The sequence below is a fragment of the Variovorax sp. FG153 genome (assembly GCF_057809595.1).
In genome coordinates this window covers 1-51,225 of sequence record NZ_JBMDKG010000061.1, presented here as the reverse complement: position 1 = coordinate 51,225, position 51,225 = coordinate 1, and the positions used below count along the sequence as shown (strand labels likewise).

Below are 51,225 nucleotides of genomic sequence, written 5' to 3'. Positions count from 1 at the left end.
TTTCTCTTGGCGAGACAAGAGAAAGTGACTCGCCCGCCGGGGCGAGACCCGGCCTACTGCCTAAAAAAGACCATTACCCCTCGATCTTCCCCAACCGAGACTCCTTCAACCGAGAAGGTGCCAACGCCCCAGCCGACTCCAAGATCGGATAAGCAATGGAACAGATATGCGAATTGATCCGCTTCAAATCGCTGATCAGATCGATATGCAATGAACTGGTCTCGATGCTCAACGTCGTCCGATCCGACAACCGATCCAGGTGCGTCGTCGCGTAGGCCCGCTCCAGATCCCGAAACCGAGCCTTCTCCTCGAGCAGCTTCTGCGCATCCCGAACATTCCCGTTCAGGAACACGCTCATCGACAGCCGCAGATTCGCCACCAGCCGCCCGTGCAGCTCGACGATCTCCGCCATCCCCGCTTCCGAGAAGTTGCGCTGCGGCTTGATCTTCTTGTCCTCCACGTCCTGGATCACCCGCTCGATGATGTCGCCGATCTGCTCCATGTTGATCGTGAAGCTGATGATGTCGGTCCAGCGCCGGCTCTCCTCCTCGCCGAGGGCCTCGCGCGAGATGCGCGTCATGTAGTACTTGATCGCCGAATAGAGCTCGTCCACCGTGTCGTCGAGCTGGCGCAGCTCCTGCGCCAGCTTGAGGTCGTTGCGGCGGATCACGTCGAGCACGCCGATCAGCATCGTCTCCACGATGTCGGCCTGGTGCAGCGCCTCGCGCGCGGCATTGGAGATCGCGAGCGTCGGCGTCGACAGCGCCGAGGGATCGAGGTGGTGCGGCCGCAGCGAAGCCGCCGAGGGCGCGGGCTCGGGCAGCATGCGCGTCACCAGCTTCGCCACCGTCTGCGTGAGGCCGATGAAGCCGATGCTGATCACGATGTTGAAGGCCAGGTGGAACAGCACCACGCCATGCGTGGGCGTGGGCAGTTGCGGCTGCACGTAGCGCAGCCAGAGGCCGACGAAGGGCGCGACCACCGCCACGCCCAGGGCCTTGAACAGCAGGTTGCCGATGGTCACCTGGCGCACGGGGATCGCCGACTTGGCGGTGGTCAGCACCGCGAGCAGGCCGCTGCCGAGGTTGGCGCCGAGCACCAGGCCGAGCGCCACGTCGAGCGGCACCACGTTCGAATTGGCCATGGTCGCCACCAGCAGCACCACCGCGAGGCTCGAGTACGAGGCGATCGCGAGCACGGAGCCGATGGTGATCTCGAGCAGCACGTCGCTGTTGAGCGAGGCCAGCACCGCGCGCACCGCCTGCGAGGAGAACAGCGGCTCGGTGGCTTCGACCACCAGCTGGAGGGCCAGGAGCATCAGGCCCAGGCCGATGAAGACGCGGCCGATGCGGCCCGCCACGCTGGCCGGGCGGCTGATGAACAGCACCACGCCCACGAAGATGAACATCGGCGAGAGCCAGGACAGGTCGGCGGAGAACAGCACCGAGATCAGCGCCGTGCCCACGTCGGCGCCGCGCATCACCGCCAGCGCCGCGGGCAGGGTGATCAGGCCCTGGCCGACGAAGGAGGAGGTCATCAGCGAGGTGGCGGTGCTTGATTGCACGAGGGCCGTGACGCCGATGCCCGAGAGGGCGGCCGTGAATCGGTTGCGCATGCTCTGCACGAGGATCTTGCGCAGGTTGGCGCCGAACACGCGAAGAACGCCGGTGCGCACGAGGTGCGTGCCCCACACCAGCAGGGCGACGGCCGCCAGCAGGTTCAGAAGATGCTTCATGGGTGTCGGGCTTGATCCTTTCTTTTCGTTCTGTTTCGGTTTTGCGTCGACCCCCCATTCTCCACATGTGGCCGGAGCAGGCCAGCCTGGGTCCTAGTCGATCAACGCGCCGTTGTCGTGGAAGGGATACGGCCCCTCGAAATGCCCGGAGGCCGCGAGGTGCGTGACCAGCCGGCCGGTCGTGGGCGACCAGGCATGCACGCGGAAGCCCGGAGGCTCGAGCGTCCAGGCCGAGGCCGCGTCGGGCGCGAGGTCGAGGCAGACCTGGTGCGCGGGCGCGGGCGCGGTCGAGGCCAGGGTGCCGCCGAAGCGCACGTCGATGGCGCGGTGCAGGTGGCCGCAGATCACGCGTTCCACATTGGAATGACGCGCGATCAGGGCCTCGAGTTCCGCGGCGCCCTCGAGCAGGCCGATCTCGTCCATGTGGCCGATCAGGGTCTGGAACGGCGGATGGTGCATCGCGACCACCACCGGCTCGCGCCGGCTCTCGCCGAGCCGGGCCTCGAGCCAGGCCAGCCGCTTCTCGCACAGCGCGCCACGGCTGGCGCCGGGCACCACGGTGTCGAGCGCGATCAGCCGCAGCGGCCCGACGTTCAACGCGTACTGCACGAAGCCGTCGCTGTCGCCGCCGTCGCCGAGGTAGGCGTGGCCGGGGAAGCTGCGGCGCAGCTGGTCGCGGTCGTCGTGGTTGCCGGGCATCAGGTGGACGGGGATGCCCCGCGCCTCGAGCGGGGCCAGCAGGCGCGCGAGGTGCTCGTACTCGGCGGCGCGGCCGAAGTCGGTGAGGTCGCCGGTGATGACCACCGCGTCGGGCGCCTGCCGCAGCGCGAGCACCGACTGCACCGCGCGCTCGAGGTAGGGCGCGGTGTCGATGCGGCCATAGGCCAGCCGGCCCGGCTCGCGGATGTGCAGGTCGGTGAGCTGGACCAGGAAGGTGTCGTGGGTCGTGGCGGTCATGCGCGGGTGTCCTGCGGGCTCATCAATCGGTCGGGGTGGATGCGAAGGGCGACGGCATCGCCGATGCCGTAGGGCGTGTCGCGCGCGGTGTCGGCCAAGAGCATCCGTGGCTGGTCGGCCACGCGCAGCTGCAGCTGCACGCGGTCGCCGAGGAAGGTGCGGCGCTCGACCGTGGCGGTGCCCCAGCCGGGCCGCGCGGGCTGCGCGGGGCCGACCTCGATGTCCTCGGGGCGCACCAGCAGCATCGCGCGGTCGCGCCAGGCGCCGGGGCAGGGCAGGGCGCTGCCGCCGAGCCGCACGACATCGTCGCGCAGCGCCTCGGGCGCGCGCTCGAGCCGGTTCACGCGGCCGAGGAACTCGGCCACGAAAGGATGGGCGGGCGCGCGGTAGAGGTCCTCGCCGCGGCCCACCTGCACGATGCGGCCGGCCTGCATCACGGCGAGCCGGTCGGCGATGGCCAGCGCCTCCTGCTGGTCGTGCGTGACGTGCACGGCGGTGATGTGCAGCCGCCGCAGCAGCTCGGCGAGCTCGTCGCGCAGCGACTCCTTGAGCTTGGCGTCGAGCGCGGCCAGCGGCTCGTCGAGCAGCAGCACGCGCGGGCGCACCGCCACCGCGCGCGCGAGTGCCACGCGCTGGCGCTGGCCGCCCGAGAGCTCGGCCGGGCGCTTGTTCTCGAGGCCGCCCAGGCGCACCAGGTCGACCAGCTCGCCGACGGCGCGCTGCTCCTCGGCCGGCGCCACGCCGCGGATGCGCAGGCCGTAGCCGATGTTGGCCGCCACCGTCATCTGCGGGAACAGCGCGTAGCTCTGGGACACCATGCCCACGCCGCGCTGCTCGACCGGGCGCTGCGTCACGTCCTGGCCGCCGAAGGCGATGCGGCTGCCGGCATCGGGCGTTTCCAGGCCCGCGATCAGCCGCAGCAGCGTGGTCTTGCCGCAGCCCGAGGGGCCGAGCAGCGCCAGCACCTCGCCGGCCTCCACCTGGAGGTCGGTGGGCTGCAGGCCGCGCGTGCCGTCGGCATAGGTCTTGGCGCAGCGGGCGATGTCGATGGGGACGCGTTCAAGTTCCATGGCGTTTCTGGATCAGGTGGGCGAGGTATTGCAGGCCCCACAGCACGGGGAGGATGACGGCGAAGAAGACCAGCGTGTAGGCCGAGCCGATCTCGATGCGCATCGAGGCATAGCTGTCGGCCAGGCCCACGGGCAGGGTGCGCGTGAGCGGGGTGTGCAGCATCCAGGTGAGGTTGAACTCGCCGACCGAGAGCGTGAACACCATCAGGCTGCCGGCCACGATGGCGGGGAACACGGCCGGCACCAGGATGCCCATGAAGCGCTGGCGAAAGCTCGCGCCCAGCGTGCGCGCGGCCTCCTCGAGCGCGAGCAGCTCGTGGCGCTGGAAGGCCGAGCTCACGGTGCGCACCATGAAGGGCAGCGTGAACACGACGTGGCCGACCAGGATGAAGGCGAAGCTCTGGCGGAAGGCCGTGAGCTGGCCGTAGGCGAGGATCAGTGCGAGCGCGGTCGCCAGGCCCGGCACCGCGACCGGCAGGGTCAGCAGTTCCTCGAAGACATGGGCCGCGCGCGAGCGGCTGCGCGCCAGCGCATAGGCGCAGGGCACGCCGAGCAGCACGGTGCAGGCGACGCAGGCCGCGGCCAGCGCGAGCGACCAGCCGACGGTGCCGCCGTAGTTCTCCCACACCTCGCCGAGCCAGCGCAGGGTGAGGCCGCTCTTCAGGCCGGTGCTGTAGTTGTTGACCAGGCCGGCCATCACCGACAGCAGCATGGGCGCGATCATGAACAGGCTCACGACCAGCGTGATCGCGAGCAGGAAGGGCGCCTGGGGCCGGGTGTTGGTTCGCATGGAGGCCTCAGCGTGCGACGGGGTTCGCGCCGAAGCGGCGCGCGGCGAACAGCACCAGCCAGGTCACGAGGCCGAGCGCGATCGACAGCGAGGCCGCGAGCGCGAAGTTCGCGTAGTTGGTGAACTCGTTGTAGATGGTGATCGGGATTACCTCGAACTTGCTCGCGAGCGTGAAGGCGGTGCCGAAGGCGCCCATCGAGGTCGCGAACAGGATCGCGCCGCAGGCCAGGGTGGTGGGCGCGAGCTCGGGCATCCACACGTCGCGCGCCACGCGCAGCCGCGAGGCGCCGAGCGAGCGCGCGGCCTCCTCGAGCTGCAGGTTCATGGCCTCGGCCGCGGCCGCGTAGGTGGCGATGGCGCGCGGCAGCGAGAAATACAGGTAGGCCAGGAACAGCCCGAGCAGGCCGTAGGCGAAGGTGATGCGCTCGCCGATCAGCGCGTCGCTCAAGCTGGCCACCACGCCCTGGCGGCCGCCGAGCAGGATCACGAAGAAGCCGATGATCACACCCGGAAAGGACAGCGGCAGCGTGAGCAGCGACAGCAGCACGCGCCGGCCCCGGAAGGCATGGCGCGCGAGATAGATGCCCACCGCCGCGCCGAGCACCAGCGTGGCCAGCGTGACCGCCGCCGACAGCAGCACGGTGTTGGCCATGCTCTGCAGGTAGCGCGCGTCGGTCAGCACGGCGAAGTAGGTGGCCCAGCCCTTGTCGGCGGGCAGCGCGAGCAGCCGCACCACCGGCAGCAGCCAGAAGGCCGCGAAGAAGGCGGCCGCGGGCAGGGCGCAGGCCAGCAGCCGCCAGCGCGGGGTCCAGGCGCCGGCGGCGCCGTCCGGGGGCATGGTGGCGGTGGCCTGCGTCATCTCATGCGGTGCGGCTCAGCGCACTTCCTTCAGGTACTCGTCGGAGAAGGCGCGCTGCGCCGCGGCCATGCGGCCGTAGTCCACGCTCTTGGCGCGCGCGTAGTCGCTCGCGGGCAGGAACTGGGCCTCGATCTCCTTGGGCATCGCGCCGGCGCGCACCGGGCGCAGGTAGGCCTTGGCCCAGATCGCCTGGCCCTCGTCGGACAGCGTGAAGTCCAGCACCTTCTTGGCGTCGGCCGCGTGCGGCGCCTTGGCCACCAGGCTCATCACGTAGGGCACGGCCAGTGTGCCTTCGCTCGGGATCACGAAGGCGACGTTGGCCTTGTCCTTGTACTTGGCGCGGTAGGCGTTGAAGTCGTAGTCGAGCAGGATCGCGATCTCGCCCGAGAGCACGCGCGCGTACGAGGTCTGCTTGGGCACGATCGGCTCGTTCTTCTGCAGCGCCTTGAAGTAGTCGATGGCCGGCTTGAAGTTGTCGAGCGTGCCGCCGCGCGCCTCGTTGACCGCGACCGCGCCGACGTAGCCGACGAAGGCCGAGGCCGGGTCGAGGTAGCCGATCAGGCCCTTGTACTCGGGCTTGAGCAGGTCGGCCCACGACTTGGGGACCGGCTTGCCCTTGAGCGCGTCGACATTGACCATGAAGCCCAGCGTGCCCGAGTGGATGGTGAACCAGTTGCCGGCCGGGTCCTTGAGGCCGTCGGGGATGTCCTTCCAGGCGGCCGGCTTGTAGGGCTCGACCAGGCCGTCCTTGGCGGCCTGCACCGCGAAGGTCACGCCGAGGTAGGTGACGTCGGCCACCGGGCTGGCCTTCTCGGCCGCCATCTGCGCGAGCGACTGGCCCGAGTTCTTGTTGTCGGGCGGCACGGTGATGCCGGTCCTGGCCTTGATGGCCTTCAGCTGGGTGCCCCAGTCGGCCCATTCGGTCGGGCAGTTGTAGCAGATGGCGGTCTGCGCGAAGGCGGCGCTGCCGCCGACGAGCGCGGCGGCGAGCAGGCCGAGGCGCGCGATGCGGCGCAAGGGAGAGGACATGGGAGAAGCTCCTGTGGCGGGTGGGTTGAAGCGGTCGGGAGAAAAGGGGCGTCAGGCGATGTCGCCCGGATCGCCGTCGGGCGCGGCGGCGCACGATTCGCCGTCGCGGAACACGTGGGGCAGCAGCAGGCTGGCGTCGGCGTCGAGCGCGCCGCCGCCGGCCATGGCCTGGATCAGCAGCTCGACGCCGTGGCGGCCGATGTCGCTGTTGGGCTGCGCGATGGTGCCGAGCGCAGGCGTGAGGTCCTCGCCGAGCGCGATGCCGTCGAAGCCGATCACGCTGAGGTCGGCGGGCACGGCCAGGCCGCTGCGGTGCGCGGCGCGAATGCTGCGGATGGCGAGCAGGTCGTTCGAGCAGACCAGCGCGCTGGGCCGGTGGCGCAGCTGCAGCAGCCGCGCGAGGCGTTCGACCGCGCTCTCGACGAAAGGCACCTCGACCAGCGGCTGCGGCTTGAGGCCGGCATCGGCCATGCCTTTCTGATAGCCGCGGTAGCGCTGCTGCGCGCGGTCGGAGGCCGCCAGCGTGCCGCTGACCATCGCGATGCGCCGGTGGCCCAGCAGCACCAGCCGCGCCACCGCGTCGGCGACGGCGGCCTCGTTGTCGACCGTGACGCAGGGATGCGCGGGATGGCGGTTGTAGGCCAGCACGTAGGGCACGCGCTGGGCGCGCAGCCGCTCGAGCGCCTTCGAGGTCGAGGGGTTGGAGACCACGAGGATCAGGCCGTCGACATTGCCGGCCAGGAGCATGTGGACCGCGCGCTCCTCCTCGTCGAGCTTGTAGCCGGTGGTGACCGGGATGATCGCGTAGCCGCCGGCCACGGCCGCCTGCGCGATGCCCTGCAGGCATTCGGCGAAGGTGGGGTTCAGCAGCGTGGGCAGCACCACGCCGAGCACGCGGCTGCGCTGGGTGCGCAGGGTGCGGGCGCTGGCATTCGGCAAGTAGTTCAGCTCGCGTGCCGCGCGCTCGACCAGGTCGCGCGTGGCGCCGCTGACCTTGTCGGGGAAATTGAAGACGCGCGAGACGGTGGCGACGGAAACGCCGGCCTTGGCCGCGACTGCTTGGATGCTCATCGATGGGTGCTATGTAATCGATTACATTGGACCGCGGCAGTATGACCCCGCCATGACAGCGCGGGATCGATGAAAACCCGCGCGCCCGAATGCGCGAAGGGCGCGCCGGGGATCCCGGCGCGCCCTTCGAGGGAGCAAAAAGACGGTGGCCGCTACTTGCCGCGCCGCACCCTTCGGATCTCGTCGACGATCAGGCAGATCGCGCCGAGCGTGATCGCGCTGTCGGCCGCGTTGAAGGCCGGGAAGTACCAGTTGCCCGCGTGGAAGCTCAGGAAGTCCACCACGTAGCCGTGCATCATCCGGTCGACCACGTTGCCGACGGCGCCGCCCAGGATGCAGGCCATGGCGAACGAGAACAGCTTCTGGCCCGCGTGCGACTTCAGCATCCAGACGATGAACACGGCCGCCGCCACGCCGATGCCGGTGAACAGCCAGCGCTGCCAGCCCGAATGGTCGGCCAGGAAGGAGAAGGCCGCGCCCGTGTTGTGCCAGCGTCCCACGTTGAAGAAGCTGGTGACGTAGGTGGAGTCGCCGTACTTGTAGTAGCCGAGGATCAGCGTCTTGGTGAACTGGTCGATGATCACGATGATCAGCGCCAGCGCGAGCCAGGGCCAGATACCCAGGCCGCGCGAGCGCGAGGCCGAAGCGGTGCGGGTGGCGGCCATCAGGCGAAGCTCCTCGATTCACCGGCGCCGAACAGGTTGCTGGTGCAGCGCCCGCAGATCGTCGGATGGGCCGGATCGTGACCCACGTCGTCGCGGTAGTGCCAGCAGCGCTCGCATTTCTGCGCCGTGCTCGGCACGACCGCCGTGGCCAGCGCCTCGCCCGCGGCCAGCTCGATCGCCGAGGCGATGAAGACGAACTTCAGGTCCTCGCCGAGCGAACCCAGCAGCGCGAAATCCTCGGCCGGAGCCGTCACGCGCAGGTTGGCCTGCAGCGAGGAGCCGACCTGGCCCTCGGCGCGCACCGTCTCGATCTCCTTGTTCACCGCGTCGCGGATCTCGCGGATGCGGCTCCACTTGGCGAGTAGCGCCTCGTCGGGTGCGTCGAAGCGGCTGTAGGTCTGGGTGAAGATCGAGTCGCCGGCCTGGCCGGTGCCGACGATCTTCCAGGCCTCCTCGGCCGTGAAGCTCAGGAACGGCGCCATCCAGCGCAGCATCGCCTGCGCGATGTGCCACAGCGCGGTCTGCGCGCTGCGGCGCGCGCGCGAGCCGGGCGCGGTGGTGTAGAGGCGGTCCTTCAGGATGTCGAGGTAGAAGCCGCCGAGGTCTTCCGAGCAGTAGATCTGCAGCTTGGCGACCACCGGGTGGAACTCGTACACCTTGTAGTGCGCGAGGATCTCGTCCTGGAACTGCGCGGCGCGCGCGAGCGCATAGCGGTCGATCTCGAACAGCTCCGACAGGGGCAGCGCGTCCTTCGCGACGTCGAAGTCGCTGGTGTTGGCCAGCAGGAAGCGCAGCGTGTTGCGGATGCGGCGGTAGGCGTCGACCACGCGCGCGAGGATCTTGTCGTCGCCCGCGATGTCGCCCGAGTAGTCGCTCGCGGCCACCCACAGGCGGATGATCTCCGAGCCCAGCTTGTTGCTGATCTCCTGCGGATCGATGCCGTTCTTGAGCGACTTGCTCATCTTGATGCCCTTGGCATCGACGGTGAAGCCGTGCGTGAGCAGGCCCTTGTAGGGCGCGCGGTCTTCGAGCGCGCAGGCCAGCAGCAGCGACGAGTGGAACCAGCCGCGATGCTGGTCGTGGCCTTCGAGGTAGAGGTCGGCCTCGGGGCCGGTCTCGTGGTGCACCGTGGGGTGGGTGCCGCGCAGCACGTGATAGAAGGTCGAGCCCGAGTCGAACCACACCTCGAGGATGTCGGTGCTCTTGGTGTAGCTCGGCGCATCCTCGGCGCCGAGGATCTCTTCGACCGTGACGCGGCTCCAGGCCTCGATGCCGCCCTTCTCGACGATGTCGGCGGCCTGGTCGAGGATCTCCATCGTGCGCGGATGCAGCTCGCCCGAGTCCTTGTGCAGGAAGAACGGGATCGGCACGCCCCAGCTGCGCTGGCGGCTGATGCACCAGTCGGGCCGGCCGGCGATCATGTCGTGCAGGCGGGCCTTGCCGTTCTCCGGATAGAAGCTGGTCTCTTCGATCGCGTCGAGCGCGGTCTGGCGCAGCGTCTTGGGCGCCTTGTCCTTGGTGAACACGCCCTCGCCCTCGTCCATGCGGATGAACCACTGGGCCGCGGCGCGGTAGATCACCGGCGTCTTGTGGCGCCAGCAGTGCGGGTAGCTGTGGCTGATGGTCTCGGTGGTCAGCAGGCGGTTGGCATCGCGCAGCGCGGCGATGATCACCGGCACGGCCTTCCAGATGTTCTGGCCGCCGAACAGCGGGAAGTCGGGCGCGTAGCTGCCGTTGCCCTGCACCGGGTTCAGGATGTCGTCGTAGGCCAGGCCATGGGCGACGCAGGAGTTGAAGTCGTCCAGGCCGTAGGCGGGCGACGAGTGGACAAGGCCGGTGCCGTCGGTGGCGGTGGCGTAGTCGGCCAGGTAGATCGGCGACAGGCGGCGGTAGCCGGCGTCCACGTCGTACAGCGGATGCTCGAACTCGAGCCCGCCGAGCGCCTCGCCCTTGACGGTGGCGATCACCTTGCCGTCGAGCGCATAGCGCGTCATGCACATCTCGACCAGCGAGGCGGCCAGGATCAGCAGGCCGCGCTCGGTGTCGACCAGCGCGTACTCGAGCTCGGGGTTGAGGTTGATCGCCTGGTTGGCCGGGATGGTCCAGGCGGTGGTGGTCCAGATGACGGCGAAGACGTCGCCCAGCGCATCGGGCCGGCCGAAGGCGGCGAGCACCTTCTCGCGCTCGTGCGCCTTGAAGGCCACGTCGAGGGTCTGGCTCTTCTTGTCGGCGTATTCGATCTCGAACTCGGCCAGCGACGAGCCGCAGTCGAAGCACCAGTAGACCGGCTTCAGGCCGCGGTAGACGAAGCCGCGCTCGATCACGCGCTTGAACGCGCGCAGCTCGCCGGCCTCGTTGGCGAAGTCCATGGTCTTGTAGGGATGGTCCCATTCGCCGAGCACGCCCAGGCGCTGGAAGTCGGCCATCTGCTGCGCGATCTGCTCGGTGGCGTAGGCGCGGCTCTTGGCCTGCATCTCGTCGCGGCTCAGGTTGCGGCCGAACTGCTTCTCGATGGCGTTCTCGATCGGCAGACCGTGGCAGTCCCAGCCCGGCACGTAGAGCGCGTCGTAGCCCTCGAGCTGGCGCGCCTTGGTGATCATGTCCTTGAGGATCTTGTTCACCGCGTGGCCCATGTGGATCTGGCCGTTGGCGTAGGGCGGGCCGTCGTGCAGGATGAACTTGGGCGCGCCGCGGCGGGCCAGGCGCAGGCGGTGGTAGGTGCCGTGCTCGGCGTCGTTCCATTCCTTGACCCAGCCCGGTTCGCGCTTGGGCAGGTCGCCGCGCATCGGGAAGGGGGTGTCGGGCAGGTTCAGCGTGGAACGGTAATCGGTGGGGGCGGCAGCGTCAGACATGTTGGGGGTGCGAAACAGTGGGCTTCGACAGGCTCAGCCCGAACGGCACAAAGGGCGTCGGTGCGGAAGAAAAGCCGTTCGCCCTGAGCTTGTCGAAGGGCGGCAGCACGGAGCGTGCAGGGCTAAATTCGATCGCGCGTGGTCTGGCGGTGGGTTTCTGCGTGGGTGGATGCAAAGAAGGCACGCGCGTCGCGTCCATCCTTCGTGATGCCCGCGGTGAGGGCTTCGAGGCTGGTGTAGCGCAATTCGTCGTGCAATTTGTGCAGCAGTTCCACGCGCACGATTTTACCGTAGGCCCCTTCGGCGCCCAGGTGAGAGGGCCACTCGAGGCAATGGGTCTCGAGCAGGACCCGGCCGGCATTGACGTCGTTCGGGTCGAGCGAGGGCCGCACGCCGAGGTTGGCGACGCCGGGCAGCGGCCGCTCGGACAGGCCATGCACCAGCACCACGAAGATGCCGCTGGCCGCCGGTTTCCAGTGCTTGAAGCGCAGGTTGAGGGTGCGGAAGCCGTCGTCCTGCCCCGGCGCCGAGGCGCCGAGCGCGCGGCCCAGCTTGCGCCCGTGCACCACGTGGCCCGAGATGGCGTAGGGCCGGCCCAGCAGGGTCTGGGCATCGGCCATGCGGCCTTCGGCCAGCGCCTCGCGCACGGCCGAGCTCGACACGCGCAGGCCGTGCCCGTCGCCGGGCCGCCCCAAGACGGGCGCACCCCCTCGGGGGGCAGCGGGGCGAAGCCGCGCGTGGGGGTCCGATATCTCGTAGCTGTTCATGCGCGCGACGTCGAAACCGCGGGCATCGCCGGCCGCGTCGAGCATCGCGTAGTCGCCCGCGCGCCTGGCGCCGAAGCGGAAGTCATCGCCCACCAGCACGTAGCGCGCGCCCAGGCCGTTGACCAGCACGTTCTGGATGAATTCCTCGGGCGACTGCGAGGCCAGCCGGGCATCGAAGGGCAGCACCACGGTCTGCGCCACGCCGCAGGCGGCCAGCTCGCCGAGCTTGTCGCGCAGCGTGCCGATGCGCGCCGGGGCCAGCTCGGGCTTCTTCGAAAGCGCGGCGAAATAGTCGCGCGGATGGGGCTCGAAGGTCAGCACGCAGCTCGGCAGGCCGCGCTGCCGCGCCTCGGTCTGCAGGAGCGCCAGCATGGCCTGGTGGCCACGGTGGACGCCGTCGAAATTGCCGATGGTCAAGGCGCAGGCCGGAGCCACGCCCGGGTGCCGGAAGCCGCGGAAAACCTGCATGGGTGAATATCTTTTTGATAGCGCCTGTCGCCCGCCGAATGGGCTCATCAGGCCGTTTTGTCACAAAGCCGGTATATTGTGACGCAGTGCGCCGATCCGCGAGGTCGCCGACGCGCTCCGTGTCCCGGGTCTCTCCGTGTTTCTTTCGTCCTGTCGAGGAGGCGTGTGGTGAAGGTCTTGAAGCTGTCGGCCCAAGGGCTGCCCCAGTCGTGGATTTCGCTCGAACAGGCGGTGATCCACTATGCAGCGGACGAAGTCCGCTGGGAGGCTGGCGGCCAGGTGGCCCTGTTCCGCGGCGGCCACAACGCGATGACCGGCGAGCAGTCGCAGATTGCCGTCAACAGCATCATCGGCACCAAGGGCGTGCCGCGCATCAACCCCTTCACCCAGCGTCCGGGCCTCACCAACAGCAAGCTGTTCGCGCGCGACCGCAACGTCTGCGCCTACTGCGGCGGCCACTTCCACGAAGACGAGCTGACCCGCGAGCACATCATTCCGTTCGCGCAGCGCGGCATCGACACCTGGATGAACGTGGTCACGGCCTGCAAGCCCTGCAACCACCGCAAGAGCAGCCGCACCCCCGAGCAGGCCAACATGCCGCTGCTCTACGCGCCCTACGTGCCCAGCCTCTGGGAGGACTTCATTCTGCGCAACCGCCGCATCCTGGCGGACCAGATGGAGTTCCTGATGGCGCACCTGCCGCAGAGTTCGCGGCTGCACGACAGCTAGCTGCTCAGGCTTTCCAGGAAGGCGGGCGCTTCTCGATGAAGGCCTGCACGCCTTCCAGCGCACTCGCATCCATCATGTTGCAGGCCATGGTCTGGCTGGCGTCCGCCAGTGCCGGCGCGATGCCCGTTTCGAGCTGCCGGTAGAACAGCGCCTTGCCGAGCGCCAGCGCGGTGCGCGGCTTGGCGACGATGCTGGCCAGCAGCGCCTCGAGCGCGGCATCGAGCTGGTCCGGCGGCGCCACGCGGTTGACCAGGCCCTTCTCGCGCGCCTCCTCGGCGCCGATGAATTCGCCGGTGACGAGCATCTCGAAGGCTTCCTTGCGCCCGAGGTTGCGCGACAGCGTGACGCTCGGCGTGGCGCAGAACAGCCCGACGTTGACGCCGCTGACCGCGAAGCGCGCCTCGCCCGAGGCCACGGCGAGGTCGCACACCGCCACCAGCTGGCAGCCCGCGGCGGTCGCGATGCCGTGCACGCGCGCGATGACGGGCACCGGCAGCCGCTGCAGCGACAGCATCATCTCGCCGCAGCGCGCGAACAGGCGCTGGTAGTAGTCGAGCGCGGGCGCGGCGCGCATTTCCTTCAGGTCGTGGCCGGCGCAGAAGGCCTTGCCGGCGCCCGCGATCACGACGGCACGCACCGTGTCGTCGGCCGCGATGCCGGCGATGGCGTCCTCGAGGGCGCCCAGCATGCCCTCGGACAGCGCATTGAACGCGCCCGGGCGGTTGAGCGTGAGGGTGACCACGCCGCGGGCGTCGCGGGCCTCGAGCACGAAGGGGGAGCTGTCGTTCATCGCATGCCGCCTTTTCTTCAGTAGGTCAGTTCCAGCACCGTGACATGGCGCTGGGCCGCCGGCCAGGTGAGGCCCGTGAGGCGCTCGCCGTTGAATTCGCCAGTGACCGCGCGCTGCGGCCCGGCGCCCGTGTCGCGCAGGCGCGAACTCGACACGCCGGCCCCCTTGGGCGGAACGCCGGCCGGCGGGCTCTGGCCGTCGAAGCGCATGGTGTCGCGCTGGGCGTCGAAGTAGCCGCGCGGCCGCGTGAAGACGGCAACGGCGTTGGCGCTGCCGTCGGCCGCCACGATCGGGTCAAACCGCAGGTTCACGAGGCTGCTGCCGCGCGGGAACGGGCTGCGGTAGACGTGGGTGATGCCGGCCGGGGTATCGAGCACGAATTCGTAGGCCGCATCGGGGCGCGCGCCGAAGGGGCCCCAGCGGCCGTCGGCGCCGACGGTCTTGCGGTGCACGGGCTCGCCGAGCCGCCGGCCCGTGGCCGGATCGACCGCGTACACCAGCACCTGCGCGCCGGCCAGCGACTGGTTCTCCGCGCCGATCGCGCGGCCGTCGAGCACCACGTTGGCCTCGCGAATGATCTCCAGGCTGCGTGGCGCCTCGCCCGTGAGGAACTGCCAGGTCGCCGCGAAGGCCGCGGGCGAGAACGAGGTCTCGCGGTGGTCCACGCGCGGCAGCACGATGTTGGTCGCGCCCTTGAGCGCCGGGCCGTCGAAGCCGATGTTCGTCGGCTTGCCGGGCGAGCCGACCCACAGGCCGTCGGGCTGGGCGAACTTGTCGTTGTTGTCCGAGCGCAGCGTGAGCCACTTCACACCGGGCGTCACCTCGTCGCCGTTCGGGCCCTTGGGCGCGTTGAGCTGCCGCATGAAGGGCGACAGCCCCGAGAACTCGTTGTTCTCGCGCAGGCCCGGCACGGCCCAGATGCCGTGCGCCGGGTTGCCGCCGAGCACCACGTGGCTGACGACGGCCGCGCCGCCGCCGTTCTGCACGTAGTTGCGGATGGTGTTGCCGCCGCGCGAGTTGCCGATCAGCACGACCCTGGCCGCGCCGGTGGCGCGCAGCACCTGCTCGACCCGTTCCTTGAGGAAGGCGGCCGATTCGGCCGTGGAGCTGCGCCCGGCCTGGGCCACGCCGTCGTCGTCGCGCGCCAGCGGCAGGGGCTGGTCGAAGGCGAACAGCCGCTCGCGCGGCCAGCCGTTCGACTCGAAGCGCCAGAACGTGGTCTGCCACAGCGCGGCCGAGTCGCCGTTGCCGTGCACGAAGACGATGGGCGGGCGGTCGGCGAGCGAGGGCATGGCGGTCGGCGCGTTGGCGCAGGCGGTCAACAGGAGGGCGGGAGAGGCGAGCAGCCCGGCGAGGACCGGCGGTGCGCCGAGGAGGAGGGTGCGGCGGGATGGCATGGTCGTTGTGGTTGCGTGGCGGCGGCCGTTCCGAATGAAAAACGCCCGCCGGCGCGAAGGCGGGCGGGCGCTGGATGCTAAGAGAAAAGCGGCGTCAGGCGAAGACGCCGGCCGTGTCCTGCATGCGCGCCGACACCTCGCCCAGGTGGTGGAAGCTGTCGCCGAAGCTCATCTCGAGCTGCGTGAGCTTGCGGAAGTAGTGGCTGCCGATGTATTCGTCGGTCACGCCGATGCCGCCATGCAGCTGCACCGAGTTCTGGCCCACGAAGCGCATCGACACGCCGAGCTGGTACTTGGCGCGCGCCAGCGCCTGGCGCCGCTCGGCCGCGGGGGCGTTGAGCTTCAGCGTGGCGTAGTAGCTCATCGAGCGCGCGAGCTCGAGCTGCATCTTCATGTCGGCGACGCGGTGGCGCAGCGCCTGGAAGCTCGAGATGACCACGCCGAACTGCTTGCGCTGGTTCATGTAGTCGACCGTCACGTCCAGCGTCTTGTCGAGCACGCCCACCGCTTCGGCGCAGGTGGCGGCGATGCCGACGTCGACCGCGTATTCGAGGGCCGCGAGGCCATCGGCCGTGACCAGCGTGGCGTCGGCCTTGTCGAACACCACCTCGGCGGCGCGGCTGCCGTCCTGCGTGCCGTAGCCGCGTGCTTCCACGCCGCTGGCGCTGCGCTCGACCAGGAACAGGGCGATCTTGCCGTCGGCCTGGGCGGGCACGAGGTAGGCATCGGCCTGGTCGCCGATGGCCACCAGGCTCTTGGCACCGGTCAGGCTCCAGCCCTCGCCGGCCTTCACGGCCTTGGCGTCGCAGACGTCGAGGCGATAGCGCGCCTTGCGTTCCTGGTAGGCCAGCACCACGATGGCCTCGCCACCCGCGATGCGCGGCAGCCAGGCCTTCTTGAGCGCGTCGCCAGCGTAGCCGCCGAGCACGGCGCCCGCGATCAGCGTCTGCGCGAAGGGCTCGAGCACGATGCCGCGGCCCAGCTCTTCCATCACGACCATGCCGGCCACCGGGCCCATGCCCAGGCCGCCGTCGTCCTCGGAAATGTAGAGGCCGCCGAGGCCGAGCTCGGCCAGTTCGTCCCAGGCCTCGCGCGAGAAGCCGCCCTTGGCCTCGATGCCGCGGCGGCGCTCGAAGTCATAGCCCTTGTCGACCCATTTGCGGACGGCGTCGCGCAGTTGTTCCTGGTCGTCGGTGAAATTGAAATCCATGTCTTTGTCTCCTCAGCCCAGCACCGTCTGCGCGACGATGTTGCGTTGCACTTCGTTCGAGCCGCCGTAGATGGTGGTCTTGCGCATGTTGAAGAAGGTCGACGACAGCGGCGCGAGCGCCGGGTTGCCGCCCGGGAAGTTGCCCTGCCAGCCGGCGGCCATGGCTTCGCGGATCAGCGGCAGCGCATACGGGCCGCCCGCGAGCATCATCAGTTCGCTGTAGCGCTGCTGGATCTCGCTGCCGCGGATCTTGAGCAGGCCGGCCACGTCGAGCGAGTTCTTGCCCGAGGTGGCGGCCGACAGCACGCGCAGCACCATCATCTCGAGCGCGACGATGTCGACCTCGAGCCTGGCGATCTCGTCGCGGAAGCGCGCGTCGTCGTACACGCCCTCGGTCTTCGCGATGCGCTTGAGGCGCTCGAGCTCGCGCTTGGCGCGGTTGACGTCGGCGATGTTGGTGCGCTCGTGCGAGAGCAGGTGCTTGGCGTAGGTCCAGCCCTTGTTCTCCTCGCCGATCAGGTTCTCGGCCGGCACCTCGACGTTGTCGAAGAACACCTCGTTGACTTCATGGCCGCCGTCGAGCAGCTTGATCGGGCGCACGGTGACGCCGGGCGACTTCATGTCGAGCAGCAGGAAGCTGATGCCGGTCTGGGGCTTGCCCTCGCTGCTGGTGCGCACGAGGTTGAACATCCAGTCGCCGTACTGGCCGAGCGTGGTCCAGGTCTTCTGGCCGTTGACGATGTACTTGTCGCCCTGGCGTTCGGCCTTGGTCTTGAGCGAGGCGAGGTCGGAGCCCGAGCCCGGTTCGCTGTAGCCCTGGCTCCACCAGACCTCGCCGCTGGCGATGCCGGGCAGGAAGCGCTTCTGCTGCTCGGGGCTGCCGAAGGCCATGATGACCGGGGCCACCATCACCGGGCCGAAGGGCACGATGCGCGGCGCGCCGGCCAGCGCGGTCTCTTCCTCGAACAGGTGGCGCTGCACGGCGGTCCAGCCGGGACCGCCGAATTCCTTGGGCCAGCCGTAGCCCAGCCAGCCCTTTTTGCCGAGGATCTTGGCCCAGGTCTGCATATCGTCGCGCGTGAGTTCCAGCGCGTTGTGGACCTTGGTGGAGATTTCCTTGGGAAGGTTTTCTTTGACCCATGCGCGAATCTCTTCGCGGAACTGCTGTTCTTCGGGCGTGAAGCTCAAATCCATGCGTGCCTCGCTGTGTTGATCGTCGGTGCACCGCAGACGCGGCGTGTCTCCGGAGCCATGAGTTTTAGCACGGTCGTGCTGCAAATTGCTGTCCGCGCGGCGACAAGTCTGGGTGCGCGGACCTGGCGCGGCAAGGGGCGGGGCCGGAAAAAGCGCCGTGCGCGGGCACGGATAATCCCGCCTCCCATGAAGAACATCGTGATCCTGATCTCCGGCGGCGGCTCCAACATGGAGGCCATCGTGCGCGCCGCGGCGCGCGACCGCTGGGCCGAGCGTTTCGGCGCCCGCGTCGCCGCCGTCGTCAGCAACAAGGCGGAGGCGGGCGGCCTGGCGCTGGCCCGGGCGCAGGGCATCGCGACCGCGGTGGTGCCGCACAAGGATTTCGAGAGCCGCGAAGCCTTCGACCAGGCGCTCGCCGCGGCGGTCGACGCGCACGCACCGGCACTGGTGGTGCTCGCGGGCTTCATGCGCATCCTGACGCCCGGTTTCGTCGAGCGCTATGCCGGGCGGCTGGTGAACATCCATCCCTCGCTGCTGCCGGCGTTTCCGGGCCTGCACACCCACCAGCGAGCGATCGATGCGGGCTGCAAGGTGGCGGGCGTCACGGTGCACCAGGTCACGACCGAACTCGACCATGGCCCGATCCTGGCCCAGGCCGTGGTGCCGGTGCTGCCCGACGACACGGCGGCGGCGCTCGCCGGCCGGGTGCTCGCGCAGGAGCACCAGTTGTATCCACGCGCCATCGCCCAGTGGCTGATGGATACATCAGGACACAATCCGTAAAGAACTTGTTTATATTCGCGGGTTTTCGGGAGTCGCAGTGAAAACCCAATCGCTACTGTCCACGATCGCCGGTGCCGCCCTGATGGCAGGCTGTGCCGCTCCGGCCCCGCCGCCGCCCGCCGCGCCGGCGCCGCCGCCCGCCCCGGTGTTCCAGTGCGGAGCCGACGGTGCCCGTTTCGCCGTGGGCCAGCAGCTCACGCCGCAGCTCGAAGCCGCCGCCAAGGTGCGCGCGGGCGCCGGCACGGTGCGCGTGCTCAAGCCCGGCGATGCCGCGACCACCGAACTCGATGGCGGGCGCCTGAACCTCGACGTCGATGCCCGCAACCGGGTGACCGACGTCCGCTGCGGCTGAGCGGTCCGTGCCGCTTCAGCCGTCGATCCGCGCGAAGCGCGGCTGCGGCCGGCCATCGATGTCCACGGTTTCCCCGAACATCGCGGCCGGACGTACCCACAGGCCCCGGGCGCCGTAGAGCGCGCGGTAGAGCGTCATCGGTTCCAGGGTCTCGCTGTGGCGCACGGTGCCCAGCACCTCGTATTCCCCGCCCTTGTAGTGGCGGTAGCGGCCCGGCGGGGTTTCGATCAGGGGCGGCAGGTCGTCGTCGGTCACGGGGTCGTTTCTTTCTTTGTCAGGAGTCGGGGCCGCCGGCAGGCATGCCGGGGCCGGCGGAAGTACTGGAATGGATCGCGCTGATTTTGTCCACCTCGTCCGGCTGAGCGAGCATGCCAGCGCGGAGGACAGCGCGCGTTACCGCCGCGGCGTGGCGGCGTTCGCGGCGCTGGGCTATCTGTGGGTGCTGGCCTGTCTCGGACTGGCGATGGGGCTGATCGTCTGGGTCGCCGTGTCGCTCGGCGACGGCGGGTTCAGCGTCTCGCGCGGCTGGCTGCTGCTGTTCGGCCTGGGCCTGCTGTGGGCCACCATGCGGGCGCTGTGGGTGCGCTTCGACGAGCCGCACGGCCTGGAGCTCTCGCGCGAGGACGCGCCCCAGCTGTTCGAGGCGCTCGACCGCATCCGCGGCAAGATCAAGGGGCCGCCGGTCCACCATGTCTACCTCGACGACGATTTCAACGCCAGCATCCGCCAGGTGCCGCGCTTCGGGCTCTTCGGCGGCGCGGTCAATTCGCTGAGCATCGGGCTGCCGCTCCTGATGATGCTCGACCGGCGGCGGCTGCTGTCGGTGCTCGCGCACGAGTACGGCCACCTGCGCGGCAACCACGGCAAGCTCAGCGCCTGGATCTACCGCACGCGGCTGTCGTGGCTCAAGCTCGATGCCAACCTGCAGCGCAACGAAGGCGTGATGGCGATCGTCTCGCAGGCCTTCTTCCGCTGGTATTTCCCGCGCTTCGCGGCCAAGACCTTCGCGCTCGCGCGGCAGGACGAGTACGAGGCCGACCGCATCTCGGGCCGGCTGCTCGGCACCTCGGTGGCGGCCGCGGCGCTGACCGAGATCTCGATCAAGGCCAGCTGGTACGCGAACGAGTTCTGGCCCTGGCACTGGGCCCGGGCCGAGCGCGAGCCGCTGCCGCCGGGGCCCTTCGCGGGGCTGCGCGAATGCGTCGCGACGCCGCCGGGGCCGGAGTTCGCGCGACAGGCGCTGCGCGAGGCGATGCGCCGCGTCAGCGACCTGGAAGACACCCATCCGGTGCTGCGCGACCGGCTCGAGGCGCTGCGCCAGAAGGCGACGGTGCCGGCCTGGTCGAAGCGGCCGGCGCTCGAGATGCTGGTCGACGGCCCGCGCTGGATCGCGCACTTCGACGCCCAGTGGCGCCAGGCCCATGCCGCCGACTGGAAGCAGCATCACGCGCACCGCTCGCGCATCCGCGAGCGCATCGCCGTGCTGGCGGCGCGCGGCGAGCGCAACACGCCCGACGAGTGGGTCGAGTGGGCCGATGCCGAGCGCCGCCTCGACACCTCGGCGCCGGTGCGCGAGCACTACGAGCGCGCGCTGCGGATCGCGCCCGAGCATCCGGGTGCCTTGCGCGGCCTGGCGCAGATGATTCCGCCGACCGAGCGCGAGGCGCGGCTCGCGGTGCTCGAGCGGCTGCACGAATCGGGCTCCGCCAGCCGCTGGTGGGCGGCGCGCAATGCGGTGGCGGTGCTCGAGAACCCCGATGCCGGCCCGCACGACGAGGCGGGCCTCAAGCACTGGCGCGGCCGCCTGAAGGAGGCCGAGGAGGCCGAGGCGCGCGCCTGGGAGGAACTGACCGAGACGCCGTGCTTCGCCCAGATCGGCCGGCACGACCTCAACGAACACGAACTCGACGAGCTGCGGGCCGACCTCGTGCGCAACCTGCCGGTGTCGCGCGCCTGGCTGGTGCGCAAGAACCTGCGCGAGTTTCCGTGGCGGCGCGCCTTCGTCGTCTTCGTCGAGCTGCCGGGCCTGGACGACGAGGAGCGCTGGCAGCTGTGCCGCCAGCTCGAGCAGACCCTGAGCCTGCCCGGCGTGGCCCTGGTGCTGTGGGCCGGGCATTCGCCGACCTTGGCGGACATCGAGCGGCAGGCTTTCGGTCCGGTCTGGACGCGCGGCGCCTGAGGCGACGGCGGCTGAGACAATCGGGGCATGCACCCCAAAGCCCTGTTGGAGGCCACCGCCGATCTGGTCGGCCTGGTCCTGAAATTCGATCATCCCGCCGACCAGGTGGTTTCGCGCTTCTTCCGCGACCACCGCGAGTTCGGTCCGCGCGAGCGCGCCACCCTGGCCGAGACGGTCTACACCGTGCTGCGCAAGAAGCTGCTGTTCGATCACCTCTCGCCCTCGGGCAGCGGCCCGAAGGAGCGCCGGATGGCGATCCTGGGCTTCCACGGCCCGCGCGACTTCCTCAAGAGCGCGCTCAACGACACCGAGAAGCGCTGGCTCGACAACTGCGACGCGGTCAGCGAGGCCGACCTGCTCGAACGCCATCGTCACAACCTGCCCGAATGGCTGGTGGCGCCGCTCAAGAGCCAGCTCGGCGACGGCTTCTGGCCGCTGGTCCGGAGCCTGCAGCAGCCGGCGCCGCTCGACCTGCGCGTCAATTCCTTGCACGACAAGCGAGCCGATGTGAAGGCGGAGCTTGCCAAGGCTGCTATCAAATCGGAAGCAACACCGTATTCGCCCTGGGGCCTGCGCCTCGAAGGCAAGCCCGCGCTGACCAAGCTCGATGCCTTCGTGCGCGGCGCCATCGAGGTGCAGGACGAGGGTTCGCAGCTGCTGGCGCTGCTGCTGGATGCCAAGCGCGGCGAGATGGTGGTCGATTTCTGCGCGGGCGCCGGCGGCAAGACGCTCGCGATCGGCGCGGGCATGCGCAACACCGGGCGGCTGTACGCCTTCGACACCTCGGCGCACCGCCTCGACGCGCTCAAGCCCCGGCTGGCGCGCAGCAAGCTCTCGAACGTGCATCCCGCCGCCATCGCGCACGAGCGCGACGACCGGGTGAAGCGGCTGGCGGGCAAGATCGACCGCGTGCTGGTCGACGCGCCGTGCTCGGGGCTCGGGACGCTGCGGCGCAATCCGGACCTCAAATGGCGCCAATCGGCCCAATCGGTGGAAGAACTGACCGTGAAGCAGGCGGCGATCCTGCAGAGCGCGGCCCGGCTCGTGAAGTCGGGCGGGCGGCTGGTCTACGCCACCTGCAGCGTGCTGCCCGAGGAGAACGAGGCCATCGCGGAGGCTTTCGGCGCCGCGAATCCCGATTTCGTGCCCGTGGACGCGGCGGAACTGCTGCAGGGCCTCAAGGTGGAGCAGGGCGACAGCCTGGTCGCGGGCGGCGCCGACGGACGGCGTTACCTGCGCCTGTGGCCCCATCTGCACGCCACCGACGGTTTCTTTGCCGCCGTGTGGAACCGCAAATAGGTACGGGGCTCCAAAGTTAGGGTAAATCTGCGCAAACCATGGGGTGAAAGGTGAGTGATTCCTGACCCCCGGCTTTAAAATTGCGAGTTACCTGGAAGCCGCACCTTCGTGCGGTTATGGAGTACCTGACTCAATGTTGCTTCCTGACTCCGCCATCCTGAGCGCGGCCATCGACTGGCTCGGAAACGGCCTGTGGGATCTCACCTGGTGGCAGATCGTGCTGTACACGCTCGTCACCACGCACATCACGATCGCCGCCGTGACGATCTTCCTGCACCGGACGCAAACGCACCGGGCGATGGACCTCGGTCCGATCCCGTCGCATTTCTTCCGTTTCTGGCTCTGGATCGGCACCGGCATGGTGACGAAGGAGTGGGTCGCGATCCACCGCAAGCACCACGCCAAGTGCGAGAGCGAGGAAGATCCGCACAGCCCGCAGGTCAAGGGCATCGAGGAAGTGCTCTGGCGCGGCGCCGAGCTCTACCGCGCGGAGTCGAAGAACAAGGAAACGATGGAGCGCTACGGTCACGGCACGCCCGACGACTGGATCGAGCGCAACCTGTATTCGCGCTACAGCTGGCAGGGCGTGGGCCTGATGCTGGTGCTCAACCTGGCGCTGTTCGGCACGCTCGGCATGGCCGTGTGGGCGGTCCAGATGCTGTGGATCCCGATCACCGCCGCCGGCATCATCAACGGCATCGGCCACTACTGGGGCTACCGCAACTTCGAGGCGCCCGACGCCAGCCGCAACATCATGCCCTGGGGCCTGATCATCGGCGGCGAAGAGCTGCACAACAACCACCACACCTACCCGACCTCGGCCAAGTTCTCGGTCAAGAAGTACGAGTTCGACATTGGCTGGATCTACATCCAGATGATGCAGAAGATCGGTTGGGCCAAGGTCAAGAAGGTGCCGCCGAAGATGCTGATCGGCGACATCCAGCCCGTGGCCAACGAGAAGACGCTCGAGGCCGTGATCGCCAATCGCTACGAAGTGATGGCCGGTTTCGCGCGCGAGATGCGCCGCGCCACGCAGGAGGAAATCGCCGCGCTCAAGAGCAAGGGCGCCGACCTCTCGGCGCTGAAGGCCGCCAAGCGCTGGATGCACCGCGACGACGACAAGGTGCCCGCCTCGGCCCGCTCGCACGTGGTGCAGGCCCGTGCCGCCCACCCGGTGCTCGACAAGATGGCGACCATGCGCGAAGAACTGCGCCAGCTCTGGCTCAACACCTCGCACTCGCGCGAGCAACTGGCGGCCGACCTGGCGGCCTGGTGCCATCGCGCGGAAGCCAGCGGCATTGCGGGCCTGCGCGAGTTCTCGACGCGGCTGCGCTCGGCACGCGCCTGAGGGAGCCTTTTCTCTCGTCGAAAAGCCGGCCTCGTGGCCGGCTTTTTTGTGCCCGTCGCATTTGCCCGTTGATCGAAATTCCAGACAAATAAAAAAGCCCGCGGCTTGCGCTGCGGGCTTTTTAGAAAGAATTCAGGCTGAATTACTTCAGCTTGATTTCCTTGTATTCGACGTGCTTGCGTGCCTTGGGGTCGAACTTCATGATCGACATCTTTTCAGGCATCGTCTTCTTGTTCTTGCTGGTCGTGTAGAAGTGGCCGGTACCCGCGGTGGATTCCAGCTTGATCTTTTCGCGTCCGCCTTTGCTCGTTGCCATGATTCAGCTCCTTAAGCTTGGCCGCGTGCACGCAGGTCTGCGAGCACGGCGTCGATGCCGTTCTTGTCGATCAGGCGCAGGGCAGCGCTCGAAACACGCAGGCGAACCCAGCGGTTTTCCGTTTCGACCCAGAAACGACGGTATTGCAGGTTCGGCAGGAACCGGCGCTTGGTTTTGTTGTTGGCGTGAGAAACGTTGTTTCCCACCATCGGGCCCTTGCCCGTGACTTCACATACGCGTGCCATGAGGACACTCTTTCTTGAACAGCTGGCACCGGCTCGACGGCAGTGGCCGAGGGTGTTTTGCAGCTTGACCTCGCCAGAAACGGGTGGCGGTACCCCGGATTGCCGCTGGCACCCAGGAGGGTGCGATTTCGGCAAAGCCTTGGATTATAGCCCTTTTGGCGGACCGGCAGGGAAACCGAAGGCGGGGCCATGAAAAAGGCGGGCGCAAGGCCCGCCTCGTCGAGGAGCCTGGCGACTCAGAGCGTGCCGTCCTGCTCCAGGAAGCGCTGCGCATCGAGCGCGGCCATGCAGCCCGTGCCGGCGCTGGTGATGGCCTGGCGGTAGATGTGATCCTGCACGTCGCCGGCGGCGAACACGCCCGGCACGCTGGTCATGGTGGCGAAGCCCTGCAGGCCCGAACGCGTGACGATGTAGCCATCCTTCATGTCGACCTGGCCCTGGAAGATGTCCGTGTTCGGGTGGTGGCCGATCGCGATGAAGCAGCCCTGGAGGTCGATCTGTTCGGTCGCGCCGGTCTGCGTGTTCTTGATGCGGATGCCGGTCACGCCGGAATCGTCGCCCAGAACTTCGTCGAGCGTATTGTGTACTTTCAACTCGATTTTTCCCTCGGCTTCTTTTTCATGAAGCTTGTCGATCAGGATGGGTTCCGCGCGGAATTTGTCGCGGCGATGCACCAGCGTTACTTTTTTGGCGATATTCGAAAGATAAAGCGCTTCCTCGACCGCCGTATTGCCGCCGCCGATCACGCAGACTTCCTGCTCGCGATAGAAGAATCCGTCGCAGGTGGCGCAACCCGACACGCCGCGGCCCATGAACTTCTGTTCGGATTCGAGGCCCAGGTACTTGGCCGACGCACCGGTGGCGATCACGAGCGCGTCGCAGGTGTAGGTGCCGCTGTCGCCGGTGAGCGTGAAGGGGCGCTTGCTCAGGTCGACCTTGTTGATGTGGTCGAACACGATCTGCGTCTTGAAGCGCTCGGCGTGCTCCAGGAAACGCTGCATGAGGTCGGGCCCCTGCACGCCATGCACATCGGCCGGCCAATTGTCGACCTCGGTGGTCGTCATCAATTGCCCGCCCTGGGCCATGCCGGTAATCAGCAAAGGCTGAAGATTTGCACGCGCCGCATAAACGGCAGCCGTATAACCGGCGGGACCTGAGCCCAGAATTAAAACCTTGGCATGTTGGGAAGCGGACATGGTGCGTAAAAACCTAGGAATTGCGCTGATTCAGCGTGTACATTTTGAGGGTGGTAGCGATACATGGGGAGTATCGCCGCTCGGATCAACCACCGAGTGCACGGTGTTTTCAATGCGCGCGATTGTAGTAATCCATCGGCGCGCCGATGGCCCGACCGCAGGAGCGCGCGGTACCAGGGATTGAATGAATGTCGATGCTGTCCAACCTTGAATTGCTCCGGCGCGTTCCGCTGTTCGCGTCGCTGACTCCTTCGCAGTCCGCAAGCATTGCGGATGCGATCATCAAGAAGCGCTTCAAGCGCGCGGAGGTCGTGGTCGAGCAGGGCAAGAAGTCCGATGCGCTCTACATCATCCTGACCGGGCGAGCGCGCGTGACCAGTGCCGACAGCCGCGGCCGCGAGGTCATCCTCGCCACGCTGCATCCCGGCGACTATCTGGGCGAGATGAGCCTGATCGACGACGAGCCGCATTCGGCCACGGTACGCACCGAGATCCAGTGCGACGTGCTGATGCTGGGCCGCGAAGCCTTCGCGCGCTGCCTGCCCGAGAACTCCTCGATGGCCTACAACATCATGCGCGGCCTGGTGCAGCGCCTGCGCCATGCCGACCGCAAGATCGAGTCGCTCGCGCTGATGGACGTCTACGGCCGCGTCGCGCGCTCGCTGCTCGAGTTCGCGGTCGATGACGGCGCCGGCAACCTCAAGGTGCGCGAGAAGATCTCGCGCCAGGACCTCGCAAAGATGGTCGGCGCCTCGCGCGAGATGGTGAGCCGCGTGATGAAGGATCTCGAGGAGCGCGGTTTCGTGCAGACCCTCGAGGACGGCTCGATGATCGTCAAGGAGCGCCTGCTGTCGCTGGCCTGAGCCGGCGCGAAGGCGTGAAAGAAGGTGTGAGCGAAACTGCCGCGGCCCGTGGACGCGGCAGAATAGCCGCGGCCCTTTTCGTTGTAGTGTTCGTGCCGCCAGACCCGCGTCCCGCCGGTCTGGCCGCCAGTATTTCATGACCTATTCGCTCAATACGCTTCACTCTTCCACGGCCGGCGAAGGTGCGCCCGTGCGTGTGCGGGCCATGCGCTTCGCCCACGAGATCACCCTGATCGCCGGTTTCGCGGCGCTGTTGTTCTGGCTGCTCGCCATGCTGAGCTTCACGCCCTCCGATGCGGCCTGGTCGACCTCGGGCACCGGCGGCGAGATCAAGAACTGGGGCGGCCGCATCGGCGCCTGGGTGGCCGACGGCAGCTACTTCCTGGCCGGCTACTCGGTCTGGTGGTGCCTGGCAGCCGGGCTGCGCGCCTGGCTGTCCTCGCTCGCGAGCTGGATGCGCGGCGGCGAGGAGGGCCCCCAGGGCGATCCCGCGCCGCGCGGCCGCTTCAACCGCAGTCGCCTGGCCTTCTGGTTCGGGCTCGTGCTGCTGCTGTGCGCGAGCACCATGCTCGAGTGGTCGCGCCTGTACCGGCTCGAGTCGCACCTGCCCGGCTCGGGCGGCGGCGCCATCGGCCTGCTGGTCGGTCCCGCGAGCGTGCGCTGGATGGGCTTCACGGGTTCGGCGCTGGTGGCCATCGCCGGCGGCGTGATCGGTTCGGCGCTGGTGTTCCGTTTCTCGTGGAGCCAGATTGCCGAGCGCATCGGCGCGCGCGTGTATTCGCTGTTCGAATCGCGGCGCGAGAAGCGCGAGGTCGCCGCCGACATCGCACTGGGCAAGAAGGCCGTGCGCGAGCGCCGCGCCGAGGTCGACGACGAGCCGGCCTATGTGCCGCGCGGCGCCGTCGAGCCCTCGATCGATGGCGAGCATCAGTCCACCGCCGTGCCCGACATGGACGACCTGCGCATCGAGCCGCGCGCCAAGCGCCGCCCCGCGTCGCCGCCGGTGCAGATCGAGCCCGCGATGACCGAGGTGCCCAAGAGCGACCGCGTCGCCAAGGAGCGCCAGAAGCCGCTGTTCAAGGAACTGCCCGACAACAAGCTGCCGCAGGTCGACCTGCTCGATGCCGCGCAGGCGCGCCAGGAGACCGTCTCCTCCGACACGCTCGAGATGACCTCGCGCATGATCGAGAAGAAGCTCAAGGACTTCGGCGTCGAGGTGCGCGTCGTGCTCGCCTCGCCCGGCCCGGTCATCACGCGCTACGAGATCGAGCCCGCCACCGGCGTCAAGGGCTCGCAGATCGTCAACCTCGCGAAGGACCTCGCGCGCTCGCTTTCGCTGGTGTCGATCCGCGTGGTCGAGACCATCCCGGGCAAGAACTACATGGCGCTCGAACTGCCGAACGCCAAGCGCCAGTCGATCAAGCTCAGCGAGATCCTCGGCTCGCAGGTCTACAACGAGGGCAAGTCGATGCTCACGATGGGCCTGGGCAAGGACATCATCGGCAACCCCGTGGTCGCCGACCTCGCGAAGATGCCGCACGTGCTGGTGGCCGGTACCACCGGTTCGGGCAAGTCGGTGGGTATCAACGCGATGATCCTGAGCCTGCTCTACAAGGCCGAGGCGCGCGACGTGCGCCTGCTCATGATCGACCCCAAGATGCTGGAAATGTCGGTCTACGAAGGCATCCCGCACCTGCTCGCGCCCGTGGTCACCGACATGCGCCAGGCCGCGCACGGCCTCAATTGGTGCGTGGCCGAGATGGAGCGCCGCTACAAGCTCATGAGCAAGCTCGGCGTGCGCAACCTCGCGGGCTACAACACCAAGATCGACGAGGCCAAGGCGCGCGAGGAGTTCATCTACAACCCCTTCAGCCTCACGCCCGACGACCCCGAGCCGCTGCGCCGCGAGCCGCACATCGTGGTGGTGATCGACGAGCTGGCCGACCTGATGATGGTGGTCGGCAAGAAGATCGAGGAGCTGATCGCCCGCCTCGCGCAGAAGGCGCGCGCCGCCGGCATCCACTTGATCCTGGCCACGCAGCGGCCCAGCGTCGACGTGATCACCGGCCTCATCAAGGCCAACATCCCGACCCGCATTGCGTTCCAGGTCTCGAGCAAGATCGACAGCCGCACCATCCTCGACCAGATGGGCGCCGAGGCGCTGCTCGGCATGGGCGACATGCTCTACATGCCCAGCGGCACCGGCCTGCCGGTGCGCGTGCACGGTGCCTTCGTGAGCGACGAGGAAGTGCACCGCGTGGTGGCCTATCTGAAGAGCCAGGGTGAGCCCGACTACATCGAGGGCGTGCTCGAAGGCGGCACGGTCGACGGCGACGGTGACGGCGACGTGCTCGGCGGCGGTGGCGACAGCGAGAAGGACCCGATGTACGACCAGGCGGTCGAGGTGGTGCTCAAGAACCGCAAGGCCAGCATCTCGCTGGTGCAGCGCCACCTGAAGATCGGCTACAACCGCGCGGCGCGGCTGGTCGAGGACATGGAGAAGGCCGGCCTGGTGAGCGCCATGAGCGGCAGCGGCCAGCGCGAGATCCTCGTGCCCGCGCGCGCCGAATAGGCGCGCCCACGCGATCCCGTGTCCGTTCCGTTACGTGTTGAGATACGGCTTGCACAAGCTCGCTGCCCATTGCAAATCTTCATCAAGCCCTACAAGGACGGCCATGGCCGCCGGGGTAAGGTCGATGCGGTGTTCAGCTTCGAAGGTTTGAAAGAATGAAGACTCGTCCCTGGCTCCTCGCGGGCCTTCTCCTCGCGTGCGGTGCCCATGCATGGGCCGGCGGCATGGAAAGCCTCGAGGCTTTCGTCAAGTCCGCCAAGTCCGGCCGCGCCGACTTCACCCAGACCGTGACCGCGCCGCCGCGCGACGGCCAGGCCGGCCGCGTCAAGACCTCGAGCGGCACCTTCGAATTCCAGCGGCCCGGTCGCTTCAAGTTCGACTACAAGAAGCCTTTCGCGCAAAGCATCGTGGCCGACGGCAAGACGCTGTGGCTCTACGACGCCGACCTCAACCAGGTCACGCAGCGCGCGCAGGCACAGGCTTTGGGCTCGACGCCCGCGGCCCTGATCGCCGCCGCGCCCGACCTGCGTGCGCTGCAGGCCGACTTCGCGCTCGAGGCGGTGCCCGAGCGCGACGGCCTGCAATGGGTCAAGGCCACGCCGAAGAACAAGGATGGCCAGCTGCAGAACGTGCAGGTCGGCTTCCAGGGCGACGCGCTCGCGGCGCTCGAGATCCTCGACAGCTTCGGCCAGCGCTCTGTGCTCAAGTTCAGCAAGGTCGAGGTCAATCCCGCGCTGCCCGCCGCCACCTTCGACTTCAAGGTGCCCACCGGCGCGGACGTCGTCAAGCAGTAATCCACCCTCTCACCCGAACGTTTCGTCCTTGGCCGTCAGCTCGCATCAACCCCTGGCCGAGCGCCTGCGTCCGCGCACGCTCGGCGAAGTCATCGGCCAGCAGCACCTGCTCGGACCCGGCATGGCGCTGCGCATCGCCTTCGAGTCGGGCCAGCCGCACTCGTGCATCCTCTGGGGCCCGCCGGGCACCGGCAAGACCACCATCGCGCGCCTGATGGCCGATGCCTTCGATGCGCAGTTCCTGAGCATCAGCGCGGTGCTCGGCGGCGTGAAGGACATCCGCGAGGCGGTCGAGCGCGCGACCGCTGCGCGCGACGGGCTCGAGCAGCGGCGCACCATCGTCTTCGTCGACGAAGTGCATCGCTTCAACAAGAGCCAGCAGGACGCCTTCCTGCCGCACGTCGAGTCGGGCCTCTTCACCTTCATCGGCGCCACCACCGAGAACCCGTCGTTCGAGGTCAACTCGGCGCTGCTCTCGCGGGCCGCCGTGTATGTGCTGCAGTCGCTCGGCGAAGCCGACCTCAAGCAGATCGTCGCGAAGGCGCAGGCCATCGACGCATTGCCCGCCATCGAGGACGCCGCGCTCGAGCGCCTGATCGCCTATGCCGACGGTGATGCGCGCCGGCTGCTCAACACGCTCGAAACGCTGGCCGTCGCGGCACGCGCCGAGAAGCTCGAGGCCATCGGCGACGAATGGCTGCTGCGCGTGCTCGGCGAGCGCATGCGGCGCTACGACAAGGGCGGCGAGCAGTTCTACGACACCATCAGCGCGCTGCACAAGTCGGTGCGCGGCAGCGATCCAGATGCCGCGCTCTACTGGTTCGTGCGCATGCTCGATGGTGGCGCCGATCCGCGCTACATGGCACGCCGGCTGGTGCGCATGGCGAGCGAGGACATCGGCCTGGCCGATCCGCGCGCGCTGCGGCTCGCGCTCGACGCGGCCGAGGTCTACGAGCGCCTGGGCACGCCCGAGGGCGAACTCGCGCTGGCCCAGTGCGTGGTCTACCTCGCGATGGCGCCCAAGTCGAACGCGGTCTACACGGCCTACAACGCGGTGCGCGCGCTGGTCAAGAAGGACAGCACGCGGCCCGTGCCCATGCATCTGCGCAATGCCCCGACCAAGCTCATGAAGGAGCTCGACTACGGCAAGGGCTATCGCTACGCGCACGACGAGGAGGGCGGTTTCGCGGCCGGCGAGCAGTACCTGCCCGATGGCCTGCAGGGTCAGGTCTTCTACGAACCGGTCGATCGCGGACTCGAGATCCGCATCGGCGAGAAGCTGCGCGAACTGCGCCGCCGGAACGCCGAACAGGGCGACTGATACGCCCTTGCGGCGTGCACGCAAGGCGTGCATGGATACAAGCGCAAAGCGCATGACGTCAGCGGGTAAACCCCCGTCGATGCGCACCAAATCGGCGCTGGCCCGTGACTACAATCCCGCCCACTAAATCGGCAGCCACCACATGCTGGCTGGTTTTTTGCTTGTCAAGCCAAGGCGCCAAACCGGTGCCACGGTGGGTGAATGGCACCCCGCAACGGTGCAACACAGAGGAATCTTCTTTATGGACATCTTGCTGCAGCAGATCATCAACGGTCTGGTTCTCGGCAGCATGTACGCCTTGATAGCCTTGGGCTACACCATGGTGTACGGCATCATCAATCTGATCAATTTCGCGCACGGTGAAGTGCTCATGGTGGGGGCGCTCACGAGCTGGTCCATCATCGGGCTCATGCAGTCGTCGATGCCCGGCACGCCGGGCTGGCTGATATTGATCATCGCGCTGGTCATCGCGTGCGTCGTCGCCGCCACGCTGAACTTCGTGATCGAGAAAGTGGCCTACCGGCCGCTGCGCAACTCGCCCAAGCTCGCACCGCTGATCACCGCCATCGGCATGTCGATCCTGCTGCAGACGCTGGCGATGATCATCTGGAAGCCCACCAACAAGGCCTACCCGACGCTGCTGCCCTCGGACCCCATCCACATCGCCGGCGCCGTCATCTCGCCGACGCAGGTGATGATCCTCGGCGTCACCGCGGTCTCGCTGGCCATCCTCATGTGGCTGGTCAATTACACGAAGCTCGGCCGCGCGATGCGCGCCACCGCCGAGAACCCGCGCGTGGCCGCGCTGATGGGCATCCGCCCCGACATGGTCATCTCGGCCACCTTCATCATCGGTGCCGTGCTCGCGGCCATCGCGGGCGTCATGTACGCCTCCAACTACGGCATCGCGCAGCACGCGATGGGCTTCCTGCCCGGCCTCAAGGCCTTCACCGCGGCCGTGTTCGGCGGCATCGGCAACCTCGCGGGAGCGGTCGTCGGCGGCCTCCTGCTGGGGCTCATCGAAGCCATCGGCTCGGGCTACATCGGCACCCTCACGGGTGGCGTGCTCGGCAGCAACTACAGCGACATCTTCGCGTTCATCGTGCTGATCGTGATGCTCACGCTGCGCCCCGCCGGCCTGCTCGGCGAACGTGTGGCCGACCGCGCCTGAAGGAACTTGCCATCATGAAGAACAGCAAGAACCTCGCGCTCTACCTGGTCGGCGTCATCGCCGTGCTCGCGCTGCCGCTGCTGCTGCAAAGCCAGGGCAATGCCTGGGTGCGCATCGCCGACATCGCACTGCTCTACGTGCTGTTGGCACTGGGCCTGAACATCGTGGTCGGCTACGCCGGCCTGCTCGACCTGGGCTACGTCGCCTTCTTCGCGGTCGGTGCCTACCTGTTCGCGCTCATGGGCTCGGGCCACCTGTCCGAGACCTTCGAGTGGTTCAAGGCCACCTTCCCGAACGGCATGCACACCTCGCTGCTGATCGTGATACCGCTGGCCTTCGTGCTGGCCGCGCTGCTCGGCGTGCTGCTGGGCGCGCCCACGCTGAAGCTGCGCGGCGACTACCTCGCGATCGTGACGCTTGGCTTCGGCGAAATCATCCGCGTGTTCCTGAACAACCTCGACCAGCCGATCAACATCACGAACGGTCCCAAGGGCATCACCTCGATCGACTCGATCAAGTTCTGGGGCCTCGACCTGGGCAAGGCGCTGAAGTTCGACGGCTTCACCATCTCCTCGGTCACGCTGTACTACTACCTGTTCCTCGCGCTGGTGGTGGTCACCATCGTGATCTCGCACCGCCTGCAGGTCTCGCGCATCGGCCGCGCCTGGATGGCCATCCGCGAGGACGAGATCGCCGCCAAGGCGATGGGCATCAACACCCGCAACATGAAGCTGCTGGCCTTCGGCATGGGCGCGAGCTTCGGCGGCGTGTCGGGCGCGATGTTCGCGGCCTTCCAGGGCTTCGTCTCGCCCGAGTCGTTCAGCCTCATGGAGTCGGTGATGATCGTCGCCATGGTCGTGCTCGGCGGCATCGGCCACCTGCCCGGCGTGATCCTGGGCGCCGTGCTGCTGGCGGCCCTGCCCGAGGTGCTGCGCTACGTCGCCGGCCCGCTGCAGGCGCTGACCGACGGCCGCCTCGACGCCTCCATCCTGCGCCAGCTGTTCATCGCGCTGGCCATGATCGTCATCATGCTGGTGCGCCCGCGCGGCCTGTGGCCCTCGCCCGAGCATGGCAAGACGCTGCAGCGCAAGGGCGCCGCGGCGGTCGACCCGGCCCATGCTGCGGTCGCGCCCGGCTCGCTGCAGACCCACGCGCCCGGCGTCGATTCGCCGGCCGACGAAGTGCCCGGTGGCGCGTCGCGTTCCATGTCGATCAATCCGTGAGCCAGGAGACGCATCCCATGAGCACGGCAGACACCATCCTCAACGTCCGCGGCATCTCCAAGCGCTTCGGCGGCCTGCAGGCCCTCTCGGACGTCGGCATCACCATCCAGCGCGGCCAGGTCTATGGCCTGATCGGCCCCAACGGCGCCGGCAAGACCACCTTCTTCAACGTCATCACCGGCCTGTACACGCCCGACAGCGGCAGCTTCGAGCTCGCCGGCAAGCCCTACCAGCCCACGGCCGTGCACGAGGTGGCCAAGGCCGGCATCGCGCGCACCTTCCAGAACATCCGCCTGTTCGCCGAGATGACGGCGCTCGAGAACGTGATGGTCGGTCGCCACATCCGCACCCGCTCCGGCGTGGTCGGCGCGATGCTGCGCACCGGCGCCTTCAAGGCCGAGGAGAAGGCCATTGCCCAGCGCGCGCAGGAGTTGCTCGACTACGTGGGCATCGGCAAGTTCGCCGACTACAAGGCGCGCACGCTGAGCTACGGCGACCAGCGCCGCCTCGAGATCGCGCGCGCCCTGGCCACCGACCCGCAGCTCATCGCGCTCGACGAGCCCGCGGCCGGCATGAACATGACCGAGAAGGTCCAGCTGCGCGAGCTGATCGACCGCATCCGCCGCGACGACCGCACCATCCTGATCATCGAACACGACGTGAAGCTGATCATGGGCCTGTGCGACCGCGTCACGGTGCTCGACTACGGCAAGCAGATCGCCGAAGGCACGCCGGCGGATGTACAGAAGAACGAAAAGGTGATCGAGGCTTACCTCGGCACCGGAGGACATTGAGATGAGCGCAGCAGTGCAAACCCAAGAGGAAGTCGCGGCGGGCGCTTCGCAACGCAAGGCCGCGGGCAAGGTGTTGCTCAAGGTCAGCGGCCTGAAGGTCGGCTACGGCGGCATCCAGGCCGTCAAGGGCGTGGACTTCGAGGTGCGCGAGGGCGAGCTGGTCTCGCTGATCGGCTCCAACGGCGCCGGCAAGACCACCACCATGAAGGCGATCACCGGCACGCTGCCCGCGGGCGCGGGCGACATCGAGTTCCTGGGCCGCAGCATCAAGGGCCGCGGCGCCTGGGACCTGGTGGGCGAGGGCCTGGTGATGGTGCCCGAGGGCCGCGGCGTGTTCACGCGCATGACGATCACCGAGAACCTGCAGATCGGCGCCTACATCCGCAAGGACAAGGCCGGCATCGCGAGCGACATGGAGCGCGTCTTCGTGACCTTCCCGCGGCTGCGCGAGCGCAAGGACCAGCTGGCCGGCACGATGTCGGGCGGCGAGCAGCAGATGCTGGCCATGGGCCGCGCATTGATGGCACGCCCCAAGGTGCTGCTGCTCGACGAACCCACCATGGGCCTGTCGCCGATCATGTGCGACAAGATCTTCGAGGTGGTGCAGGCCGTTGCCGCGCAGGGCGTGACCATCCTGCTGGTCGAGCAGAATGCCAACCGCGCGCTGCAGCTGGCCGACCGCGGCTACGTGATGGAGTCGGGCCTGATCACCATGTCGGGCGATGCCAAGGGCCTGCTCAGCGATCCGAAGGTGCGCGCGGCGTACCTGGGCGAGTAAGCGGCACGGCTGGCCTTTCGAGGCCACGCAAAAAAAGGGCGGCGGTGCGAGGCACCGGCCGCCCTTTGTCTTGTGGGTGCGAGCTCAGTCGACCTTCGCGCCCGTGGCCTTCACCACCTGCTCGTACTTGCCGAGTTCGCTCTTCATGAAGGCGCCGAACTGCGCGGGCGTGCTGGCCACCGGCTCGGCCAGCAGCAGCGCGAAGCGCGACTTCGTCTCCGGCGCGTTCAGCGCGTCGACGAAGGCATGGTTGAGCTTGGCGATCACGTCCGGCGGCGTGTGGGCCGGTGCGACCAGGCCCCACCAGGTGTCGATCGAGAAGTCCTTGAGCGTGTCCGACACCGGCGGCACCTCGGGCAGGGCGCTGCTGCGCTGCAGGGTGGTCACGGCGATCGCCTTGAGCTTGCCCGAGCGGATGTTGGGCGCGGCGGTGGCGAGGTTGTCGAAGTTGAAGTCGACCTGGCCCGACACCAGCGCCAACTGCGCCGGGTTGCCGCCGTTGTAGGGGATGTGCACCGCGAAGATGCCGGCGGCCTTCTTGAACATCTCGCCCGCGAGATGGCCGGCGCTGCCGTTGCCGCCGCTGCCGTAGTTGAGCTTGCCGGGGTTGGCCCGGGCGTAGGCGATCAGGTCCTTGAGCGTGGCGATCTTCAGGCGCTGCGCGGTCTCCGCGTTCATCACCAGCACGTTGGGCACGCGGACCATCTGCGTGATCGGCGCGAAGTCGGTCGCCGCGTTGAAGGGCATCTTGCTGTAGAGCCAGGGGTTTACCGCGTTGGTGGCGGTGGCGGCGATGCCGATGGTCAGGCCATCGGGCGCGGCCTTGGCGACGATGTCGGCGCCGATGTTGCCGCCCGCGCCGGGCTTGTTGTCGATGATCACCGGGCCGCCGAGCGTGTCGCGCACGCGTTCGGCCAGCGCGCGCGCCGTCACGTCGATGGGGCCGCCGGCCGCATAGGGCACGACGAGGCGGATCGGCCGCTGCTGCTGGGCCAGGGCGGGGGCGCCGGTGGCCAGGGCGAGCGTGGAGAGGGCGAGGGTGGCGAGGAAGGTCTTGCGGGTTGTCATGCCCCGGATTGTCGGCGCGCCGCGCGGCGGCCGCAGCGTGGCTATCCCTAGCCGGCGCGCCGGGCCGCCAGCTTCAGGGCAGTGCCTTGTCGGCCTCGGTGGTGAAAGCGTCGGCGAAGAACTCTTCCTCGGGCAGGCCCGCGAGCGCCACGTAGTCGCGCTTGGCCGAGTCCACCACGATCGGCGCGCCGCAGGCATAGACCTGGTGGCCCGAGAGGTCGGCGAAGTCTTCCAGCACGGCGGCATGGACGAAGCCGGTGCGGCCGGTCCAGTTGTCCTCGGGCGTGGCGTTGGAGATCACCGGCACGTAGCGCAGGTTCGGCATCTGCGCGAGCTGCTCGCGCACCCAGTCGTCCATGTAGAGGTCCTCGGGCCGGCGGCCGCCCCAGTAGAGCGTGGCGGGGCGGTCGATGGCCTTGAACTTCATGTGTTCGAGCAGCGCCTTGATCGGCGCGAAGCCGGTGCCCGAGGCCAGCAGGATCAGCGGCTTGTCCGAGTCCTCGCGCAGGAAGAAGCTGCCGTAGGGGCCCTCGATGCGCAGGATCTCCTTTTCCTTCATGGTGAGGAACACGTGGTCGGTGAACTTGCCGCCCGGCAGGTGGCGCAGGTGCAGCTCGATGCCCGTGCCCGGCTCGCCCAGCGTGTGCGGCGCATTGGCCATCGAGTAGCTGCGGCGCGCGCCGTCGCGCAGGATGAATTCCACGTACTGCCCCGCGTAGAACTGCAGCGGCTCGCCGGCCGGCAGCTGCAGGCGCAGCTGCATCACGTCGTGCGACTTGCGCGCGAGTGCGAGCACCCGCACCGGCATCTTGCGGATCGGATGGGCGCCGGCCTCGGTCACCTGGCGCGATTCGAGCACCACGTCGCTGCGCGCGCGGGCGCAGCAGGTCAGCACGAAACCCGCGAGCTGTTCCTCCGCGCTCAGGGCCTTGCTCTGGTGCGGGCCGAGCTCGACCTCGCCCGAGAGCTTGCGGCACTTGCACGAGCCGCAGGCGCCGTCCTTGCAGCCATAGGGCAGGCCGATGCCCTGGCGGATGCCGGCAGCGAGGATGGTTTCGTCGCCTTGCGCCGCGAAATGGCGGCCGCTGGGTTCGACGGTGATGGAAAAGCCCGCCTCATGCGGCGCTGCAACAGTCATCGGTATTCTTCGGCTTGGATCAGCCCGTTACATGGGGGCTGAAAAAGAAAAGGGAACCCGAATTTTGCCTTCAATCCATAGCCCCTCCGGCGCGCTGCCGGCGCGCTTCCGCCGGACGCGTCTCCTGATCGTCGGCTGCGGCGACGTCGGCCAGCGCGTGGCGCGCGATCTGCGCGGGCGCGTGTCGCTGGTGGCGCTCACCTCCTCGGCCGAGCGCGTGAGCGCTTTGCGCGCCGCGGGCATCCGGCCGCTGATCGGCAATCTCGACGATCCGAAGACCCTGCGGCGCCTGTCGGCCCTGGGCACGCGCGTGCTGCACCTGGCGCCGCCGCCGCGCGACAGCGGCTCGGCCTGGTGGCGCGACCAGCGCACCGCCGCGCTGGTGCGCGCGCTGCGGCTGCGCGCGCTGCCCGATGCGCTGGTCTACGGCTCGACCAGCGGCGTCTATGGCGATTGCGGTGGCGCGCGCGTGAGCGAGACCCGCGCCGTGCGCCCCGACACGCCGCGCAGCCATCGGCGCGTCGATGCCGAGCGCGCCGTGCGCTGGTTCGGCCGCAGCACGGGCGTGCGCGCCAGCATCCTGCGCATCCCGGGCATCTACGCGCCCGACCGCGAAGGCGGCACGCCGCGCCAGCGGCTGCAGCGCGGCACGCCGGTGCTGCGGCGCGAGGACGACGTCTACACCAGCCACATCCATGCCGACGACCTCGCGCGCGCCTGCATCGCGGCGCTGTTCCGCGGCCGGCCGCAGCGCATCGTGCATGCCTCGGACGACACCGAGCTGCGCATGGGCGACTACATCGACCTCGCGGCCGACCTCTACGGCATGCCGCGCCCGCCGCGGGTGGCGCGCGAGGAGGCCGAGCGCCAGCTGCCGCTGCAACTGCTGAGCTTCATGGGCGAATCGCGCCGGCTCGACAACACGCGGCTCAAGCGCGAGCTGCGCGTGCGGCTCGCGCATCCGACGGTGCATACCGGGCTGCGCGAGGAAATCTGAGAGGGGAGGCGGAGTCCGCGAAGGACACCGGAAAAGAAGGCGCCGTGTGTGGTGCCCGGGGCCGGAATCGAACCGGCACGCCTTGCGGCGGGGGATTTTGAGTCCCCTGCGTCTACCAATTTCACCACCCGGGCACGGCAGGAAGGAAGCCCAAAATTATGGCACAGTGGAATGATGAACCGTCCCGAAGCTGATTCTTTTGCATATCCGCTACCCTCCGGGGCGGCAACCAGCGCCTTCCGCGCAGCCGACCGGACGCAGTCATGACCCACAAGTACCCCACCATCGAAGACGCCATCGGCCGCACGCCGCTGGTCGCGCTGCAGCGCATCAACGCCGAAGAGAACGCGCGGCGCAACAACGTGATCCTCGGCAAGCTCGAGGGCAACAACCCCGCCGGTTCGGTCAAGGACCGTCCGGCGCTTTCGATGATCAAGCGCGCCGAGGAGCGCGGCGAGATCAAGCCCGGCGACACGCTGATCGAGGCCACCTCGGGCAACACCGGCATCGCGCTCGCGATGGCCGCGGCCGTGAAGGGCTACCACATGGTCCTGATCATGCCGGAGGACCTCTCGATCGAGCGCGCCCAGACCATGAAGGCCTTCGGCGCCGAGCTCGTGCTCACGCCCAAGAGCGGCGGCATGGAATACGCGCGCGACCTCGCCGAGCAGATGGTGGCGCAGGGCAAGGGCCGCGTGCTCGACCAGTTCGCCAACCCCGACAACCCGCGCATCCACTACGAGACCACCGGCCCCGAGATCTGGGCCGACACCCAGGGCAAGGTCACGCACTTCGTGAGCGCCATGGGCACCACCGGCACCATCACGGGCGTGTCGCGCTTCCTGAAGGAAAAGAACCCCGCGATCCGCATCGTCGGCGCGCAGCCGGCCGAGGGCTCGCGCATTCCCGGCATCCGCAAGTGGCCGGCCGAATACCTGCCGAAGATCTTCGACCCGAGCCGTGTCGACCAGGAGATCAGCGTGAGCCAGGACGATGCCGAGGAGATGTGCCGGCGCCTCGCGCGCGAAGAGGGCATCTTCGGCGGCATCTCGGCCGCCGGCGCGCTGTGGGCGGCGCTGCAGGTCGCCAACACGGTCGAGAACGCCACCATCGTGTTCGTGGTCTGCGACCGCGGCGATCGCTACCTGTCGACCGGCGTCTTCCCCGCCTGATGCCAGCACCCCGGTGCGCCACGCGGCGCGCCGGCGGTTCCCCGGAACGAGACAAGAAAGAACAAGAGCCACCCCATGCCCCATCCCAAGTTCTGCCAGGCCTGCGCCACGCCGCTCGAATGGATCGCGCTGATGGAAGACGGCGGTCCCAAGGAGCGCCTGCGCTGCCCCAACTGCGGCCACACGCACTGGAACAATCCGACGCCGGTGCTGGCCGCCATCGTCGAATACCGCGGCCAGGTGCTGCTGGCGCGCAACGCGGCCTGGCCCGGCAAGATGTTCGCGCTGATCACCGGCTTCATGGAGGCCGGCGAGACGCCCGAGGAAGGCATCGCGCGCGAGGTCAAGGAAGAGACCAACCTCGACGTGAGCGCGACGAAGATCGTCGGCGCCTACGACTTCCAGCGCATGAACCAGGTCATCATCGCCTACCACGTGGTGGCCGATGGCGAGGTCAGGCTCTCGCCCGAGCTGGTCGACTACCGCCTCTACGACCTGCCCGACCTCAAGTGCTGGCCCGCCGGCACGGGCTATGCGCTGGCCGACTGGCTGCGCACGCGCGGCCACGAGCCGGTGTTCTTCACCGCGGCCGAGAACGAGGAACGCCGCCGCGGCCTGAACCTGCCGCCCGAGCCGCCCGTCGGCAAGGGAGCCTGAGCATGGACGTCGACCGCGAAATCGACACCCGCGGGCTCAACTGCCCGCTGCCCATCCTCAAGGCCAAGAAGTCGCTCAACGACATGGCCAGCGGCCAGCTGCTGCGCGTGGTCTCGACCGACCCCGGCTCGGTGCGCGACTTCCAGGCCTTCGCGCGCCAGACCGGCAATGCGTTGATGGAACAGCAGACGGTCGGCACCGACTTCATCCATGTGCTGAAGCGGCGCTGAGGCCGCGCGCGACACGGCATCGAAAAGCAAAAAGGCCGGGAATCGCTGCCCGGCCTTTCGATTTGGAGCGACCCGGTTCAGAGCTTCAGGCTCTTGAGGTACTCGCGGAACTGCCCGCCCACTTCCGGATGCGCGAGCGCCAGCTCCACGCTGGCCTGCAGGAAGCCTTCCTTGCTGCCGCAGTCGTAGCGCACGCCCTTGTAGGAATAGGCGTAGACCGATTCCTTCTTCATCAGCGCGGCGATGCCGTCGGTGAGCTGGATCTCGCCGCCCGCGCCCTTGGGCTGCTCGCGGATCTCGGCGAACACGCCAGGCGTGAGGATGTAGCGGCCTGCCACGCCCAGGCGCGAGGGAGCGTCCTCGGGCTTCGGCTTCTCGACCATGCGGTTGACCTTGACCAGGCCGTCCTCGATGGCGTCGCCGGCCACGATGCCGTAGCGCTTCACGTGCTCGAGCGGCACTTCCTGCACCGCCAGCAGCGAGCTGCCGAGGCGCGCGAAAGCGGCGGTCATCTGGGCCAGCACCGGTTCGCCGCCCGTGGGGCCGACCATCAGGTCGTCGGCCAGCAGCACGGCGAAGGGCTCGTTGCCCACCAGGTGCTCGGCGCACAGCACCGCGTGGCCCAGGCCCAGCATGCGCGGCTGGCGCACGTAGGAGCAGGTCATGTCGTCGGGCATCACCGAGCGTGCGATGTTCAGCAGCGCATCCTTGCCGCTGGCCTCGAGCTGGCTCTCGAGTTCGTAGGCGGTGTCGTAGTGATCCTCGATCGCGCGCTTGTTGCGGCCGGTCACGAAGATCATGTCGCGGATGCCCGCGGCATAGGCTTCCTCGACGGCGTACTGGATCAGGGGCTTGTCGACCACCGGCAGCATTTCCTTGGGCTGGGCCTTGGTGGCCGGCAGGAAGCGGGTGCCGAAGCCTGCAACGGGAAATACGGCCTTGCGGATGCGCGTCGGGGAGGTGGACATGGGCAATTCGGTGTCGGTTCGTTCAGGAAGAAGGAAGGAGTGAGGGCCGCGGGGGCCGTCCGGAACTGCGGCGGCGGAACCGGTCCGCCGCCTGGCCGATTCTGCATCGGCCACCCATCCTACCGGCCTGCGGACAAGCCCGTATGTCAGCCGAGGCGCACAAGCTGGTCGCGCAGGCGCTCCAGCGTGGCCGTGAAGTCGGCCAGGCGCTTGCGCTCCTGCTCGATCACGGCCGGCGGCGCCTTGGCCACGAAGGCCTCGTTGCCGAGCTTGCCGTTGACCTTGGCGATCTCGCCCTCGATGCGGGCGATCTCCTTGCCGATGCGCACGCGTTCGGCCGCCTTGTCGATCTCCATGTGCAGGCACAGGCGGGCATTGCCGACCACGGCCACCGGCGCGGCCTCGGCGGCCGCGGCCCAGGCGGCCTCGTCGTCGAACACGCGCACTTCCTTGAGCTTGGCGAGCGCCTGCAGCACCGGCGCGGCCTCGCGCAGGAAGGCCGCGCCCTCGGCGTCGTCGGCCACGGCGTACAGCGGCAGCCGCATCGCGGGCGAGACGTTCATCTCGCCGCGCAGGGTGCGGCAGCCGTCCACCAGCGCCTTGAGCCGCGCCACGTGGGCCTCGGCGGCCTCGTCGATGCGCTCGGGCTGGCTGAGCGGATAGGCCGCCACCATCACCGATTCGCCCGTGCGGCCCGCCACCGGCGCGACCTTCTGCCACAGCTCTTCGGTGATGAACGGGATCACCGGATGCGCGAGGCGCAGCAGGGTTTCGAGCGTGCGGATCAGCGTGCGGCGCGTGGCACGCTTCTGGGCATCGTCGCCGGTCTGGATCTGCACCTTGGCGATCTCGAGGTACCAGTCGCAGAACTCGTCCCAGGCGAACTGGTAGATCGCGTTGGCGACGTTGTCGAGCCGGTACTCCTCGAAGCCCTTGGCGACCTCGGCCTCGACGCGCTGCAGCTGCGAGACGATCCAGTAGTCGGCGCGGCTGAACTTCAGGTAGCCGTGCGCCGGACCGCCGACCTTGCACTCTTCCTTCGTGTGCTCCTTGAGGCCGCAGTCCTGGCCCTCGCAGTTCATCAGCACGAAGCGGGTGGCGTTCCACAGCTTGTTGCAGAAGTTGCGGTAGCCCTCGCAGCGCTTGCTGTCGAAGTTGATGCTGCGGCCCAGCGAGGCCAGCGAAGCGAAGGTGAAGCGCAGCGCGTCGGCGCCGAAGGCCGGGATGCCCTCGGGGAATTCCTTCTGCGTGTTCTTGCGCACCGTGGGCGCGGTCTCGGGCTTGCGCAGGCCCTGGGTGCGCTTGTCGAGCAGCTCGGGCAGCTCGATGCCGTCGATCAGGTCGACCGGGTCGAGCACGTTGCCCTCGGACTTGCTCATCTTCTTGCCCTGCGCGTCGCGCACCAGGCCGTGGATGTAGACGTCCTTGAACGGCACGCGGCCGGTGAAGTGCTTGGTCATCATGATCATCCGGGCGACCCAGAAGAAGATGATGTCGTAGCCCGTGACCAGCACGCTCGAGGGCAGGTAGAGGTTGTAGTCGCTCGTGGGCTCGGTGCCCTGGTTCGGCCAGCCCAGCGTCGAGAACGGGAACAGGGCCGCGGAGAACCAGGTGTCGAGCACGTCCTCCTCGCGGCGCAGCGTCTTGCCGGGCGCCTTGGCCTGGGCTTCCTCCTCGCTGCGCGCGACGTAGACATTGCCCTCGTCGTCGTACCAGGCCGGGATCTGGTGGCCCCACCAGAGCTGGCGCGAGATGGTCCAGTCCTGGATGTTCTCCATCCAGTGGTTGTAGGTGTTGATCCAGTTCTCGGGCACGAAGCGCACCTCGCCCGAGCGCACCACGTCGATCGCCTTCTGCGCGATCGACTGGCCGTCGGCGCCGGGCTTGGTCATGGCCACGTACCACTGGTCGGTCAGCATCGGCTCGACGATGGCGCCGGTGCGCGCGCAGCGCGGCACCATCAGCTTGTGCTTCCTGGTCTCGACCAAGAGGCCCAGCGCGTCGAGGTCGGCCACCACGGCCTTGCGCGCCACGAAGCGGTCGAGGCCGCGGTATTTCTCGGGCGCGTTGTCGTTGACGGTCGCGTCGAGCGTGAGGATGCCGATGGTCTCGAGCTGGTGGCGCTGGCCCACCGCATAGTCGTTGTAGTCGTGCGCGGGCGTGACCTTCACCACGCCGGTGCCGAAGGCCTTGTCGACGTAGTCGTCGGCGATCACCGGGATCAGCCGGTCGACCAGCGGCAGGCGCACCTGCTTGCCGATCAGCGCCTTGTAGCGCTCGTCTTCCGGATGGACCATCACGGCCGTGTCGCCGAGCATGGTCTCGGGCCGGGTGGTGGCCACCGTGAGCGTGCCCGAACCGTCTTCCAGCGGGTAGGCGATGTGCCAGAGCCAGCCGTCCTCTTCCTCGCTCTCGACCTCGAGGTCGCTCACGGCGGTCTTGAGCGTCGGATCCCAGTTCACCAGGCGCTTGCCGCGGTAGATCAGGCCCTCTTCATAGAGCTTGACGAAGGTGTCCATCACCACGGGCGAAAGCTTCTCGTCCATGGTGAAGTATTCGCGGCTCCAGTCGACGGTGTCGCCCATGCGGCGCATCTGCTGGGTGATGGTGTTGCCGCTGCGTTCCTTCCACTCCCAGACCTTGGCGATGAAGTTCTTGCGTGCTTCCTGCGGCGTCGGGCCCATCTCGTGGCGGCTGATGTTCTGCGCCTGCAGCTGGCGCTCGACCACGATCTGGGTCGCGATGCCCGCGTGGTCGGTGCCCGGCAGCCACAGCGTGTTGTCGCCCTTCATGCGGTGGTAGCGCGTGAGGCTGTCCATGATCGTCTGGTTGAACGCATGGCCCATGTGCAGCGTGCCCGTCACGTTGGGCGGCGGCAGCTGGATCGAGAACGCGCCGGCGTCGGCCTTCGGCTTCCCGGTGCCGCGCCAGCCCGCGTGCGCGTAGCCGCGCTTTTCCCATTCGGGACCCCAGTGCGCCTCGAGGGCCGCGGGTTCGAACGATTTGGAAAGGCTCTCGAGGCCGGGTTGGGCGGTGGGTGTGGTGGGTTCGCTCATGGGGGCTTGGGGCAATGCGGCCATGGCGCCGGTACGCAGGTCGTACGGGCCGCGGGCCGCGCGGAGGCAGGGAAGGTCGGCGATTTTACCGGCGCCGCAAGGGGCGGGCGGGCCAACAGATAATTCCGCGATGCTGTTCCTGCTCTCTCCCGCCAAGTCGCTCGACTACGACACCCCGGTCCCCGCCGAAGTCCCCGCCACCCAACCCCATTTCGAGAGCCCGAAGGGCCCCTCGGTCGAACTGATCAAGCTGCTGCGCGAGAAGTCGCCGCAGCAGATCTCCGAGCTGATGCGCCTGTCGGACAAGCTCTCGGCCCTCAACGTGGCGCGCTATGCCGCCTGGCGTCCCAAGAGCACCGGGCAGAACGCCCGCCAGGCCGCCTTCGCCTTCGACGGCGACGTCTACGGCGGCTTCGACGCGCGCTCGTTCACGCCCGCGCAATTGGACTGGGCGCAGGACCACGTCTGCATCCTCAGCGGCCTGTACGGCGTGCTGCGCCCGCTCGACCGGCTGCAGCCCTACCGGCTCGAGATGGGCACCGCGCTGGCCAACCGGCACGGCAAGGACCTCTATGCCTTCTGGGGTGCGCGCATCGCCGAGCACCTCAACGAGCGGCTGGCGGCCGACCGCACGCCGGTGGTGATCAACGCCGCCTCGCAGGAGTACTTCCGCGCCGTCGATACCAAGGCGCTCAAGGCGCGTGTGGTCGAATGCGTGTTCGAGGAGTGGAAGGGCGACCGCTACAAGGTCATCAGCTTCTTCGCCAAGCGCGCGCGCGGCCTGCTGGCGCGCTGGGCCGTGCTGCACCGCGTGGCCACGCCCAAGGCGCTGGAAAAATTCGATCTCGAGGGTTATGGTTTCGACGCCCAGGTGTCCACGGCCGAACGGCTGGTCTTCAGGAGAAAACTCGTATGAATGATGTGAGGGAAGCAGGCGAGGCAACCGGAGCGCGCGCATGACGCAGGCCGTGAGTCCCGAACTGCGCGACTGGCTGGTGAGCCAGCTCGCGGCCGGCCATTCGGTGCCCGCGCTGCGCGCCTCGATGCGCGCAGCCGGCTGGCACGACGCCGCCACCGACATCGCGCTGGCCCAGCTCGAGGCCGGCTTTCCCGAATCCAGGGCCGCGTCGGCGCTGCCGCCGCGCACCTCGATGCCGGGCCCCGACCTCGAGGGCTCGCCGCTGTACATCGATGCCGGCGACCGCCGCGTGCAGGTGCTGCAGACCATGAAGCACCCGCGCGTGATCGTCTTCGGCAACCTGCTGTCGGCCGAGGAGTGCGAGGCGCTGATCGCGGCCGCGCGCGTGCGGCTCGCGCGCTCGCTTACGGTCGAGACCAAGACCGGCGGAGAGGTGCTCAACGTCGACCGCACCAGCGAAGGCATGTTCTTCGAGCGCGGCGAGAACGAGACCGTGCAGCGGCTCGAGCAGCGCCTGGCGCTGCTGCTGCGCTGGCCGCTGGAGTTCGGCGAGGGGCTGCAGATCCTGCGCTACGCGCCCGGCGCGCAGTACCGGCCGCACTACGACTATTTCGATCCCGGCGAGCCCGGCACGCCCACCATCCTCAAGCGCGGCGGCCAGCGCGTCGCCACGCTGGTGATGTACCTGCAGGAGCCCGAGAAGGGCGGCGCCACCACCTTCCCCGACGTCGGCCTCGAGGTCGCGCCGGTGCGCGGCACCGGCGTGTTCTTCAGCTACGACCATCCCGATCCCGCCACCCGCACGCTGCACGGCGGCGCGCCCGTGGTCGCGGGCGAGAAGTGGGTTGCCACCAAGTGGCTGCGCGAACGCGAGTTCCGCTAGCCCGCAACACAAGAAAGCCGCGATGAAGGTCCAGGCCAACGGATTGCAGATCGAAGTCGACGACACCGGCGGCGAGGGCCGGCCGGTGATCCTGCTGGTGATGGGCCTGGGCATGCAGCTCGTGGCCTGGCCGCGCGATTTCGTGCAGCCGCTGGTCGACGCCGGCTTTCGCGTGCTGCGCCACGACAACCGCGACATCGGCCTGAGCGAAGGCTTCGACCACAAGGGCGTGGGCAACATCGTCTGGGAGAGCATCCGGCTGCGCCTGGGCCTGCCGGTGCGCTCGGCCTACACGCTGCAGGACATGGCGGCCGATTCGCTGGGCGTGCTCGACGCGCTGGGCATCGCGCAGGCGCACGTGGTCGGCGCCTCGATGGGCGGCATGATCGCGCAGCGCATGGCCGCGACCGCGCCCACGCGCGTGCAGAGCCTCGTGAGCATCATGAGCTCGAGCGGCGCGCGCGGCCTGCCCGGTCCGCGCCGCGAAGTGGCCGCGATGCTGCTGCGGCGCCCGCTGGGCCGCGGCGAGGACGAGCTGATCGCGCACAGCATCCGCCTGCTGCGCCTGATCCAGAGCCCGGCCTATCCGCAGACCGACGAGGCGCTGGCCGAGCGCCTGCGCTTCGCCATGCGCCGTGCCTACCATCCGGCCGGCATGTTCCGCCAGATGCTCGCCATCGGCGCCGACACCGAGCGCCCCGAACTGCTGGGCCGCATCCAGTGCCCGACCCTGGTGCTGCACGGCGAGCCCGACGCGCTGGTGCCGATCGCCTGCGGCCAGGACACGGCGCGCCGCATCCCCGGCGCGCAGTTCGTGCCCATTCCCGGCATGGGCCACGACCTCCCGCCCGAGGTCTGCGCCATCCTTGCCAGACACATCGTCCCGTTCCTGAACGCGACGCCATCCCGCCATCCATGAGCCGCGACGCCTCCCACACCCCCAACCCCAACACGCCCGAGCAGTCCCAGCTCGGCCGCGCCTCGGCCTACGCCGACCGCTACGACCCCACGCTGCTGTTCCCGATCGCGCGCGCCACCCAGCGCGAGGCCATGGGCATCGCGGCCGGCGCCCTGCCCTTCTTCGGCGCCGACCTCTGGACCGCCTTCGAACTGAGCTGGCTCAACCCGCGCGGCAAGCCGCAGCTCGCGATCGCGCACTTCACCGTGCCCTGCGAGACGCCCAACATCATCGAGAGCAAGAGCTTCAAGCTCTACCTCAACAGCTTCAACAACACCGCCTTCGCCGACGCCGAGGCCGTGCGCGAACGCCTGCGCACCGACCTGGCCGAGGCGCTGTGGCGCGGCAGCGACCGCGCGGCGGGCATCGGCGTGAAGCTGGTCGCGCCCGAGCTGTTCGACCGCGAGCCGGTGCACGAGCTCGACGGCCTGGATCTCGACCGGCTCGACATCGAGTGCACGCACTACCAGCCCGCGCCCGAGCTGCTCTCGAGCGACGCCACGCAGGTGCCGGTCACCGAGACGCTGACCAGCCGGCTGCTCAAGAGCAACTGCCTGGTCACGGGCCAGCCCGACTGGGGCAGCGTGCAGATCCGCTACAGCGGCCCGCCGATCGACCAGGCCGGGCTGCTCGCCTACATCGTGAGCTTTCGCAACCACAACGAATTCCACGAGCCCTGCGCCGAGCGCATGTTCACCGACATCTGGAAGCACTGCCACCCTACCAAGCTCGCGGTGTACGCGCGCTACACGCGGCGCGGAGGGCTCGACATCAACCCGTTTCGCACCAGCTGGCCGCAGGCGCTGCCGGCCAACGTGCGCACGGCGCGCCAGTAGGCGGATCGGTGTCGTCGAAGTTTTTTTGAAGATTTTTTGCTCGAACTCGAAAATGGCGTTTTTGGGGCATATAATCTGAGGCTTCGCGGGAATAGCTCAGTTGGTAGAGCGCAACCTTGCCAAGGTTGAGGTCGAGAGTTCGAGACTCTTTTCCCGCTCCAAATTTTTTGCTTCTTCGAAGGGCCCGCAAGACCCGCCGCAGAACGCAAGCGAAGACGAAAGAAAAGGCCGCTGACCCCAGCGGCCTTTTTCTTTTTCCGCGGCCGTTCGCGAGGGGCGGCCCGGCCCGTGTGGCATCCTGCCCGCATGACCCCCGACACCCGCTCGCTGCGCCTGTTCGTGGCCGTGGCCGACCACGGCAGCATCAGCGAGGGCGCCAAGCGCTGCCACCTCGCGCTCGCGGCCGCGAGCAAGCGCATCTCCGACCTCGAGGCGCGCGCGCGGCTGCCGCTCCTGGTGCGCCATGCGCGCGGCGTCACGCTCACGTCCGCCGGCCATGGCCTGTTGCTGCATGCGCGCGCCGTGCTCTCGGCCATGGACCGGCTCGGCGCCGAGCTCGACGACTTCCAGAACGGCGTGGCGGGCGTGGTGAGCATCACGGCCAATGCCTCGACCATCGCGCAGTTCCTGCCGGCGCAGATCGGCTCCTTCCTGCGGCTGCATCCGGTGCTCAAGATCGACCTGCAGGAGCGCGCGAGCACCGAGGTGGTGAAGGCGGTGCAGGCCGGCCTGGCCGACATCGGCGTGATCGAGGGCAACACGCCGGCCGATCCGCTCGAATGCCTGCCCTACCGCAGCGACGAACTGGCCGTGGTGGTGGCGCGCGACCATCCGCTGGGCCGGCGCAAGCGCATCGGCGCGGACGAGGTGCTGCGCCACGAGCACATCGTGGTGCGCGAAGGCACGGCGCTGCACCGCGTGCTGCTGAGCGCCGCGCTCGAGGCGCAGGTGCCGCTCAAGGTGCGGATGCAGGTCGGCAGCTTCGACATGGTGTGCCGCATGGTGGAGCAGGGCGCGGGCATCGGCGTGCTGCCCTATGCGGCCATCCTGCCGCAGCTGCAGATCCTCAAGCTGCGCTGCCTCAAGCTCGATGCCCCCTGGGCCGTGCGCCGCCACCTGCTGTGCGTGCGCCGGCAGCAGGACCTGACGGTGGCCGCGCGCTCGGTGCTGGAACACCTGAGCCGGCCCGACTGAAGCACGAGGCTTCGCGCCGCGCGAAGCCTCGCTCCCGCCAAAAACGAATTGTTCTCCACCGGGGCGCGCGCAAAGATGCGCGCACAACGAAGGAGACAATTTTGAAGATCGTTCGCGTCAGCGCCACGCCGCTGAACATTCCCGTCGCCATCGACGTGCTGGGGCTCGACAAGAAGACCTCGCTGTCGCTGTGCCTGACCGAGATCGAGACCGACACGGGCCTCGTCGGCCACGGCATGACCGCCATCACCGAGGAGGAGATCGTCGCCGCCGCGGTGCGCGAGGTGGCGGGCCCGGCGCTGATCGGCGAGGACCCGATGGCCACCGAGCGCCTGTGGGACAAGCTCTACTGGCTGCTGTCGCCGCGCGGCCAGACCGGCTACGCGAGCCATGCCATCGCCGCGCTCGACATCGCGCTGTGGGACCTGAAGGCGAGGGCGCTGGGCCAGCCGCTGTGGCGCCTGCTCGGCGGCGCGCGCGCCAGGGTGCCGGTGTATGCGACCTTCGGCTTCGGTTTCTTCGAGCGCGACCAGCTCGCGGCCGCCGCCAAGCTGTGGGTGGAGCAGGGCTTTCGCCGGCTGAAGATGACCGTCGGCGGCCATGCGCTCGCGCGCCGCGACGAGCCGCGGCCGATCGACGAGGTGATCGCCGAGGACGTGCGCCGCGTCGCCGCGGTGCGCGAGGCGGTCGGCCCCGAGGTGAAGCTCTATGTGGACGCCAACTGCGGCCTCGACCTGTTCCATGCGAGCGAGCTCGCGCGCCGCATCGAGCCCTACGGCATCAGCTTCTTCGAGGAGCCGCTGACGCAGAACGACGTGCGCCAGATGGCCCAGCTGCGCGCGCGCACCAGCATCCCGCTGGCCTGCGGCCAGAACGAGGGCCTGGCCTTCCGTTTCCGCGACCTGCTGGTGAACCAGGCGGCCGATGTGCTGCAGCCCAACGTGACGATCTCGGGTGGCTACTCGCAGTGCCTGAAGATCGCGGGCATGGCGCAGGCCTTCAACGTGCCGATCGACAACGGCGGCGCCTGGCCCTTCCACAACATGCACCTGCATGCGGGGGTGTCGAATGGTGGGCTGGTCGAGTACCACTACGTGGCGGTGAAGATGCTGCAGCAGATCTTCGACGGCCTGCCCGTGCCCGATCAGGGCTGGCTCACGCTGCCCGAGACGCCGGGCCTGGGCTTCGCGCCCAACGCCGAGCGCGTGCGCGAACTCGCGAAGCTGCCGACCTCGCGCGGCAAGGGCAAGGCCTGAACGATGAAGACGACAACACCCACGATCTTTCGCTCGCGTCGTCTCGCACTGCGCGCCGCAACGGCCCTCGGCCTTGCGGGCCTGCTCGCGACGCCCATGGCCTGGGCCCAGAAGTACCCCGACAAGCCGATCCGCCTCATCGTCGGCTATTCGGCCGGCGGCGGCGTCGATGCCGTGGCGCGCCTGCTGAGCGCGCGCCTGCCCGCGGTGCTGGGCCAGCAGGTGCTGGTGGAGAACCGCACCGGCGCCACCGGTCTCATCGCGGCCGACTTCGTCGCCAAGGCGCCGCCCGATGGCTACACGCTGATGATGGGCGACAGCGCCTTGCTGATCGCCAAGCTGCTGCAGCCGAAGATCGCGATCGATCCGCTCACCAGCTTCAAGCCGGTGGCCGGTGCCTTCGTCTCGCCGCTGATGATCGTCACGGGCAACGACTTCCCCGCGAAGACGCCGGGAGAATTCGTCGCCCAGCTCAAGGCGAACCCGGGCCGCTTCTCGTTCGCGACCTCGGGCGTGGGCACGGTGCAGCACCTGGGTTTCGAGATGCTCAAGCAGTCCACCGGCAGTTTCGTGGTGCATGTGCCGTACCGCGGCGCCGCGCAGATCGTGCCCGACGTGATCGGCGGCCAGGTGCCGATCGGCGTGGTCAGCGCGACAGCCGCGATGGCGCAGTCCAAGGCCGGCAAGCTGCGCGCGGTGGCGTTGATGAACAGCGCGAAGCTCGAAGGGGCCGAGAACATCGCGCCGCTGGCCGATGCGTTGCCGGGGTTCGATGTGGCGCCGCGCATCTTCGTGCTCGCACCTGCTGGAACGCCCAACGAGATCGTCGACCGGTTCTCAGCCGCCGTGAAGACCGTGCTCGATGCGCCCGATGCTGGGACTGCCGCGGCGGCGCAAGGCACCCTGCGGGCGTATGCCACGCCGGCGCAACTCGGCAAGGACATGGCCGAGGAGACGGTGCGGTGGAAACGCATCATCACGGAGCAGCGGATCGTGGCGGATGGGGGGTGATTTCTTGTCCGGGGCGGGCTCACGCCGACGGGGTACTCCCCTCCGCGAATGTCCCCCGCCTTCGG

The 51,225-nt window shown here is 68.6% G+C and carries 47 protein-coding genes and 2 tRNA genes; 26 read left to right on the top strand and 23 right to left on the bottom strand.

Going from position 1 to position 51,225, the window contains the following annotated elements:
* Positions 1 to 73: 73 nt before the first annotated feature.
* The 10 genes from ACODT0_RS37990 to ACODT0_RS37945 all read right to left on the bottom strand — a co-directional run bounded on the left by ACODT0_RS37990 (position 74) and on the right by ACODT0_RS37945 (position 12,263).
* Positions 74 to 1,735, bottom strand: coding sequence for a Na/Pi cotransporter family protein (locus tag ACODT0_RS37990; RefSeq protein ID WP_057595041.1), 1,662 nt, complete (start codon positions 1,733 to 1,735; stop codon positions 74 to 76).
* 93 nt (positions 1,736 to 1,828) lie between these two features.
* Entirely contained in the window at positions 1,829 to 2,692 is an 864-nt protein-coding gene (locus ACODT0_RS37985; RefSeq protein ID WP_489043661.1) for a phosphodiesterase, read from the bottom strand.
* Positions 2,689 to 3,762 (bottom strand): ABC transporter ATP-binding protein, encoded by a 1,074-nt coding sequence (locus ACODT0_RS37980; RefSeq protein ID WP_489043660.1) that lies wholly within the window; start codon positions 3,760 to 3,762, stop codon positions 2,689 to 2,691. Before ACODT0_RS37980 ends, ACODT0_RS37985 begins: the two co-directional genes overlap by 4 nt.
* On the bottom strand, positions 3,752 to 4,552 hold the full coding sequence (locus tag ACODT0_RS37975) for an ABC transporter permease (protein ID WP_203204726.1): 801 nt from the start codon (positions 4,550 to 4,552) through the stop codon (positions 3,752 to 3,754). The genes ACODT0_RS37980 and ACODT0_RS37975 overlap by 11 nt, the downstream gene beginning before the upstream one ends.
* Positions 4,553 to 4,559: 7 nt before the next feature.
* Complete coding sequence (locus tag ACODT0_RS37970; RefSeq protein WP_412179952.1) at positions 4,560 to 5,411, bottom strand: ABC transporter permease; 852 nt, start codon at positions 5,409 to 5,411, stop codon at positions 4,560 to 4,562.
* Between the two features lie 15 nt (positions 5,412 to 5,426).
* Positions 5,427 to 6,440, bottom strand: a complete 1,014-nt coding sequence (locus tag ACODT0_RS37965) for an ABC transporter substrate-binding protein (protein WP_057595037.1) — start codon at positions 6,438 to 6,440, stop codon at positions 5,427 to 5,429.
* A 51-nt stretch (positions 6,441 to 6,491) separates the two neighbouring features.
* On the bottom strand, positions 6,492 to 7,511 hold the full coding sequence (locus tag ACODT0_RS37960; protein WP_489043659.1) for a LacI family DNA-binding transcriptional regulator: 1,020 nt from the start codon (positions 7,509 to 7,511) through the stop codon (positions 6,492 to 6,494).
* 152 nt (positions 7,512 to 7,663) lie between these two features.
* Positions 7,664 to 8,176, bottom strand: coding sequence for a signal peptidase II (gene lspA / locus ACODT0_RS37955; RefSeq protein WP_057595035.1), 513 nt, complete (start codon positions 8,174 to 8,176; stop codon positions 7,664 to 7,666).
* On the bottom strand, positions 8,176 to 11,028 hold the full coding sequence (gene ileS / locus ACODT0_RS37950) for an isoleucine--tRNA ligase (protein WP_489043658.1): 2,853 nt from the start codon (positions 11,026 to 11,028) through the stop codon (positions 8,176 to 8,178). Before ileS ends, lspA begins: the two co-directional genes overlap by 1 nt.
* Positions 11,029 to 11,150: 122 nt before the next feature.
* On the bottom strand, positions 11,151 to 12,263 hold the full coding sequence (locus tag ACODT0_RS37945; RefSeq protein ID WP_489043657.1) for a bifunctional riboflavin kinase/FMN adenylyltransferase: 1,113 nt from the start codon (positions 12,261 to 12,263) through the stop codon (positions 11,151 to 11,153).
* Between the two features lie 168 nt (positions 12,264 to 12,431).
* Between ACODT0_RS37945 and ACODT0_RS37940 the strand changes: the two genes are divergently transcribed.
* On the top strand, positions 12,432 to 12,992 hold the full coding sequence (locus ACODT0_RS37940) for an HNH endonuclease (RefSeq protein WP_057595044.1): 561 nt from the start codon (positions 12,432 to 12,434) through the stop codon (positions 12,990 to 12,992).
* Positions 12,993 to 12,996: 4 nt separating this feature from the next.
* Here ACODT0_RS37940 and ACODT0_RS37935 read toward each other — a convergent pair whose 3' ends face one another.
* The 4 genes from ACODT0_RS37935 to ACODT0_RS37920 all read right to left on the bottom strand — a co-directional run bounded on the left by ACODT0_RS37935 (position 12,997) and on the right by ACODT0_RS37920 (position 17,583).
* Positions 12,997 to 13,782: an enoyl-CoA hydratase gene (locus ACODT0_RS37935; protein ID WP_057595032.1), complete on the bottom strand. Its 786-nt coding sequence runs from the start codon at positions 13,780 to 13,782 to the stop codon at positions 12,997 to 12,999.
* A gap of 17 nt (positions 13,783 to 13,799) precedes the next feature.
* Positions 13,800 to 15,179 (bottom strand): alpha/beta fold hydrolase, encoded by a 1,380-nt coding sequence (locus ACODT0_RS37930; protein ID WP_489043656.1) that lies wholly within the window; start codon positions 15,177 to 15,179, stop codon positions 13,800 to 13,802.
* Positions 15,180 to 15,273: 94 nt separating this feature from the next.
* Positions 15,274 to 16,389 (bottom strand): acyl-CoA dehydrogenase family protein, encoded by a 1,116-nt coding sequence (locus tag ACODT0_RS37925; protein WP_057595030.1) that lies wholly within the window; start codon positions 16,387 to 16,389, stop codon positions 15,274 to 15,276.
* A 12-nt stretch (positions 16,390 to 16,401) separates the two neighbouring features.
* Positions 16,402 to 17,583, bottom strand: coding sequence for an acyl-CoA dehydrogenase family protein (locus ACODT0_RS37920; protein WP_057595029.1), 1,182 nt, complete (start codon positions 17,581 to 17,583; stop codon positions 16,402 to 16,404).
* A gap of 186 nt (positions 17,584 to 17,769) precedes the next feature.
* On the opposite strand from ACODT0_RS37920, the gene purN reads away from it, so the two are divergent.
* Together purN and ACODT0_RS37910 are read left to right on the top strand one after the other, a co-directional pair.
* A complete protein-coding gene (gene purN, locus ACODT0_RS37915) occupies positions 17,770 to 18,366 on the top strand; it encodes a phosphoribosylglycinamide formyltransferase (protein WP_413762682.1) in 597 nt (198 codons plus the stop codon).
* Positions 18,367 to 18,403: 37 nt separating this feature from the next.
* The gene (locus ACODT0_RS37910) at positions 18,404 to 18,718 is read left to right on the top strand and encodes an I78 family peptidase inhibitor (RefSeq protein ID WP_209547375.1); all 315 of its coding nucleotides are present in this window, start codon (positions 18,404 to 18,406) and stop codon (positions 18,716 to 18,718) included.
* A 15-nt stretch (positions 18,719 to 18,733) separates the two neighbouring features.
* On the opposite strand, the gene ACODT0_RS37905 is transcribed toward ACODT0_RS37910, so the two are convergent.
* Positions 18,734 to 18,973, bottom strand: coding sequence for a DUF1653 domain-containing protein (locus ACODT0_RS37905; protein WP_057595026.1), 240 nt, complete (start codon positions 18,971 to 18,973; stop codon positions 18,734 to 18,736).
* A 70-nt stretch (positions 18,974 to 19,043) separates the two neighbouring features.
* Here ACODT0_RS37905 and ACODT0_RS37900 point away from each other — a divergent pair, with 70 nt between their 5' ends.
* The 3 genes from ACODT0_RS37900 (at position 19,044) to ACODT0_RS37890 (ending at position 23,544) form a co-directional block, all read left to right on the top strand.
* Complete coding sequence (locus ACODT0_RS37900) at positions 19,044 to 20,897, top strand: M48 family metalloprotease (RefSeq protein ID WP_489043655.1); 1,854 nt, start codon at positions 19,044 to 19,046, stop codon at positions 20,895 to 20,897.
* Positions 20,898 to 20,924: 27 nt separating this feature from the next.
* Positions 20,925 to 22,196, top strand: coding sequence for an RsmB/NOP family class I SAM-dependent RNA methyltransferase (locus ACODT0_RS37895; RefSeq protein ID WP_057595024.1), 1,272 nt, complete (start codon positions 20,925 to 20,927; stop codon positions 22,194 to 22,196).
* A gap of 133 nt (positions 22,197 to 22,329) precedes the next feature.
* A complete protein-coding gene (locus tag ACODT0_RS37890) occupies positions 22,330 to 23,544 on the top strand; it encodes a DesA family fatty acid desaturase (RefSeq protein ID WP_057595023.1) in 1,215 nt (404 codons plus the stop codon).
* Positions 23,545 to 23,686: 142 nt separating this feature from the next.
* Here the strand turns inward: ACODT0_RS37890 and rpmG are convergent, their stop codons facing one another.
* From rpmG to trxB, 3 genes are all read right to left on the bottom strand, one after another.
* The gene (rpmG, locus tag ACODT0_RS37885) at positions 23,687 to 23,860 is read right to left on the bottom strand and encodes a 50S ribosomal protein L33 (protein ID WP_007830291.1); all 174 of its coding nucleotides are present in this window, start codon (positions 23,858 to 23,860) and stop codon (positions 23,687 to 23,689) included.
* Between the two features lie 11 nt (positions 23,861 to 23,871).
* Positions 23,872 to 24,105, bottom strand: coding sequence for a 50S ribosomal protein L28 (rpmB, locus tag ACODT0_RS37880; protein WP_028251282.1), 234 nt, complete (start codon positions 24,103 to 24,105; stop codon positions 23,872 to 23,874).
* A 236-nt stretch (positions 24,106 to 24,341) separates the two neighbouring features.
* Positions 24,342 to 25,301: a thioredoxin-disulfide reductase gene (gene trxB / locus ACODT0_RS37875; RefSeq protein ID WP_489043654.1), complete on the bottom strand. Its 960-nt coding sequence runs from the start codon at positions 25,299 to 25,301 to the stop codon at positions 24,342 to 24,344.
* 188 nt (positions 25,302 to 25,489) lie between these two features.
* Between trxB and ACODT0_RS37870 the strand changes: the two genes are divergently transcribed.
* The 8 genes from ACODT0_RS37870 (at position 25,490) to ACODT0_RS37835 (ending at position 34,817) form a co-directional block, all read left to right on the top strand.
* Entirely contained in the window at positions 25,490 to 26,164 is a 675-nt protein-coding gene (locus ACODT0_RS37870; RefSeq protein ID WP_057595021.1) for a Crp/Fnr family transcriptional regulator, read from the top strand.
* A 136-nt stretch (positions 26,165 to 26,300) separates the two neighbouring features.
* Positions 26,301 to 28,736 carry a DNA translocase FtsK gene (locus ACODT0_RS37865; RefSeq protein WP_489043653.1) on the top strand — a complete coding sequence of 812 codons (2,436 nt, stop codon included), beginning with the start codon at positions 26,301 to 26,303 and terminating at the stop codon, positions 28,734 to 28,736.
* Positions 28,737 to 28,891: 155 nt separating this feature from the next.
* Positions 28,892 to 29,530: an outer membrane lipoprotein periplasmic chaperone LolA gene (gene lolA / locus ACODT0_RS37860; RefSeq protein WP_057595019.1), complete on the top strand. Its 639-nt coding sequence runs from the start codon at positions 28,892 to 28,894 to the stop codon at positions 29,528 to 29,530.
* Between the two features lie 28 nt (positions 29,531 to 29,558).
* The gene (locus ACODT0_RS37855; RefSeq protein WP_057595018.1) at positions 29,559 to 30,851 is read left to right on the top strand and encodes a replication-associated recombination protein A; all 1,293 of its coding nucleotides are present in this window, start codon (positions 29,559 to 29,561) and stop codon (positions 30,849 to 30,851) included.
* Positions 30,852 to 31,092: 241 nt separating this feature from the next.
* The gene (locus ACODT0_RS37850) at positions 31,093 to 32,022 is read left to right on the top strand and encodes a branched-chain amino acid ABC transporter permease (RefSeq protein WP_057595017.1); all 930 of its coding nucleotides are present in this window, start codon (positions 31,093 to 31,095) and stop codon (positions 32,020 to 32,022) included.
* Between the two features lie 14 nt (positions 32,023 to 32,036).
* On the top strand, positions 32,037 to 33,245 hold the full coding sequence (locus ACODT0_RS37845; RefSeq protein ID WP_296740943.1) for a branched-chain amino acid ABC transporter permease: 1,209 nt from the start codon (positions 32,037 to 32,039) through the stop codon (positions 33,243 to 33,245).
* 17 nt (positions 33,246 to 33,262) lie between these two features.
* Positions 33,263 to 34,039, top strand: coding sequence for an ABC transporter ATP-binding protein (locus tag ACODT0_RS37840; protein WP_057595043.1), 777 nt, complete (start codon positions 33,263 to 33,265; stop codon positions 34,037 to 34,039).
* Position 34,040: 1 nt separating this feature from the next.
* Positions 34,041 to 34,817 (top strand): ABC transporter ATP-binding protein, encoded by a 777-nt coding sequence (locus tag ACODT0_RS37835; RefSeq protein WP_057595015.1) that lies wholly within the window; start codon positions 34,041 to 34,043, stop codon positions 34,815 to 34,817.
* Positions 34,818 to 34,901: 84 nt separating this feature from the next.
* On the opposite strand, the gene ACODT0_RS37830 is transcribed toward ACODT0_RS37835, so the two are convergent.
* On the bottom strand, positions 34,902 to 35,885 hold the full coding sequence (locus tag ACODT0_RS37830) for a Bug family tripartite tricarboxylate transporter substrate binding protein (protein ID WP_209547380.1): 984 nt from the start codon (positions 35,883 to 35,885) through the stop codon (positions 34,902 to 34,904).
* 73 nt (positions 35,886 to 35,958) lie between these two features.
* A complete protein-coding gene (locus ACODT0_RS37825; RefSeq protein WP_261215677.1) occupies positions 35,959 to 37,023 on the bottom strand; it encodes a CDP-6-deoxy-delta-3,4-glucoseen reductase in 1,065 nt (354 codons plus the stop codon).
* Between the two features lie 64 nt (positions 37,024 to 37,087).
* Here ACODT0_RS37825 and ACODT0_RS37820 point away from each other — a divergent pair, with 64 nt between their 5' ends.
* On the top strand, positions 37,088 to 38,020 hold the full coding sequence (locus ACODT0_RS37820) for an SDR family oxidoreductase (RefSeq protein WP_057595013.1): 933 nt from the start codon (positions 37,088 to 37,090) through the stop codon (positions 38,018 to 38,020).
* 49 nt (positions 38,021 to 38,069) lie between these two features.
* Here the strand turns inward: ACODT0_RS37820 and ACODT0_RS37815 are convergent.
* Positions 38,070 to 38,154: transfer RNA gene (locus tag ACODT0_RS37815), tRNA-Leu, on the bottom strand.
* Positions 38,155 to 38,283: 129 nt separating this feature from the next.
* Here ACODT0_RS37815 and cysM point away from each other — a divergent pair.
* From cysM to ACODT0_RS37800, 3 genes are all read left to right on the top strand, one after another.
* Complete coding sequence (gene cysM, locus ACODT0_RS37810; protein ID WP_057592908.1) at positions 38,284 to 39,192, top strand: cysteine synthase CysM; 909 nt, start codon at positions 38,284 to 38,286, stop codon at positions 39,190 to 39,192.
* A 75-nt stretch (positions 39,193 to 39,267) separates the two neighbouring features.
* A complete protein-coding gene (locus ACODT0_RS37805) occupies positions 39,268 to 39,849 on the top strand; it encodes an NUDIX domain-containing protein (protein WP_296737057.1) in 582 nt (193 codons plus the stop codon).
* 2 nt (positions 39,850 to 39,851) lie between these two features.
* Entirely contained in the window at positions 39,852 to 40,079 is a 228-nt protein-coding gene (locus ACODT0_RS37800) for a sulfurtransferase TusA family protein (RefSeq protein ID WP_057592910.1), read from the top strand.
* Between the two features lie 77 nt (positions 40,080 to 40,156).
* Here the strand turns inward: ACODT0_RS37800 and galU are convergent, their stop codons facing one another.
* On the bottom strand, positions 40,157 to 41,047 hold the full coding sequence (gene galU, locus ACODT0_RS37795) for a UTP--glucose-1-phosphate uridylyltransferase GalU (protein ID WP_422096225.1): 891 nt from the start codon (positions 41,045 to 41,047) through the stop codon (positions 40,157 to 40,159).
* Between the two features lie 146 nt (positions 41,048 to 41,193).
* Complete coding sequence (locus ACODT0_RS37790; RefSeq protein WP_489043652.1) at positions 41,194 to 44,103, bottom strand: valine--tRNA ligase; 2,910 nt, start codon at positions 44,101 to 44,103, stop codon at positions 41,194 to 41,196.
* A gap of 130 nt (positions 44,104 to 44,233) precedes the next feature.
* Here ACODT0_RS37790 and yaaA point away from each other — a divergent pair, with 130 nt between their 5' ends.
* From yaaA to ACODT0_RS37750, 8 genes are all read left to right on the top strand, one after another.
* Positions 44,234 to 45,019, top strand: a complete 786-nt coding sequence (gene yaaA / locus ACODT0_RS37785) for a peroxide stress protein YaaA (protein ID WP_422096227.1) — start codon at positions 44,234 to 44,236, stop codon at positions 45,017 to 45,019.
* A gap of 40 nt (positions 45,020 to 45,059) precedes the next feature.
* Positions 45,060 to 45,905, top strand: a complete 846-nt coding sequence (locus tag ACODT0_RS37780) for a 2OG-Fe(II) oxygenase (protein ID WP_057592914.1) — start codon at positions 45,060 to 45,062, stop codon at positions 45,903 to 45,905.
* A 22-nt stretch (positions 45,906 to 45,927) separates the two neighbouring features.
* On the top strand, positions 45,928 to 46,824 hold the full coding sequence (locus ACODT0_RS37775; protein ID WP_261215687.1) for an alpha/beta fold hydrolase: 897 nt from the start codon (positions 45,928 to 45,930) through the stop codon (positions 46,822 to 46,824).
* Positions 46,821 to 47,699 carry an NADPH-dependent 7-cyano-7-deazaguanine reductase QueF gene (gene queF, locus ACODT0_RS37770; protein WP_489043651.1) on the top strand — a complete coding sequence of 293 codons (879 nt, stop codon included), beginning with the start codon at positions 46,821 to 46,823 and terminating at the stop codon, positions 47,697 to 47,699. The genes ACODT0_RS37775 and queF overlap by 4 nt, the downstream gene beginning before the upstream one ends.
* Before the next feature lie 85 nt (positions 47,700 to 47,784).
* Positions 47,785 to 47,860 (top strand) — tRNA-Gly (locus ACODT0_RS37765).
* Positions 47,861 to 48,005: 145 nt separating this feature from the next.
* Positions 48,006 to 48,893 (top strand): LysR family transcriptional regulator, encoded by an 888-nt coding sequence (locus tag ACODT0_RS37760; RefSeq protein ID WP_057592917.1) that lies wholly within the window; start codon positions 48,006 to 48,008, stop codon positions 48,891 to 48,893.
* Between the two features lie 101 nt (positions 48,894 to 48,994).
* A complete protein-coding gene (locus ACODT0_RS37755) occupies positions 48,995 to 50,149 on the top strand; it encodes a mandelate racemase/muconate lactonizing enzyme family protein (protein ID WP_261215690.1) in 1,155 nt (384 codons plus the stop codon).
* Between the two features lie 3 nt (positions 50,150 to 50,152).
* On the top strand, positions 50,153 to 51,160 hold the full coding sequence (locus ACODT0_RS37750) for a Bug family tripartite tricarboxylate transporter substrate binding protein (RefSeq protein ID WP_489043650.1): 1,008 nt from the start codon (positions 50,153 to 50,155) through the stop codon (positions 51,158 to 51,160).
* The last annotated feature ends 65 nt before the right edge of the window (positions 51,161 to 51,225 follow it).

Excerpts from the sequence above, each read along its gene's own strand:
- ACODT0_RS37750 (WP_489043650.1), top strand. The coding sequence starts at position 50,153 with ATGAAGACGACAACACCCACGATCTTTCGCTCGCGTCGTCTCGCACTG.
- ACODT0_RS37990 (WP_057595041.1), bottom strand. The coding sequence starts at position 1,735 with ATGAAGCATCTTCTGAACCTGCTGGCGGCCGTCGCCCTGCTGGTGTGG.
- ACODT0_RS37935 (WP_057595032.1), bottom strand. The coding sequence starts at position 13,782 with ATGAACGACAGCTCCCCCTTCGTGCTCGAGGCCCGCGACGCCCGCGGC.
- ACODT0_RS37985 (WP_489043661.1), bottom strand. The coding sequence starts at position 2,692 with ATGACCGCCACGACCCACGACACCTTCCTGGTCCAGCTCACCGACCTG.
- ileS (WP_489043658.1), bottom strand. The coding sequence starts at position 11,028 with ATGTCTGACGCTGCCGCCCCCACCGATTACCGTTCCACGCTGAACCTG.
- cysM (WP_057592908.1), top strand. The coding sequence starts at position 38,284 with ATGACCCACAAGTACCCCACCATCGAAGACGCCATCGGCCGCACGCCG.
- ACODT0_RS37870 (WP_057595021.1), top strand. The coding sequence starts at position 25,490 with ATGTCGATGCTGTCCAACCTTGAATTGCTCCGGCGCGTTCCGCTGTTC.
- lolA (WP_057595019.1), top strand. The coding sequence starts at position 28,892 with ATGAAGACTCGTCCCTGGCTCCTCGCGGGCCTTCTCCTCGCGTGCGGT.
- ACODT0_RS37845 (WP_296740943.1), top strand. The coding sequence starts at position 32,037 with ATGAAGAACAGCAAGAACCTCGCGCTCTACCTGGTCGGCGTCATCGCC.
- ACODT0_RS37925 (WP_057595030.1), bottom strand. The coding sequence starts at position 16,389 with ATGGATTTCAATTTCACCGACGACCAGGAACAACTGCGCGACGCCGTC.
- trxB (WP_489043654.1), bottom strand. The coding sequence starts at position 25,301 with ATGTCCGCTTCCCAACATGCCAAGGTTTTAATTCTGGGCTCAGGTCCC.
- galU (WP_422096225.1), bottom strand. The coding sequence starts at position 41,047 with ATGTCCACCTCCCCGACGCGCATCCGCAAGGCCGTATTTCCCGTTGCA.
- ACODT0_RS37835 (WP_057595015.1), top strand. The coding sequence starts at position 34,041 with ATGAGCGCAGCAGTGCAAACCCAAGAGGAAGTCGCGGCGGGCGCTTCG.
- ACODT0_RS37930 (WP_489043656.1), bottom strand. The coding sequence starts at position 15,179 with ATGCCATCCCGCCGCACCCTCCTCCTCGGCGCACCGCCGGTCCTCGCC.
- queF (WP_489043651.1), top strand. The coding sequence starts at position 46,821 with ATGAGCCGCGACGCCTCCCACACCCCCAACCCCAACACGCCCGAGCAG.
- ACODT0_RS37780 (WP_057592914.1), top strand. The coding sequence starts at position 45,060 with ATGACGCAGGCCGTGAGTCCCGAACTGCGCGACTGGCTGGTGAGCCAG.
- ACODT0_RS37805 (WP_296737057.1), top strand. The coding sequence starts at position 39,268 with ATGCCCCATCCCAAGTTCTGCCAGGCCTGCGCCACGCCGCTCGAATGG.
- ACODT0_RS37825 (WP_261215677.1), bottom strand. The coding sequence starts at position 37,023 with ATGACTGTTGCAGCGCCGCATGAGGCGGGCTTTTCCATCACCGTCGAA.
- ACODT0_RS37970 (WP_412179952.1), bottom strand. The coding sequence starts at position 5,411 with ATGACGCAGGCCACCGCCACCATGCCCCCGGACGGCGCCGCCGGCGCC.
- ACODT0_RS37775 (WP_261215687.1), top strand. The coding sequence starts at position 45,928 with ATGAAGGTCCAGGCCAACGGATTGCAGATCGAAGTCGACGACACCGGC.
- ACODT0_RS37945 (WP_489043657.1), bottom strand. The coding sequence starts at position 12,263 with ATGCAGGTTTTCCGCGGCTTCCGGCACCCGGGCGTGGCTCCGGCCTGC.
- ACODT0_RS37980 (WP_489043660.1), bottom strand. The coding sequence starts at position 3,762 with ATGGAACTTGAACGCGTCCCCATCGACATCGCCCGCTGCGCCAAGACC.
- ACODT0_RS37900 (WP_489043655.1), top strand. The coding sequence starts at position 19,044 with ATGGATCGCGCTGATTTTGTCCACCTCGTCCGGCTGAGCGAGCATGCC.
- ACODT0_RS37840 (WP_057595043.1), top strand. The coding sequence starts at position 33,263 with ATGAGCACGGCAGACACCATCCTCAACGTCCGCGGCATCTCCAAGCGC.
- ACODT0_RS37960 (WP_489043659.1), bottom strand. The coding sequence starts at position 7,511 with ATGAGCATCCAAGCAGTCGCGGCCAAGGCCGGCGTTTCCGTCGCCACC.
- rpmB (WP_028251282.1), bottom strand. The coding sequence starts at position 24,105 with ATGGCACGCGTATGTGAAGTCACGGGCAAGGGCCCGATGGTGGGAAAC.
- ACODT0_RS37965 (WP_057595037.1), bottom strand. The coding sequence starts at position 6,440 with ATGTCCTCTCCCTTGCGCCGCATCGCGCGCCTCGGCCTGCTCGCCGCC.
- ACODT0_RS37865 (WP_489043653.1), top strand. The coding sequence starts at position 26,301 with ATGACCTATTCGCTCAATACGCTTCACTCTTCCACGGCCGGCGAAGGT.
- ACODT0_RS37920 (WP_057595029.1), bottom strand. The coding sequence starts at position 17,583 with ATGGATTTGAGCTTCACGCCCGAAGAACAGCAGTTCCGCGAAGAGATT.
- ACODT0_RS37850 (WP_057595017.1), top strand. The coding sequence starts at position 31,093 with ATGGACATCTTGCTGCAGCAGATCATCAACGGTCTGGTTCTCGGCAGC.
- ACODT0_RS37790 (WP_489043652.1), bottom strand. The coding sequence starts at position 44,103 with ATGAGCGAACCCACCACACCCACCGCCCAACCCGGCCTCGAGAGCCTT.
- ACODT0_RS37830 (WP_209547380.1), bottom strand. The coding sequence starts at position 35,885 with ATGACAACCCGCAAGACCTTCCTCGCCACCCTCGCCCTCTCCACGCTC.
- ACODT0_RS37895 (WP_057595024.1), top strand. The coding sequence starts at position 20,925 with ATGCACCCCAAAGCCCTGTTGGAGGCCACCGCCGATCTGGTCGGCCTG.
- ACODT0_RS37800 (WP_057592910.1), top strand. The coding sequence starts at position 39,852 with ATGGACGTCGACCGCGAAATCGACACCCGCGGGCTCAACTGCCCGCTG.
- ACODT0_RS37890 (WP_057595023.1), top strand. The coding sequence starts at position 22,330 with ATGTTGCTTCCTGACTCCGCCATCCTGAGCGCGGCCATCGACTGGCTC.
- lspA (WP_057595035.1), bottom strand. The coding sequence starts at position 8,176 with ATGGCCGCCACCCGCACCGCTTCGGCCTCGCGCTCGCGCGGCCTGGGT.
- ACODT0_RS37975 (WP_203204726.1), bottom strand. The coding sequence starts at position 4,552 with ATGCGAACCAACACCCGGCCCCAGGCGCCCTTCCTGCTCGCGATCACG.
- yaaA (WP_422096227.1), top strand. The coding sequence starts at position 44,234 with ATGCTGTTCCTGCTCTCTCCCGCCAAGTCGCTCGACTACGACACCCCG.
- ACODT0_RS37760 (WP_057592917.1), top strand. The coding sequence starts at position 48,006 with ATGACCCCCGACACCCGCTCGCTGCGCCTGTTCGTGGCCGTGGCCGAC.
- purN (WP_413762682.1), top strand. The coding sequence starts at position 17,770 with ATGAAGAACATCGTGATCCTGATCTCCGGCGGCGGCTCCAACATGGAG.
- rpmG (WP_007830291.1), bottom strand. The coding sequence starts at position 23,860 with ATGGCAACGAGCAAAGGCGGACGCGAAAAGATCAAGCTGGAATCCACC.